This is a genomic window from Streptomyces ferrugineus (assembly GCF_015160855.1).
Classification (GTDB): domain Bacteria; phylum Actinomycetota; class Actinomycetes; order Streptomycetales; family Streptomycetaceae; genus Streptomyces; species Streptomyces ferrugineus.
In genome coordinates, this window is sequence record NZ_CP063373.1 from 6,157,721 (window position 1) to 6,213,739 (window position 56,019).

Sequence of the window (56,019 nt, forward strand, 5' to 3'; positions counted from 1 at the left end):
ATGCCGAACATGAAGGCACCGAAGACCGGGCCGATCGCGGAGCCGGCACCGCCGGTGAGCAGACAGCCGCCGATCACGGCCGCGGCGATGTAGATCAGCTCCTGGCCCACGCCCTCACCGGACTGGACGGTGTTGAAGGAGAACAGGTTGTGCATGCCGACGAACCAGGCACCGAACCCGACCAGCATGAACAGCGAGATCTTGGTGAACGTCACCGGGACACCGACCGCGCGGGCGCTGCCCTTGTTGCCGCCGACCGCGAAGATCCAGTTGCCGTACTTGGTGCGCAGCAGCACCCAGGTGGCCAGGGCGGCGAAGACCAGCCACCACACGACCGTGATCTTGACGTTGACGCCGCCGATCTCGAACGAGGAGGCGAAGAGCGCCTTGGCCTGGTCGAAGCCGTCCATGTCGCTGATGTTGTCGGTGGCGACGTTGCCGGTGACCAGCTTGGTCACCGCCAGGTTCACGCCCTGGAGGATCAGGAACGTGCCGAGAGTGACCAGGAAGCTCGGCAGTCCGGTCTTGACCAGCAGCCAGCCGTTGAACATTCCGATCGCGAGCGACACGACCAGCGCGGCGATCACACCGACCCAGACGTTCATCGTGAGCTGGTAGCTGAGCATGCTCGCGGTCAGGGCCGAGGTGATCACCGCGACACCGGCCGACAGGTCGAACTCGCCGCCGATCATCAGCAGCGCGACCGGGAGGGCCATGATCCCGATGGTCGACGACTGGTAGAGGATGTTGGCCATCGAGCTGCCGTCACGCACGGGTGGTGCCGTGATGAGGAAGAAGACCAGCACCGCGACGGCGCCGAGGAAGACTCCCACCTCGGGACGGGCGAGCAGACGCAGCGCGAGAGGCCGCTGCTGTGTTCGCCCGTCGGTTTCCTTGCTGGGGCCGGGGGCCGGCGGTGTGGTCACCGCCGGCTCAGCCTGTTGGGTCATGTTCGTCACCGAGTGCCCTTCGCGGCGAACTTGTCGATCGTCTCGACATTCGTCTTGTCGACGAAGGCAGGTCCGGTCAGCACCGGTGCCTCGCCGCCGCCCATGTAGTTGCCGTTGTTCTTGTAAAGCCACAGGGAGTCGATCGCCAGGTAGCCCTGGAGGTAGGGCTGCTGGTCGACGGCGAACTCGATGTCGCCCTTGTCGATCGCTCCGGTCAGCTCCTTGTTCAGGTCGAAGGTCGCGACCTTCGCCTTGCTGCCCGCCTCGCCCACCGACTGCACGGCCGTCAGCGCGAACGGGGCGCCGAGGGCGACGACGTAGTCGATGTCGCTGTCCGTCTTGAGCTTGGCGGTGATCGTGGACTTCACGGACGGCATGTCCGTGCCGTTGACGTTCAGGTTCTCTATGGAGCCCTCGAACGTCTTCTTCACTCCGTCACAGCGCTGGGTGAGACCGATGTTGCCCTGCTCCTGGACGACACAGACGGCCTTCTTGGCGCCGGCCTCGTTCAGCCGCTTGCCGAGCGCCTCGCCGGCCACCGTCTCGTCCTGGCCGAAGAACTCCATCAGGCCGAGCTTCTGCCATTCGCTGACGCCGGAGTTGAGGCCGACGACAGGGATGTTCGCCGCCTTCGCCTTGCTGATGACGTCCTTGAGGGCGTCGGGCTTGGCGAGGGTGACCGCGATGCCGTCGACCTTCTTGTCGATCGCGCTCTGCACCAGAGTGGCCTGGTTGCCCGCGTTCGGGTCGGAGGAGTAGTCCAGTTTGATGTTGTCCTTCGCGGCGGCCGCTTCGGCGCCCTTGCGGACGATGTCCCAGAAGGTGTCACCGGGCGACTGGTGCGTCACCAGGGCGACCGTCATCCGGGGGGTGTTCGCCTTGCCCGCGGAGGCGCCTTCCGCGCTCTCCTCGGCCTCCTTGCCGCCGGAGCTGCTGGAGCAGCCGGCGAGGATCAACGTGGCAGCGGCGGCCACGGCGACCACGGAAGCCATTCGGCGGGAGCGGGGGTAATAGCGGTCCATCTTTCCAGCACCTCACTGTGCGACGGGGTGTGCGACGGGGGAAAGGGCGTGATCACTGGGATCAGTGGCCCGGACCAGTGGAAGATGTCCGGGTCGTGTGCCGTGGAACACGGCGGTTGCGCTGGGACGGGATCCAATCGCTGGATGCGCCCGCTGTCAATACTTTGTTAAGACATCATTTCACGCTCAGGTCCGAATGTAAGTACAAACTATTGACAGCATCGGCCTCCACGTCCTACACCTGGGAGGCGGCAGGCTCCTTGGGAGCCGCACCCCCTGTCCAGCTCTAGGAGCGTCACGCATGGCCGAGTCAGCCGAGTCCTTCGACTTGATCACGATGGGAAGAATAGGAGTCGACCTCTACCCCTTGCAGTCCGGCCTCCCTCTGACGCAGGTGGAGACGTTCGGCAAATTCCTCGGAGGCTCCGCCGCGAACGTCGCGGTCGCCGCCGCCCGGCTCGGCCGCACCACCGCCGTGATCACGCGAACCGGCGACGACCCCTTCGGCGCCTACCTGCACGAGGCCCTCAAGGGCTTCGGTGTCGACGACCGCTGGGTGACGCCCGTCGCCGCGTATCCGACGCCGGTGACGTTCTGCGAGATCTTCCCGCCGGACGACTTCCCGCTGTACTTCTACCGGCAGCCTAAGGCCCCTGACCTGGAGATTCACTCCGACGAACTGGACTACTGGGCGGTCCGCGCGGCCCGTGTCTTCTGGATCACCGGCACCGGCCTGAGCGAGGAGCCCAGCCGCTCCGCCACGCTCGCCGCCCTCAAGGCGCGCGCCAAGGCGGGCACCACGGTCTTCGACCTCGACTGGCGCCCCATGTTCTGGCGGGACCCGGAGGAGGCCCGCCCGTACTACGCCGAGGCCCTGCGGCACGCGACGGTGGCCGTCGGCAACCTCGACGAGTGCGAGGTCGCCACCGGGGTCCGCGAACCGCGCGCCTGCGCCGAGGCGCTGCTGGCGATGGGCGTGGAGCTGGCCGTCGTCAAGCAGGGACCCAAGGGCGTCCTGGCGGTGCACCGCGACGGCACCGAGGCCGAGGTGGAGCCGGTGCCGGTCGAGGTCGCCAACGGCCTCGGCGCGGGCGACGCCTTCGGCGGCTCGCTGGTCCACGGGCTGCTGTCCGGCTGGGAGCTGGAGAAGGTCATGCGGTACGCCAACGCAGCCGGCGCGCTCGTCGCCTCCCGTCTCGCCTGCTCCTCCGCGATGCCCACCGAGTCCGAGGTCGAGGGCCTCCTCGCCCAGGCGTCGTGACGGCCCACCGAGCCCTCCCCGAACGGAGCTTTCCTTGAGCATCAGCATCCCCGACCTCACCACGGTCAGAGCCCGCAACCCCGAGGCGATCGCGGAGGCCGCCGACCGCAGAGTGCGCCGCCCGCTGATCGACGACAGCGGCCGCCTGATGATCGTGGCCGCCGACCACCCCGCCCGCGGGGCCCTCGGCGTCGGCGACCGGCGCCTGGCCATGGCCAACCGGGCCGATCTGCTGGAACGACTCTGCATAGCGCTGTCCCGGCCCGGCGTCGACGGGGTGCTGGCCACCGCCGACATCCTGGAGGACCTGCTGCTGCTCGGCGTCCTCGACGACAAGGTTGTCATGGGCTCCATGAACCGCGGGGGCCTGGCGGGCGCGTCCTTCGAGATGGACGACCGCTTCACCGGCCACCGCGCCGAGGACATGGCCCGGCTGCGTTTCGACGCGGGCAAGCTGCTGGTCCGCGTCGACTACGACGACCCCGGCTCGCTGACCACCCTGGAGTCCACCGCCCGCGCCATCGACGCCATGGCGGCGCTGCGACTCCCGCTGTTCGTCGAGCCGTTCATCTCCCGGCGGATCGACGGCAAGGTGCGCAACGACCTGTCCGCCGAGGCCGTCACCAAGTCGATCGCCATCGCGTCGGGCCTCGGCGGCACCTCGGCGTACACCTGGCTGAAACTGCCCGTCACCGACGACCCCGACGACATGGCCGAGGTGCTGGAGACATCCACGCTCCCCGTCGTCCTGCTGGGCGGCGAGGTCGGGGGCGACCAGGAGGGGGCGTACGAGCGCTGGCGCAAGGCGCTGCGGCTGCCCACCGTCCAGGGCATGGTCGTCGGCCGCTCGCTGCTCTACCCGGCCGAGGGCAGTGTGGAGACGGCGGTGGACACGGCCGTCGGTCTGTTGTGACACGGATTGCGAGGCGGAGGAACACGATGACGTATCACCTTCCCGCGGGAAAGGCGCTCGGCGGCCCGTACGTCGTGGACGTCACGCCCGAGAAGGCCGGCTGGGGCTACTCCAGCCTGAAGGTCCTGGAGCTGCCGCCCGGCGGCTCGCACACCTTCGAGACCGGCGACAGCGAGTGGATCGTGCTGTCGCTGAACGGCGGCTGCACGGTCGAGGCGACGGACGATTTCGGCCATGACACCTTCCGGATCACCGGCCGGGACAGCGTGTTCAGCGGCGTCAGCGACTTCGCCTATGTGCCGCGCGACGCCCGTGCGACCGTATCCTCCGCCGACGGCGGACGGTTCGCGCTGACCGGCGCGCGCTGCTCGCGGCGCCTGCCGGCCCGCTACGGCCCCGCGTCGTCGGTGCCGGTGGAGCTGCGCGGCACCGGCAACAGCAGCCGCCAGGTGAACAACTTCGGCGCGGCCGGGGTCTTCGAGTGCGACAAGCTCATCGCGGTCGAGGTCATCACGCCGGGCGGCAACTGGTCGTCCTTCCCGCCGCACAAGCACGACGAGCACCGCCCCGGCGAGGAGTCGGTCCTCGAGGAGATCTACTACTTCGAGTTCGCCGACCACGAGGGCACCCCCGGCCTCGGCTACCAGCGCGTCTCCCCCTCCGGACACGGCCGGAACACCGACGTCCTGGCCGAGGTGCGCGGCGGCGACGTCGTGCTGATCCCCGACGGCTGGCACGGCCCCTCGATGGCGGTGCCCGGCCACCACATGTACTACCTCAACGTCATGGCCGGTCCCGAGGCCGAGCGCGCCTGGCTGATCTGCGACCACCCCGACCACGCCTGGATCCGCGGCACCTGGCCGGACCAGCCCGTCGACCCCCGTCTGCCCCTCTACACCGCTCCGTCCCAGTGAGGTCCCCGATGAGCCGATCCACCGTCCGTCTGACCGTCGCCCAGGCGCTGGTGCGGTTCCTGTCCGCCCAGTACACCGAGCGCGACGGCGTACGGCACCGGCTGGTCGCCGGAACCTGGGGCATCTTCGGCCACGGCAACGTCGCCGGCCTCGGACAGGCCCTGCTCCAGGCGGGCGAGGACGTCATGCCCTACCACCAGGGCCGCAACGAGCAGTCGATGGTGCACGCGGCCGTCGGCTACGCCCGTCAGCTCAACCGGCTGTCCGCGCAGGCCGTGACGACGTCCATCGGCCCGGGTGCGACGAACCTCGTCACCGGCGCGGCCCTGGCGACCATCAACCGCCTCCCGGTCCTGCTGCTCCCCGGCGACTACTTCGCCTCGCACGCTCCCGACCCGCTGCTCCAGCAGCTCGAGCACCCGACCGAGGCGGACGTGTCGGTCAACGACACCCTGCGCCCGGTCTCCCGCTACTTCGACCGGATCACCCGCCCCGAGGCCCTGATCCCGTCCGCGCTGAACGCCATGCGGGTGCTCGCCGACCCGGCCGAGACCGGCGCGGTGACCCTGGCCCTCCCCCAGGACGTGCAGGCGGAGGCGTACGACTGGCCGGAGGAGTTCTTCGCCGAGCGCGTCTGGTACGTACGGCGCCCCGCGCCCGACCCGGTCGAGCTGGCCGCGGCCGTCGGGGCGATCCGGGCCGCCGAGCGCCCGCTGATCGTCGCGGGCGGCGGCGTCCACCACAGCGAAGCCGAGGCCGCGCTGAAGGCCCTCGTCGAGGCCACCGGCATCCCGGTCTCCTCCACCCAGGCCGGCAAGGGCTCGCTGCGCCACGACCACCCCGCCGACCTCGGCGGCATCGGCCACACCGGCACCTCGGTCAGCGACGACATCGCGCGCGCCGCGGACCTGGTGATCGGCGTCGGCACCCGGTACACGGACTTCACCACCGCCTCCGGCACCCTCTTCCAGAACCCGGACGTGCGCTTCGCCAACCTCAACATCACCGGGTTCGACGCGCACAAGCTCGCCGCGCAAACGCTGGTCTGCGACGCGCGGACCGGACTCGAGAAGCTGCTGGAGGACCTGGCCGGGCACCGCGTGAGCGAGGCGTACGAGGCCGAGTACCGCGCCGGCAAGGAGCGCTGGGACGCGGTCGTCGAGGCCGCCTACCGCGCCGACGACGAGAGCGCCGTGCCGACGCAGACACAGGTGCTGGGCGCGCTGGACGCGGTCGTCGGCGACGACGACGTGGTGATCAACGCGGCCGGTTCGCTCCCCGGCGACCTGCACAAGCTGTGGCGGTCCCGCTCGCCGCGCCAGTACCACCTGGAGTACGGCTACTCCTGCATGGGCTACGAGATCCCGGCCGGGATCGGCATCCAGCAGGCCGCCCCGGACACGGCCGTGTGGTCGCTGGTCGGCGACGGCACCTATCTGATGATGCCGACGGAGATCGTCACCGCGGTCCAGGAGGGCCTGCCGGTCAACATCGTGCTGATCCAGAACCACGGCTACGCCTCGATCGGCGGGCTGTCGGCGGAGACCGGCGCCGAACGCTTCGGCACCGACTACCGCTACCGGGCCGCCGACGGCACCTTCAGCGGCGCCCCGCTCCCCGTCGACCTCGCCGCCAACGCGGCCAGCCTCGGCATGGACGTGCTGCGCGCCAAGACGGTGGGCGAGCTGCGCGAGGCGCTGGCCACGGCCCGCGCCTCCGCCCGGCCCACCTGTGTGTACGTCGAGACGGACATCATGAACCCGACCTCGCCGGGCCCCGAGGCCTGGTGGGACGTGCCCGTGGCCGAGGTCGCCTCCCGCGAGCCCGCCGTCGAAGCCCGCGAACGGTACGACCAGCATGTCGCCGGACGCCGTCGTCACCTCTGAACCCACCCTCGAGAAAGGCCCTTTCGCACCATGAAGACCATCACCCACTGGATCGACGGCAAGCCGGTGGAGGGCACCTCCGGCCGCTTCAGCCCCGTCTACAACCCGGCCACCGGCGCCCAGGAGAAGCAGGTCGCCTTCGCGACCGTGGACGAGGTGGACGCCGCCGTCGCCTCCGCCCGGACGGCGTTCGAGAGCTGGGGCCAGTCGTCCCTGGCCAAGCGCACGGCGATCCTGTTCAAGTACCGCGAGCTGCTGGACGCGCACCGCGACGAGATCGCCGAGCTGATCACCGCCGAGCACGGCAAGGTGCACTCCGACGCGCTCGGCGAGGTCGCGCGCGGCATGGAGATCGTGGAGCTGGCCTGCGGGATCACCGTGCAGCTCAAGGGCGAGCTGTCGACGCAGGTGTCGACCCGGGTGGACGTGGCCTCGATCCGGCAGCCGCTGGGCGTGGTCGCCGGCATCACGCCGTTCAACTTCCCGGCCATGGTGCCGATGTGGATGTTCCCGCTGGCCATCGCGTGCGGCAACACCTTCGTGCTGAAGCCGAGCGAGAAGGACCCGTCGGCGTCGTACCGGCTGGCCGAACTGGCCTCCGAGGCCGGGCTGCCGGACGGTGTGCTGAACGTCGTGCAGGGCGACAAGGTCGCCGTGGACCGGCTCCTGGAGCACCCGGACATCGAGGCGGTGTCCTTCGTCGGCTCCACCCCGATCGCGAAGTACATCCAGCTCAAGGCGGTCGAGCACGGCAAGCGCGTGCAGGCCCTCGGCGGCGCCAAGAACCACATGCTGGTCCTGCCGGACGCCGACCTGGACTTCGCCGCCGACCAGGCGATCAACGCCGCGTACGGCTCGGCGGGCGAGCGCTGCATGGCCGTGTCGGTCGTGGTCGCGGTCGGTGACACGGGCGACGAGTTGGTCGGCAAGATCGCCGAGCGCGCCAAGAAGCTGCGCATCGGCCCCGGCGACGACCCGGCCTCCGAGATGGGCCCGCTGATCACGCGCGAGCACCGCGACAAGGTCGCCTCGTACGTGGCGTCGGCCGCCGAGCAGGGCGCCGAGGTCGTCGTGGACGGCACGGGTTACTCGGTGGAGGGCCACGAGAACGGCTTCTTCCTCGGTGTCTCGCTGCTCGACCGGGTGCCGCTGACGGCGGACGCGTACCGGGACGAGATCTTCGGCCCGGTGCTGGCGGTGGTGCGTGCGGAGACGTACGAGGAGGCCATCAAGCTCATCAACGACTCCCGCTGGGGCAACGGCACCGCGATCTTCACCCGGGACGGCGGCGCCGCCCGCCGTTTCCAGCTGGAGGTGAAGGCGGGCATGGTCGGTGTGAACGTGCCGATCCCGGTGCCGGTCGGCTACCACTCCTTCGGTGGCTGGAAGGACTCGCTCTTCGGCGATCTGCACATCTACGGCAACGACGGCATCGCCTTCTACACCCAGGGGAAGGTGATCACCACCCGCTGGCCGGACCCGTCCGACGGCGGCATCAACCTCGGTTTCCCCAGCAACTCCTGACACCCTGAGAGGGAGGTCGTCCCATGGCGAAGACCCGCGGCTCCGCACGTGCCGTGTCCGCGCCCGCGCTGGACTCGCTGGACTTCGCCCTGGACCGGGGCAGTCCCGTGCCGCTGTACTACCAGCTCGCCCAGCAGCTGGAGTCGGCGATCGAGCACGGGGTCCTCGCCCCGGGCAACCTCCTGGGCAACGAGGTCGACCTGTCGGTGCGGCTGGGCCTGTCCCGGCCCACCGTCCGGCAGGCGATCCAGTCGCTCGTCGACAAGGGGCTGCTGGTGCGGCGGCGCGGGGTGGGCACCCAGGTGGTGCACAGCCAGGTGAAGCGCCCGCTGGAGCTCAGCAGCCTCTACGACGACCTGGAGGCGGCCGGGCAGGGCCCGACCACCGAGGTCGTCCGCAACGAGCGGGTGCCGGCGACCGCCGACGTCGCCGCCGCGCTCGGCATCGCGGAGGGCGCGGAGGTCACGCTCCTCGAGCGGCTGCGCTGCACACACGGCCAGCCGGTGGCCATCCTCTGCAACTACCTGCCGGCGAGCCTGCTCGACCTCGACACCGGCCGACTGGAGGCGACGGGCCTGTACCGAATGATGCGCGCGGTCGGCATCACCCTGCACAGCGCCCGCCAGACCATCGGCGCCCGCTGCGCCACCGCCGAGGAGGCCGAGCGGCTCGACGAACGGGAGGGCTCGGCGCTGCTGACGATGCAGCGCACGGCGTACGACGACACGGGTCGGCCGGTGGAGTACGGGACGCACATCTACCGGGCGTCCCGGTACGCGTTCGACTTCCAGCTGCTGGTCAGGCCTTGAGGCTCGCGGTGAACGGCGTCACCGGGCGCTGCAGCCGTTCACCGTCCACGACGATGTCCACCGCCTCGTTGTAGAAGGCCAGCAGCCCCTTGACGGGGGCCGCCGCGGGCAGCGGCTCGGCGTAGCTCCAGACGACGTTGCGCGGGACGTCGCCCTCGCCGCGCCAGGTCCAGTACCGGGCGGTGCCCTTGTACGGGCAGCCGGTGTGGTGGTCGGTGGGCTCGAACAGGGCGAGGCGGACGTCCTCGCGGGGCACGTAGTACCTGGTCGGCAGGCCGGTCTCGAACAGCAGCACCGGGCGGTGGGTGTCCGCGACGACGGTGCCGCCGATCTCGACCTGGACATGGCGGCTGCTGGGCATGGCGTCCACCCGTTTGTGCGGGTCGCGCGGGTGGACGAAGATCTCTTCCTCCTCCTCGTACCAGTGGTCGAGGCCACTCCCCCAGCGCCGGAACCACTCGAAGGCGATGTGTCCGGCGAGGTCGGCGGCGGGGAAGGTCCACGCCGCGTTCTCCACCAGCTCTCCGTCGACTTCGAGGTCGTAGAAGATCTGCGATCCCGTGTGCCTGCCCGGCGAGGGACTCCTGGCCGGGCGCAGGAGGTCCGTGCGGACCTCCTCGCGCGGGAACGCGTAGCACGGGACGGGCAGATCGGGTTCCCAGACCAGGACGGGATGCCGGCTGTCGACGACGGTGACGTCACCCTTGCGGCCACGCACCCAGCGCTCGCTGGGCTCCCACAGGAGGCCTTCGGGCGTCGTTCGGACGTTCCGCTCGTTGGGGAACAGGGGCATGGCCACTCTCCTTCGGCTCCTCTTCGGAGCGTACTCCCGGGGTGGTCAGTGAGCCGCGTCGAGCCGGGCCCGCTGCTCCGCCGACAGTTCCAGGTCCACGGCGGCCAGGCTCTCCTCGAGCTGGGCCACGGACGAGGCTCCGACCAGGGGGATGATCGGCACTTCGGCGCCGATCTGCCAGGCGAGGACGACCTGGTTGAGGGTGGCCCCGGTCTCCCGCGCCACCTCGCGAAGGACCTTCAGGCGGGCCGGGGTGCCCGGGTGGTCGAAGTCGGCGGGCAGCTCGATGTCCGGGCGGGTGTACGCGCCCTTGAGCAGCGGCGAGTAGGCGACCAGGGTCAGACCGGGCTCGGCGCGCAGATAGCTCAGCAGGTCGGGGCCGGCGTGGCCGAGGCTGCCGTCGGGGAACAGTCCGTCGGGGACGTCGAGGCGGGGCTTGAGATGGCTGTGGGCGTACTGCAGCACCTCGTAGCCGGGCAGTCCGGCCGCGGTGGCGAGGGCGCGGGCCCGCTCGACGCGCCAGACGGCGTGGTTGCTGACGCCGAGGAGACCGACGGTGCCCTCGGCGACCAGTTCGGCGAACCCCTCGACCGTCTCCCGCAGGGGCACGGTCCGGTCCTCGATGTGGGCGTAGAGCAGGTCCAGCCTGGCCACGCCGAGCCGGTCGCGGCTGCGCTCGGCGGACTCGCGGATCACCTTCGCCGACAGGCCCTCGGGGTTGTCCACGAAGCCCGTGCCGGGGGCCAGCGGGCGGGCGCCGAGCTTGGTGGCGATGACGATCTCGTCGCCGACGCCACGGCTGCGGCGCCAGCGGCCGAGCAGTTCCTCGCTCTGGCCGCCCTGGCCCCCGTCGACCCAGAAGGCGTAGTTGTCGGACGTGTCGATGAAGGTCCCGCCGGCCTCGACATAGCGGTCGAGCACGGCGAAGGAGGTCTCCTCGTCGGTGCGTGAGCCGAACAGCATGGCGCCGAGCGCGAGGGCGCTGACCTCGCGGCGGGTGTCGGGGCCGGTGCCGATGGTGCGGTACTTCATGGGTGAGTCCCTCCCGTTCGCGCGCCCGTCTCTCGGGGCACGAACGGGAGTCTTCATCTTGAAGCGCACTTCAAGTCAAGTGCCTGCGGGGTCACTTGGCGAACGGGCCCTCCAGCGCCGCCCATTGCAGCAGCATGATGGTCTTGGCGTCGTTGATCTCCCCGGTGCGGATCATCTCCAGGGCCCGGCGGAAGGGCAGTTCGAGGATCTCGATGTCCTCGCCCTCCTCGTCCAGCCCGCCGCCCTCGTGGGTGCGGGTCGAGGGGCCGTATGCGGCGGCGTAGAAGCTGACGCGTTCGGTGACCGAGCCCGGGCTCATATAGACGTCGAAGACGTGCTGGACGTCGCCGATGGTGTGCCCGGTCTCCTCCACCACCTCGCGGCGCACGGCGATCTCCGGGTGCTCGTCATCGTCGTCGAGCAGCCCGCCCGGCGTCTCGATCAGCATGCCGTCGGGGTGGCCGTTGACGTACACGGGGAAGCGGAACTGGCGGGTGAGCAGGACGGTTTCGCGTTCGGTGTCGTACAGCAGCATGGTCGCGCCGTTGCCGCGGTCGTGCGTCTCGCGCTGCTGGGTGCTCCAGGTGCCGTCGGCGCGGAGGAAGTCGAAGGTGGTGGCGCGCTCGACGTACCAGTGGCTGGACAGGAGTCTCACGTCCCGCACCCTGACGCGGGGGTTGCCGGTCAGGTCCCGGCCGGCCTGGTCGAGTCCGGTGCGGCCGCGACGGTCGGGGGTGTCGATACCGGCGGTCATCGGGCACCGGCCGGTCGGATGAGCGAGTTGGTCATGGCCCGCTTCTACCATCCTTCAGTCCTCGACGTCGGCCTTGTCCACCACCGGTTCCGCCGCGGGCGGGCGAATGTCCAGGGGCTCGTCGAAGGCGCCGAACGACGTGGTGGTGACGTTTCCGCCGCCCTGGTGGACGGCCTTGAGCAGATGCGGCGTGCCCTCGGTGGCCACGTGGAAGGTGTACGTCCCTTCCTTGTCCGCCTCGTCCGTGACGTGCAGCGCGATCGCGTCCCGGCCGCCGACGCGGGTGGCCTCGCCCTTCTTCGCGGTGCCGAACGACTCGAACGTCCAGGTGCACGCGGCCAGCCCGTCGCCCGGCTGTGCCTCGTCGGCGGGGACCTTCGCCCACTGCTTGGGCCGGATGTCGGCGACCGGCCTGCCGCTCCAGTTCTCGAGGTAGGTCTCGTCCGGGCGGACGTAGTCGGTCCCACCGATCCTGATCTGTTCGAGGCTGCCCTTGTCGGCCCAGGTGGTCCTGGCCGTGCACCGGTCCTTCAGGTCCGTCCGCAGGCGCGTCGTCACCGTGCCGCTGTCCCTGGCGCTGCTCACATCGATGGTCACGGAACGCAGCGCGCGCATCGTGTCGTTGGCCTCGTCGAGCAGCTCGGCCGCGGACTTCTCCGCGCCGTCGTCGCCGGCCGCGCACCCGGTGAGCGCGGCTCCGACGAGCAGGCACGCCACCGTCATGGGAACCGTTCGCATCGAGCCCCCCAGCTCCCTCTCACCGTTCACCGTATGACCATGTCCATGATCGGCAGGGGGAGCCTACCAGCCCCGTCTCTCCGAGGGCGCGTGAGAAGCGGCCCGGCCGTCCACCGCGTCCGGACTCCTCGCGGGTCGCCCGGCGACACCACTCCCACGCTGCGCCCCTCGCCGTCCAGCTTGTCCGTGGTCCACCGTGTGGCGCCGGTCTCTCGGTTGAGGGCGAGCGGGCGGCGGCCGTAGCGGTTGGCGATGTAGGGGGAGTCGTACCTCGTCGACAGGACCGGTGCCGACAGGTTCTCGATCCCGCCGACGAGGGTGGGCATGCCGCGCGGGGTGCCCGTCAGGGGGATGCGGGTGACGGCGCGGAAGCCGGCCGAGCCCTTGAAGGGGTCGTCCGCGTTGGTGCACAGGCCGTAGGAGGCGCGTGCGGCGGCCGCGGGACGTCCTCCGGCCTCCCGGAACGGTCGGCGGACCCGCCATGGCGACCGGGGTCGCAGCGGTGGGCGATGACCGGGGTCCAACGGCACAGGCCGCTTCCTCGGGAGCCGGACTTCGGCTCGACTTTCGGTGGACCGTGGAGCCGCCATAGACTCGGAGGACCGGTTCGGGGATGGGGAGTTCGTGCGCCGGACCGGGAGCCCGGGGGGCGGCCACCCCAGGAGGACGCGATGTTGCGGCACACCAGACTGGCCGGCGAATCGGCGGCCTACCTCGACGCCCGCGAGGAGCTGCGCCTGGCCGAGGTCGAGCTCATGCGCCACCGCGAGAAGGTCGCGGCCCAGCGACGGGCGCTCCCGCAAGGGCCACCCGTGGACGACTACGTGTTCGTCGAGGGCCCCGCCGACCTCGACGCCGGCGACACTCCGGTCCGTGAGGTCACTCTGAGTGAGCTGTTCACCGCCGCGGACCGCCCGCTGATCGTCTACCACTTCATGTACGGCAAGCTGCAGACCGAACCCTGCCCGATGTGCACCCTGTGGATCGACGGCTTCAACGGCATCGCCCACCACGTCACCCGCAACGCCGACTTCGCCATCGCCGCGGCCGCCGACCTGCCCGCCCTCCGCCACCACGCCCGCAACCGCGGCTGGCACCGGCTACGGCTGCTGAGCTGCGGCGACAGCACCTTCAAGTACGACCTGGGCAGCGAGGACAAGGACGGCGAACAGGACTCCACCGTCTCCGTGTTCACCCGCGACGGCGACGGCACGGTCCGCCACTTCTACTCCACCCACCCCCGCATGGCCGACGACATCGACGAGCGCGGCATCGACCTCCTGGCCCCCGTCTGGCACCTGCTCGACCTGACCCCGCAGGGCCGCGACGACTGGTACCCGAACCTCGGCTACTGACCACCGGGCGTGGGCGGCGGTAGTGCGGGGCCTGCCGACCGGTTCGACGAAGCAGGCCGGACACTGTCCGTCACCGGTGACCGTGCGGGCCCGCCGAGAGCAGGTCGCCGGCGGCGCGCTCGACGTCGGACTGGGACACGAGTACCAACTGCGCTGCCTGCCCCAGCGGGATGAAGCTGTCCTGGCCGGCGACCCGTCGGACGGAGCCGGTGAATCCGGCATCGACCAGGGCGGTGACGACTCCCTCCGACACGCCCCCTGTGCGGCGGGTCTCGTCGACCACGAGGACGCGGCCCGTCGCACGGGCTTCCCGCAGCAGGTCGTCGACCGGCAGGGGTGCCAGCCAGCGCAGGTCGACGACCCGGCACGCGATGCCCTGCCGCTCCAGCCGGTGTGCGGCTCGAAGCGAGAGGGGCACGCCGTTGCCGAAGGTCACGAGGGTGAGGTCGGAGCCCGCGCCGTAGGTGCGTGCCCGGCCGATCGGTACGTGCTGCGCGGGTGAGGGGTATGCGGCGAGCCAGCCGTTGTCCCCCTCCGTGTGGAGATCCCGCGTGTGGTAGAGCGCGATCGGCTCTAGGAAGGCGCTGACCGTCCCGTCGACCTTCCCGGCCGCCACACATGTGCGCAGCATCGGGGCGGCGTCGTCGGGGCGGGACGGGGAGGCGATGACCAGACCGGGGATGTCCCGCAGGACGCCCAGCGCGTTGTCGTTGTGGAAGTGACCGCCGAACCCGCGCTGGTAGCCGTAGCCGGCGATGCGGACCACCAGGGGGTTGCGGTACTGGCCCTGGGAGAAGAACTGCAGCGTGGCGGCCTCGCCGCGCAGTTGGTCCTCGGCGTTGTGCAGGTACGCGAGGTACTGGATCTCGGCCACCGGCAGCAGCCCGGACAGCCCCGCCCCCAGCGCGAGGCCGAGGATGGCCTGTTCGTCGAGCAGGGTGTCGAAGACGCGAGCGGTGCCGAATCGCCGCTGCAGTCCCCGGGTGACCCCGTAGACCCCGCCCTTGCGGCCGACGTCCTCGCCGAAGACGACCATCTCCGGGTGGCTGCCGAGCAGGTCGGCGAGTGTGTGGGTGATGGCCTGGGCGACGGTGACGGGCTCGCCCACGGGCGGCACCGCGGGTGGTTCGCCGGTGCGGCGTGCCTCGGCCGCCACGAGGTCGGGGCGGCGCGGTGCGATGGGGGCGGCGATCTGCGTGGCGGTGGTCAGGGGCTCACTCTCCAGGGCCTCCTTGGCGACGGCGAAGACCCGTCCGCCCACCTCGTCGTACCGGTCGAGAACCTGCTGGGCGGAGAGGACGCCTGCCGCGGTGAGCAGCCGGGCCGTGGCCGCCAGCGGGTCGCGTTCCAGGTCCGCGGCGACCTCCGAGGGCACCCGGTAGGCGGCTTCGGCGTCCGAGCCCGCATGGCCGAGGAAGCGCACCATCGACAGGTGCAGGAACGCCGGTTGCCGGTTCTTGCGGACATGGGTCACTGCCTCGCACGCGACGTCGTAGGCAGCCGACGGATCACAGCCGTCCGCGGCGAAGTAGGCGAGACCAGGACGGTTGCCGTAGGCGCGCCGCACCCAGTCGTGCGGTGTCGGCACACTGATGCCCAGGCCGTTGTCCTCGCAGACGAACAGCACCGGCATCGGCAGGCCCTGGTAGGCCGCGTGGCAGGCGCTGTTGATGGCGCCCGCCGCCGTGGAGTGGTTGGCCGAGGCGTCCCCGAAGGAACAGCAGACGACGGCATCGCCGGGCCAGGCGCACTCGGTCCCGAGCCGCTTGGCGCGGGCGATGCTCCACGCCACCCCGACCGCCCGGGGCAGGTGGGAGGCGATGGTCGACGTCTGCGGGATGACGGCCAGTTCGCGACGCCCGTACACCTTGTGCCGTCCACCGGCGATCGGCTCGTCGGCCCCGGCGGCCACCCCCAGCAGCATGTCCCTGACCGCGTCGACGCCGCCGGCCTGCCGGGCGCGGGCGCAGTAGAAGGCGCCGGAGCGATAGTGCAGCAACGCCGGGTCGGTGGGGCGCAGGGCGAGGGCGACTGCGGCGTTGCCTTCGTGCCCGCTCGATCCGATGGTGTAGTAGCCACGGCCCTGCTGCTGCATCCAGCGGGCGGCGGCGTCGGCGTGCCGGCTCTCCAGTTGGGCGTCGAACAGGTCCAGCGCGGTGCGGGCGTCCAGCCCGCCGCGCTGCGGCCGGATCGCCTCGTCCGTGGACCGGAGTCCGGCCACCGCCTCGCGGAAGTGCCGGTCCAGGTCCTCGACGCCGCTCACAGGCGGAAGGACATGTCGGGCTCCAGCATGGCCACGTCCATCTGCGCTTTCTGCAGACGGCCGGAGTGGTCCCAGTTCATCGACTGCCAGCGCGTGAACTGGTCGAGCACCCACTGGCCCGACTGGCGACTGCCGTTGCCCGACTTGCCGTTGCCGCCGAACGGCAGGTGTGCCTCGGCTCCGGAGGTGGTGTTGTTGACGCTGACCATGCCCGCGGAGATGCCGCGCCGGAACGTCCACACCTCGTGCGGGTCGGTGGTGTAGATCGCGGCGGACAGCCCGTAGCCGTGGGCGTTGGCCAGGTCGAGGGCCTCGTCGAAGTCCCGGTAGGTGGTCACCGAGACGATGGGGCCGAAGGTCTCGGTGCGGAACAGGTCGTCGTCGCGACGCACTCCGTCGACGATCACCGGGTGGTAGAACATGCCCGCTTCGGGGTCCCCGACGAAGCCCTTGCGGGGGTTGTGGGCCGTGATCCGTCCGACGCCGTCGGAGCCGTACGTCCGGTGGTGGTCCCTGATCCAGCCGAGGAAGGTCTCGTAGCGCCGCGCGAAGCGCTCGTCGAGCATCGGGCCGTAGAGGACGTCCTCGAACGCGTCGCCGATCCGGGCCGCGCGGCTCGCGGCGTCGAAGCGGGCGAGGAAGTCCTCGTGCACCGACTCGTGCACGACGAGCGTCCCGAGGGAGGTGCAGCGCTGCCCCGCGGTGCCGAACCCCGAGAACAGCGCCCCCTCGACCGCCAGGTCGAGTTGTGCGCTCGGGGTGACCACCTGGGGGTTCTTGCCGCCCAGCTCCAGGCACGGGGTCTGCAGGTGGCTTCCGCACAGGGCGCCGATCTTCCGGCCGACGGCCGTGGACCCCGTGAAGCCGACCTTGTCGACCAGCCCGGCCTCGAGGGAGGCCTCCAGACCGGCGTACGTCTGCTCCCCGTCGGCGAGTACGAGGTTGAGTACGCCGTCCGGCAGGCCGCCTCCGTGCACGAACAGCTCGAAAAGGGCCTTGGCGCTCGCGGCGGCGTACTCGGCGGGCTTCCACACCACGGTGTTGCCGGTCACGAGCGCCGGCACGAGGTACCAGGACGGCACGGCCACCGGGAAGTTGCCCGCGGTGATCACCGCGACCGCGCCCATGGGGTTGCGGAAGGTGAACAGCTGTTTGTCGGGCATCTCCGACGGCACCGTCTGCCCGTACAGCCGACGGCCCTCGCCCAGGAAGAAGTCGCAGGTGTCGATGATCTCCTGGACTTCGCCGAGTGCCTCGGCGAGCGGCTTGCCGATCTCCTCGGTCACGATGCGGGCGAGCCGGTCCTTGTTGGCCTCGACGAGCCGGCCGATCTTTCCGATCGCTGATCCGCGCACCGGCGCCGGGGTGTCCGCCCAGGACCGCTGAGCCGCCTTCGCGGCCTTGGCGGCCTCGACGAACGTCGAGACATCCCCGAGCGAGACCTCGGTGACCAGCTCGGCGGTACGGCCGGGATTGGGGCGCTGAAGAGTCCCGCCGGGAGCGCCGGCGACCGGGTGGCCGGCAACGATCGAGGCGACGGAACGGGCCATGGCTTAGCTCCTTGTCGGCTGGTACGGGTCAGTGCAGACCGGCGAGGACCCGGTCGAGGGCCCGCAGGGCGACCGCGAGCTCGTCCTGGGTGATGGACAGGGCGGGGCGGAAGCGCACCGAACGCTCACCGCACGGCAATGCGATCACCTGCTCCTCGGTTCGCAGTCGGCGTACCACCTCGTCGCGCACACCGCTGTCGGGCAGATCGATGGCGCTCATCAGTCCGCGCCCCCGCGAGTTGGACGCCACCGGTGCGTGCCGGACTTCCAGATCACGCAGTCCGTCCAGGAACCACGATCCCACGGCAGCGGCATGGCCCACCAGGTCGTCCCTCTCGATGATCTCCAGGATGCGGCGTGCCCGGACCATGTCGACCAACCCGCCGCCCCAGGTGGAGTTGATCCGCCCGGAGACCCGGAAGACGTTGTCGGGTACCTGGTCGACCCGGCGGCCGGCCATGACTCCGCCGAGCTGGACCTTCTTGGCGAAGGCGACGATGTCCGGCTCGAGTCCGAGTTGCCGGTAAGCCCAGGTGGTGCCGGTGATCCCCACCCCGGTCTGCACCTCGTCGAGCACGAACAGCGCGTCGTACTCGTGACACAGCGCCTGCATCGCCCGCAGGAACTCCGGGCGCATGTGGTTGTCGCCCCCCTCGCCCTGGATCGGCTCGGCGATGAAGCAGGCGATGTCGTGGGGGTTGTCCTCGAACGCGCGCCGCGCCTGCTCGAGGGACCTTCGCTCGGCCTCCTCGACCTCGGCGAGATGGTGCTCGAGGGGGAACCGGATGGCGGGTACGTCGATGCGCGGCCAGTCGAACTTCGGGAAGCGGGCCGTCTTGTTGGGCTCGGTGTTGGTGAGCGAGAGGGTGTAACCGCTGCGGCCGTGGAAGGCGTGCCGCAGGTGGAGCACCTTGGTGCCGAGCTCGGGTGAGCGGCCCGCGGCCTCGTTGCGGCGGCTCTTCCAGTCGAACGCCGCCTTGAGCGCGTTCTCGACGGCCAGCGCCCCACCTTCGACGAAGAACAGTCTCGGCAGGTCCGGATCGCCCAGCACGCGGGCGAAGGTCTCGACGAACTCGGCGTAGTGCGTGGTGTAGACGTCCGGGTTGGCGGGCTTGTTCGCCGCCACCTGCGCAAGCAGGGTCATGAACTCCGGATCGTCCACGATGCCCCGCGGGTTGAGCCCCAGCGGGGCGGACGCGAAGAACGAGTAGAGGTCGAGGAACTTCTCACCGGTGCGCGCGTCGACGATCCACGAGCCCCGGCTGGCGAGCGGGTCGAGCACAAGTTTGAAACCATCGGTCAGTACGAAGCGGCCGAGCCTGTCGTGCACCTCGTCCGGGCGGACCGTCGACGCAGCAGCAACCGTCATGGAGCACCTACCCTCGATAGCCGTTCACGGAAGATCTTTCGCCTAATACGAGAAGCAGCGAAATTATTTTAGATATAGCGCGAAAATGACCGCAAGGTTTCGTGACCTGTACAGGGTGACACCGGCTGGCGACGGACGGCGGCCGCGGTTCACCGATAGCGGAGCAGGAGCATGGCCGCGTCGTCCTGCAAGGGGCCGCCGACATGCTGGATCAGGTCCTGCCGCAGAGTCTCCAGCGCGGACTCGGGGTCGGAGTCCTTGAGGAGATGGGCGCGTTCGGGGAGCGGGTAGAACCGGCCGTCGTCGTCCCGGGCCTCAGTGATCCCGTCGGTGTACAGCAGCAGTTGATCACCCGGCAGGAAGTCGGTCCGGAAGGGCTCCGGCGCGGACGCACCGTGGGCTCCCAGGCCGAGGGGCAGCGCGTACGCGGCCGGTTCGGGCAGTGCCGCCGAACCGTCGGCACGCAGCAACAGGGGCGCCGGATGGCCGTAGTTGAGGAAGGTGACCTCACGGTCCCGCACCTCGGCGAGGATCGCGGTGACGAACTTCTCCCCCTCCAACTGCCGGTCTGCCGAGCGCGCCAGCCTGCGTCCCACGCCGAGCAGATCCCGCTCGTCCAGTGCCGCTTCCCGAAAGGCGCCCAGGACCAGTGCCGCGGTCTCCACCGCGTCCAGCCCCTTGCCCTGCACATCACCCACGATCACCCGCACACCCTGCGGCGCGGCGACCACCTCGTACAGATCGCCGCCGATGCGCGCCTCGGCCACCGCGGACATGTAGCGGACGGCGGCCCGGAGCTGACCCGCCAGTTTCGGGACCGGTTTGAGCAACACCTGCTGGGCCGCCTCGGCGATGGACCGTACGCTGGCCAGTTCGGCCTCCCGCTGCCTGCGCATGGACACGGCGACGAGTCCGGCGCCGGTCACCCCCACGACCGAGGCGATGCTCACATAGCCGCGCACGCCGTCGATGAGGTCGTCGTACACGCCCAGCCCCGCAGTGAGCACCAGCGCGATCACACCGATCCACACGGTGCGTCGCGGGCCGCCGACGAGCGGGGCGAAGGCCGGCCCCAACGACAGCAACGGCAGCAGCCCCACCGCCGGTCCGGTGGCGACGTCGGCCACCGTCACCGCCGCCATCATGACGAACGGCAGCGCGGACAGCACGGCGAACCGGCCGTTCTGCTCGGACACATCCCCCTCCAACACCCGGTGGCCACTCCCCGCGACTCAAGGGACAAGGGACAGCCTCCGGGCCCCAGGCCCCTCGCTCACTCCCCGTGGGAGCAACGTACATCGTGGCAGACAGCCGCCCAATATCCCTGGTTCCGGGCGGAATCACGCAATCACCCACCGTCCGTTCTCCGCCGGCGCAACGTCGATCCCTGCCCGAGTCGGCTATCGTGCGGTGGAGCGGGGCCCGTTCGGATGTGGTGAAGCGGTCGTTACGGAACGCGACAACTGGCGAGATATGACTCGGTTCTGGAGCGTGGGCACGCAGGGCACCTGGGCGCTGCGGCTGCGCCACGTCCATCCGGTCCGCCCCGGCGGCCCGGCCGAGATCGTGCTGCTCGAACCCGGGCGGAGAGAAGTCGGGCGGCTGCGCTATCGGGTCTGTACCGCCTGCCGCACGGGACGGGTCCTCGACATCGGCATCGACGAGTCCTGGCAGGGGCAGGGGCTGGGCCGCGAGGCTCTGCACATACTGCTCACCCTCCATCCCCACCACCGGTGGACCACGACCACGCAGTCCAGACAGGGGCGGTACTTCTTCCGCGCGATGGCCCGGGAGGTGTCGACCGGCTTCCCCTCCGGCCCGCCGTTGTGCTCCCACCTGCGGGGCCCGCTGAGGCGGCACACGCACCGGCTGTGCGGCAGATGGCTGGGACCGTGAGCGACAGGGGCCTCACCCGCCCGCACGGCGGCACCGGACAGGCCCCCGATCCGTGCACGTCACCGTTCCGCCGTGGCTTGCCTCACAGGATTCTCATCTCCTGCCCATGGCGGAACCAAGGGCCGACCGCAGTATGGTCAAGCATTCAACGGGAGGGTCAGGTTTCGCGCGGGTGGGCAGGGAGGCACCAGCGATGGTCAAAGGCAGTCCGACGATGCGCCAGGTCGCCCGTGGGGTGAGACGGCGGATGCGAAGACTCGCCGAGCCTCCGGTGCCGCCCTCGGCCCGACGGCTCGTGCCCGACCCGGTGTTCGTACTGTCCTCCGTACGCTCCGGCTCCACCCTCCTGCGGGTCCTGCTCAACAGCCACCCCGAGATCCGTGCCCCGCACGAGATGCACCTGCGCACCCTCTCGGTGAGCCTCACCAAGCCGTACACCGCCAAGGCCATGACCGAGCTCGGCCTCGACCAGCGCGAGCTGGAGTACCTGCTGTGGGACCGCGTCATGCACCGCGAACTCGTGCGCAGCGGCAAGCGGATCATCGTGGACAAGACGCCCGGCAACGCCGGCGCGTGGGAGCGCCTGCACGAGGGCTGGCCCAAGGCCCGGTACCTCTTCCTGCTCCGGCACCCGGCATCGATGGTGAGTTCGCTGATCAACGGCCGCCCGGACCGCGACCTGGACGCGACGGTGCGTGAGGTGCGCACCTACGTCGACGCGGTGGAGGCGGCCCGCGACAACCTGGACGGCCTCACGGTCCGCTACGAAGAGCTGACCGAGAACCCCGAGCGGGTCACGCGGGAGATCTGCGCGCATCTCGGAGTCGAGTGGACGGCGAAGATGCTGGACTACCGCAAAGGCGATCACGGTCCGTTCGTGCCGTTCATCGGCGACTGGAGCGACAACATCAAGTCCGGGAAGATCCAGAAGGCCCGGCCCCTGCCGGAACCCGAGGACGTGCCGCCGGCGCTGCGCGACATCACGCGCGCATGGGGGTACGGGTGTTGAACGACGCACACTGTCGATGCACCTGCCAGGGCGCGACGGTCTGGGTGACCGGCCCCTCGACCGCCGACCGACTGGCAGCCGCCTACACACTGGCCGAACGGCTGACCGCCGAGCGGCACCGGGTCGAGGTGCTCGACCGGTTCCACGACCTGGGCGCCGACACCTGGCGCACCGGCCTGCTGGCCGAGGTGCTGGCGCGCAACGGGGTCGTGGTGATCGTCCCCTGCGCCGCACAGAGCGTCACCGCCGTGCGGGACCGCCATGCGGCGAGCGGCACCCGCTACATGGAGGTGACCGTGGCCGAACGGGACAGTCCGCACAGCGCGGCGGCCGCGATGCACTGCCTTCTCACCGGGCACGGCTGATCAGGCAAACAGAAAAAGGGCCTTCGCAGACTCTCGCCTGCGAAGGCCCTTCGCACCGTCGGGACGACAGGATTTGAACCTGCGACCCCTTGACCCCCAGTCAAGTGCGCTACCAAGCTGCGCCACGTCCCGGTGCGTGTCCCGCGGAGAACCGCGTGATCGCGCGAACAGCACTTTACCTCACGTGAGCGACCGCGCCGAAGCGGGCGCCGTCCGGCGCGGGCCGGAGCCGGTGGACAATCGGGGGTATGGGCAGCACATCGTCGGAAGAGCAGGCGGCCGCACGGGACCGGGACAGCGAAGGGCGGGCGCGCAACGCACGGCCCCGGGACGGCCTCGGGCGTCCCCTGCCGTACGGGGCGGACGGTGTCGAACGCCAGCCCGAGGGCGTCGTACGCACACCGCAGGAGACCGTCGCCGAGGCGCAGGCGCTGCTGGACGCGGGGAAGCCGTTCCACGCGCACGAGGTCTTCGAGGACGCCTGGAAGTCGGGGCCGGAGCAGGAGCGGGCCCTGTGGCGGGGGCTGGCGCAGCTCGCGGTGGGGCTCACGCATGCGGCGCGGGGGAATGCGACGGGCGGGGCGAGGCTGCTGCGGCGGGGTGCCGGGGCCGTGGAGGAGTGGGCGGCCGGCGGTGGCGGGGAGCGGCCGTACGGGATCGATCTTGCGGGGCTCGTGGTGTGGGCGCGGGAGCTGGCGGAGGTCGGGGAGGACAGTGGCGGGGCGGCCGTGGACGCGCGGGAGCGGGCGCCGAGGCTGCGGGGGCGGGCGTAGCGGGCCGCTGGGCCGGGGCCTGCGGGGATGCGGTGGCCGCGTTGTCAGTGGCGTGCGGCAGACTCGGGGCGTGCGAAAGATTCATGTCATCGGGATCGGGGCGGGCGACCCCGAGCAGCTCACGCTTCAGGCGGTCAGGGCGCTGCGCGGTACGGACGTGTTCTTCATCCTCGACAAGGGCGAGGTGAAGGCGGACCTCACGGGGCTGCGCCGGGACATGCTGGACGCGCACATACCGGAGGGGACGTATCGGGTCGTCCAGGCCCGGGATCCCGAGCGGGACCGGTCGGCCGGGGGTACCGCCTACTCCCCCGCCGTCGGGGACTGGCGCAGTGCCCGTGCCGGGATCTACGAGCGGCTGATCGCCGAGGAACTGGGCGAGGACGAGACCGGCGCGTTTCTGGTGTGGGGTGATCCCGCGCTGTACGACAGCACGCTCGGGATCCTGGAGGAGGTGCTGGACAGGGGCGCGGTGGACTTCGAGTACGACGTCGTGCCCGGCATCAGCAGCGTCTCCGCGCTCGTCGCCCGGCATCGGACGGGGCTGAACCGGGTCGCGCGTCCGGTGCAGATCACCACGGGGCGGCGGCTGGCCGAGGGCTTCCCGGAGGGCGTGGACGACGTGGTCGTGATGCTGGACGCGCACCAGAGCTTCCGGCGGTACGCCGACGAGGACATCGACATCTACTGGGGCGCCTACATCGGCACCCCGGACGAGATCCTCGCCTCGGGTCCGATCGCCGAGGCCGGGCCCCGCATCGAGCGGCTGCGCGCCGAGGCGCGGGAGCGCAAGGGCTGGATCATGGACACGTATCTGCTGCGCCGGAACCCGAAGGAGCGGTAGGCACACCGCGTCGGTCCGGCCGCCGCATGTCCGCCGCGCCCGTGCGATTCCGTGACCCCCTGACCAAGCTGTACGAGTTCACCGACTCGGTCCTGGTGCGCTGCCCGCGCTGCGAGGGACTCGCGTACTACGAGCGTCGCCCCGCCGTCGCCGAGGACGGGCCCGGCGTACGGCGTCTGATCTGTCGGTCCTGTGGGCTGGCGCGGAACTCGTCGTGCGGCGGTGGACGGTGCGTTCACCCGGCGCTGTGGCTGCAGACCGGGACCAGGCATGGCGTCGTGTGGGCGTACAACCTCGAGCACCTGGACCTGCTCAGGCGGTTCGTGGCCGCGCCGCTGCGGGCCATCGACCGCATCAGCGTCTCCGTCCCGCTCCCCCGAGGCCGAGTCGCTCCAGCACCCCCGCCACGTCCGGCACCGGGTCCGCTCCCTCCGGGAGTGGTGGGCGGCGTACGAGCACGACGGGGAGGGCGAGTCGGCGGGCGGCCGTGAGTTTGGCGGAGATCGCGGTCGCGCCGCTGTCCTTGGTCACCAGGACGTCGATGTGGTGCGCGCGGAGCAGGGACAGCTCGTCGTCGGGCGTGAACGGGCCACGGGCCAGGAGCACTTCGGTGTGCGGGGGCATGGGCGGCTCGGGTGGGTCGACGGAGCGTACGACGAAGCGCAGGTCGGTCAGGTGGGCGAAGGCCGCCAGACCCAGGCGGCCGGTGGTCAGCAGGACACGGTGGCCGAGGGTGGGCAGCAGGGCCGCGGCCTCGGCGAGGGAAGCCACCTCGTGCCAGCGGTCGCCGGTGGCCGGGCGCCAGCCGGGGCGGCGCAGGATCACCGCCGGGACACCGGTCGACCTCGCGGCGCGCACCGCGTTCGCCGTGATCGACTCGGCGAAGGGGTGTGTGGCGTCGACGAGGAAGTCCACGTGCTCGGCGCGCAGCCAGTCCGCCAGGCCCTCCGCGCCGCCGAAGCCCCCGATGCGCAGTTCCCCCTCGACCGCGCCCGGCCGTGCCACCCGTCCCGCGAGCGAGGTGGTGACGCGGACGCCGGGGTGCGCCGTGAGCGCGGCGGCGAGTTCGCGGGCCTCGGTGGTGCCGCCGAGGATCAGGATGTGGCGGGGGGACATGGGGCGAGCGTACGAGGTGGGGCGCGGGGAGCGGGACGCCGGGTGCGCATGCCGGTGGCTTGCCCGAACGGCACGCCGTGGTGCCCGAATCACGCTCGCCGGTGCCCGAAGTCCGCCACCTGCTGCCCGTCCCGGCCCTGCCGCGGCGAACAGTATGAACACAACGATCAGACCGTGGTCCCTCGCCCCGCCGCTCCCTAGCATCGCCGCGCACGGCTCGACGACGCGCCGACGAGGACGAGGAGCAGCGTCATGGACTGGACGAGAACCCACGCGGTGATCCGCAGGACTGTGCCGTCGCCGGCCCAGCGGCGTACGACGCTGGCCGCCCTGCTGGCCGGTGCCCTCGCCGTGGGCATCCTCGTCGGCGCCTCCAACGCCCGCGGGGAGACGGCAGGTCCGGTCCTCGGCGACTGTCCCGCCGATCTGGTCGGCGAGGCCGACTGCTACACCGGCCGTGACGCCAACGGCGCCTACTACTCCATCGCCGTACCCGACGACTGGAACGGCTCCCTCGTCGTGCACGCCCACGGCGGCCCCGGCCTCGGCGCGGAGTCCGACCCCGACCGCAGCGTCGGCGATCTGGACCGCTGGTCGGTGATGGTGAAGGAGGGCTACGCCTGGGCGGGTTCGTCCTACCGCCGGGGCGGCTACGGGACACGGATGGCCGCCGCCGACACGGAGAGCGTGCGCCGGCTGTTCGTCGACGAGTTCGGCAAGCCGCGGCGGACGTATGTGCACGGCCAGTCGTGGGGCGGGAACGTCGCCGCGAAGGTCGTGGAGACCTACGGCGAGCAGCGCGGGGCGTACGACGGGGCGCTGCTCACCAACGGCGTCCTGGGCGGTGGCTCGCGCGGCTACGACTACCGCGTCGATCTGCGCGTCGTCTACCAGTACTACTGCGGCAACCACCCCCGCCCGACCGAGCCGCAGTACCCGCTGTGGCAGGGCCTGCGCGCCGGCTCGACCATGACGTCCGCCGGGCTGCGCGCCCGTCTCCAGGAGTGCACCGGCTACGCCTCCCCGCCGCAGGAGCGGTCCGCGCCGCAGCAGCGCAATCTCGACGACATCCTCGCGGTCACGCGGATCCCGGAGCGCACCCTGGAGTCGCATCTGCGGTTCGCGACCTTCACGTTCCGGGACATCGTGCACGAGCGCCTCGGGGGCCGGAACCCCTTCGGCAACGAGGGCGTCCGCTACTCCGGGTCGCACGACGACGAGGCCCTCAACGCCGGCGTCGAGCGGTTCGCCCCCGACCCCACGGCCGTACGGGATCTGTCCTACGACAGCGATCTCACCGGCAAGGTCTCGATCCCGGTGCTGACGCTGCACGCCATCGACGACCCGACGGCGTTCGTCGAGCACGAGGCGGCCTACCGGGCCACGCTTCAGGGGGCCGGGCGCGACGGGCACCTGGTGCAGACGTTCACGCGGGAGCACGAGCACAGCGAGCTGAGCGACGCCGAGTACGCCACGTCCATCGCGGCCCTGGACACGTGGGTGCGCAAGGACAGGAAGCCGACGCCCTGGTCGGTCGCGGCGTCGTGCGGGGCGTTCGACGAGACGTACGGCACGGGCTGCTTCTACGACCCCGGGTTCCGTCCGGACCCGTACGCCTCCCGTGTCGAGCCGCGGCCGGGCGGGCTGCGGTGGCCGGCCATGACGGCCGGTCAGGAGCGGGAGTGGAGCAGGATCGAGGGTGTCGGGATCGCTCCCTGAGGACCGTTCGTTCCCGTGGGCGGAGGACCGTTCCCGTGGGCAAGACGGCCGGGTCGGTGGTTATCGTCCTGGTATGGGATCCGTAAGGGCCGTCCTCATCGACATCGACGGAGTCCTCACCGTGTCGTGGCAGCCGCTGCCCGGCACGGTCGAGGCGTTGCGGGAGATCCGCGAGACCGGGCTCGGTGTCGCGCTGGTCACCAACACCACCTCCCGGACCCGGGCGTCGATCGCCCGCACACTGGCGGACGCGGGGTTCCCCGTGTCCGCCGAGGACATCCTGACCGCGCCCGCCGTCACGGCCGCGTATCTCGCCGAGCACTGCCCGGGTGCGCGGTGTGCGCTGCTGAACAGCGGGGACATCGCGCAGGACCTGGCAGGGATCGCCCTGGTCGGTGAGGGCGACGGCGATCTCGCGCCGGATGTCGTGATCGTGGGAGGTGCCGGGCCCGAGTTCGGTTACGAGGCACTCAACCGGGCCTTCGGACACCTCCAGCGCGGGGCGCGGCTGGTGGCCATGCACCGGAATCTGTACTGGCGTACGGACGCCGGGCTGCAGCTCGACACCGGTGCCTTCCTGGCCGGCGTTGAGCAGGCCGCGCGGGTCACGGCGGAGATCACCGGGAAGCCGTCGGCCGCGTTCTTCGAGGCGGCGCTGGCGCATGTGGGGGTCGGGGCGGAGGACGCGGTGATGGTCGGGGACGACATCGAGTCCGATGTGCTGGCGGCTCAGCGGGCCGGTGTCCCGGGCGTGCTGGTCAGGACCGGGAAGTATCTGCCGCAGACCCACCGGGACGCGAGCGGCACGCCCGACCATGTGATCGACTCCTTCGCCGATCTGCCCGCCCTGCTGGCGGAGCTGCGGGAGTCAGCGCAGCAGTAGCTGCAGGCCGCCCACGACCGTCGCCGCGATCACGAGTTGCTCGAACAGCCGCTGGTTGATGCGGTCCACGGCCCATTTGCCGAGGAGCGCGCCGGGCGCGACGAAGATCACGAGTGCCGCGTCGAGGAGGAGCGAGCGGCCGTCGATCAGGCCGAGCCCGGCGCTGAAGGGCACCTTGGAGACGTTGACGATCAGGAAGAAGAAGGCGGAGGTGCCAAGGAAACCGAGCTTTCGGAAGCCGGCCGACAGCAGGTACATCGACATCACCGGTCCGCCCGCGTTGGCGACCATCGTGGTGAAGCCGCCGAGGACGCCGTAGGAGCGGGCCTTGAGGCGGCCGGTCCGGGTGGTGACCGCGTCCGGCTCGTCCTCCTTGTCGGCCATGCGGCGGCGCCAGACCGTCACGGCGGACATCATCAGCAGGATCGCGCCGATCGAGGTACGGACGATCTCGTCGTCGGCCCACACCAGGAACAGTGTGCCGAGGACGACACCGCCCGCGACCGCGGGGAACAGCCGCCACAGGGTGGGCCAGTGGGCGTGCCGCCGGTAGGTGAGGACGGCGAGTACATCGCCGGCGATCAGGACCGGCAGCAGGACGCCGGTCGAGGCGCGGGCGGGCAGTACCGCGGCGAAGACCGCCAGGCTCACCGTGTTGGCCCCACTCACGGCCGTTTTCGAGAAGCCGACGACCAGGGCCGCGAAGGCGAGCGCGGCGAACTCCCAGCCTGTGATGTGCCAAAGCGTCATCGTGTCCATGCGGAGACCGATGCTATGTGCAGACAACAGGTCCTGGTAAGGAGCGTCTCGCCAGTTGGGAGATTGCTAGTGCCGTTCCACCAGCACCGCGCTGCCCTGCCCGACCCCGACGCACATCGTCGCCAGCCCTCGCCCGGCCCCCGTCCTGCGCATGCGGTGCAGCAGCGTCGTGAGGATCCGTGCGCCCGAGCAGCCCAGCGGGTGGCCGAGCGCGATCGCGCCGCCACTCGGGTTGACCAGTTCGGGGTCGATGCCGAGTGCGTCCACGCACGCGAGCGCCTGGGCGGCGAACGCCTCGTTGAACTCGGCCTCCTGAACGTCGCCGATCGTCCAGTCGGCGCGGGCCAGCACCTTGCGGGTGGCGGGCACCGGGCCGATGCCCATCACGTCGGGGTGGACGCCGGCGGAGGCGCCGGCGACATAGCGGCCGAGGGACTCCAGGCCCAGTTCGTTCAGGGCCTTCTCACTGACCAGGAGCAGTCCGGCGGCGCCGTCGTTCATCGGCGAGGCGTTGCCCGCGGTGACGGTGCCGCCGTCGCGGAAGACCGGCCTGAGCCGGGCGAGCTTGTCGTAGGAGGTGTCCTCGCGGATGCACTCGTCGCTGTCGACCAGGCTTCCGTCGGGGCGCTCGACGGACAGCAGTTCCTCGTCGAAGTGGCCGTTCTTGCGGGCCTCGGCGGCCCGTTGGTGGCTGCGCAGCGCGAACTCGTCCTGCCGCTCGCGTGCGACGCCGTACCGGGCGGCGACCTCCTCGGCCGTCTCGCCCATGGACAGCAGGCCGTGCAGTTCCTTCATCGCCGGGTTGACCAGGCGCCAGCCGAGCCGGGTGTCGAAGGTCTCCATGCGGTGGGGCAGCGCCTCGTCGGGGCGGGGCAGGACGAAGGGGGCGCGGCTCATGGACTCGGAGCCGCCGGCCAGCACGATGTCGGCCTCGCCGGCCGCGATGGTGCGGGCGGCGGTCGTCACCGCCTCCAGTCCGGACGCGCACAGGCGGTTGACCGTGGCGCCGGGCACCGACTCCGGGAGGCCGGCGAGCAGTGCGGCCATGCGGGCGACGTTGCGGTTGTCCTCGCCGGCCTGGTTGGCGGCGCCCCAGTAGACGTCGTCGACGCGCGCCGGATCCAGTGCGGGGACGTCGGCGACGAGCCCTCTGATCACGGTCGCGGCGAGGTCGTCGGGCCGTACGGACGACAGGGCTCCGCGCAGCTTGCCCAGGGGGGTGCGGCGGGCGGCCGCGAAGTGGACGGGACGCACGACAGGACTCCTGACCGGGCCGTTTGAATCGGCACCCTCTTAATTAGCACCGCTAGTTTTGGACTATAGACCGACCTGCCGCACCCTGGGAAGATCCCCGGAGACGTTCACCCACCGCAGCCGACCGGAGCCGGAGGAGCCATGACCGAGTCGCGTGAGCACGTCCTCGACGGAAGCCGGGGGTCGATCGCCGTGCGCGAATGGCCCCATCCGCGGCCCCGCTGCCTCGTGCTCGTCGTGCACGGCTACGGCGAGCACGCCGGCCGCTACGCCGAGGTGGCGGATGTGCTGGTCGGGCAGGGTGCGGCCGTGTTCGGACCGGATCACCTCGGGCATGGGAGGTCGGCGGGCGAGCGGGTGCTGATCGAGGACCTCCAGGACGTGGTCGCCGATGTGCACGCCGTCGCCGGCCTGGCCCGGGCCGCGCATCCGGACGTGCCGATGGCGCTGGTCGGGCACTCGATGGGCGGGCTCGTCGCGGCACGGTACGCACAGCTGCACGGCGCCGAACTCGCCGCCCTGGTGCTGTCCGGGCCCGTGATCGGCGACTGGGAGCTGCCCCGGCGGCTGCTCGCCCTCGACGAGATCCCCGACACCCCCGTCAGTCCGGCCGCCCTCTCCCGCGACCCCGAGGTGCGCGCGGCGTACGCCGAGGACCCGCTGGTCTGGCACGGGCCGATGAAGCGGCCGACCGTGGAGGCCTTTGCCCGGATGCTGGACACCGTGGCCAAGGGCGGTGACATCGGGCGCCTGCCGCTGCTGTGGCTGCACGGCGACGACGACCGGCTCGTCCCGCTCGCCGGCAGCCGTGTCGGCATCGAGGAGCTGCGCGGAGCCGACTCGACCGAGCGCGTCTACCCCGGGGCGCGGCACGAGGTGTTCCACGAGACGAACAAGGCGGACGTCTTCGCGGACCTGATCCACTTCCTGGACGACGTGCTCACTCACTGAGACATGCCGCGTTTGCACCGGTTCGCCCTGGGCACCCGCGCCCGCATGGAGCGGTTGCCCTGCCGCGCCGCTCCCCACCGGCCATGACCAAGGCAGAAGGAGGAGCTCGCCATGACCGTGGTCAAGAGCACGCTCCCGGAACCGGCTCGCCGGGTCGCCGGGGACGCCCTGCAGAGCACGCTCGTCGATCTTCTCGGCATCTCGCTGATCGGGAAGCAGGCGCACTGGAACATCGTGGGCCCGCGGTTCCGGTCGATCCATCTCCAGCTCGACGAGGTCGTCTCGGTGGCCCGCTCGTACGCCGACACGGTCGCCGAACGCTCCGCGGCCCTCGGCGTGCCGCCCGACGGCCGGCCGGAGACCATCGCCGCGGCCTACACCCTGCCCGGCTCCAAGGAGGGCTGGGTGCGCGACGGCGAGGTCGTCCAGCTCATCGCGGACACACTGGAGACGGCCATCGGACGGCTGCGCGAACGGGTCGACGCCACCGCCGAGCCGGACCCGATGACCCAGGACCTGCTGATCGGCATCACGCGCGAGCTGGAGAAGCAGCGCTGGATGTTCGACGCCGAGAACTGGCCGCGCGGCGAGTGACTCGGCCGTACACGCAGAGCCATACGGACACGGCCGCATGCGCAGAGCCGTACGCCGAAGGCGCAGCCGCACCCGCCAAGAAGGGGCACACCGTGACCGACGCCCTCGAACTCGACGCGCTGTGGGAGGACTTCCACCGCGTGGTGAACATGACCTCGCAGGAGCTGGCCACCTGGCTGCGGGTCAGCGACGCGGACGAGGAGACCGAGCCGCTGCCGGACCAGGCCGGATCGCCGACCGGGCAGCACGTCCTCGCGATCCTGCAGAAGCGGCGCACGGACCTCACGGACGACGACATCCAGGTGATGTACGACGTCGTGGACACCGTCACCGCCGAGGCGGACCTCGAGAACGAGCCCGAGCCCGAGCAGACCCGCCGTCGCCATCAGCTGATGACGATCGGCCACGACCCGCTCAAGCCATGAGCGACGACAGGCGCGTCGTACGGGAACTCGTGCGGGCGCACGGTCGGACGTTCGCCGAGGAGGCGGACATCCCGCTGAAGGACACCCCGCAGCCGCTGTACCGGCTGCTGGTCCTGGCGCATCTGCTCAGCGCCCGGATCCGCGGCTCGGTCGCCATCGACACCGCCCGCGCCCTGTACGAGGCGGGCCTGCGCGATCCGCGCCGGATGGCCGACGCCGACTGGCAGGAGCGGGTGGACGCGCTGGGCCGGGGCGGCTACCGGCGCTATGACGAGCGCACCGCCACCCAGCTCGGCGACGCCGCCGAGCTGCTGAACGACCGGTGGGGCGGCGACCTGCGCCGGCTGCGCAAGGAGGCGGACGGCGACGTCGGTGAACTGCGCCGGCTGCTGCAGGAGTTCCCCGGCATGGGGCCGTCCGGCGCCGACATCTTCCTGCGCGAGGCCCAGCGGGTCTGGCCCGAAGTGGCGCCCCGCCTCGACGACAAGGCGCTCTCCGGCGCCCAGCGGCTGGGCCTGCCCAAGGACCCGGACCGGCTGACGGACCTGGCCGGGGACACCGAACCGGCCGTGCTCGCCGCCGCGTTGGTGCGGGCCTCGCTCGACAAGGAGGTGGCCGAAGACAGTCTCCGCCGGGCCTCATGATCGTGACAGACTGCTCGGGCAAGCGCGCGTCGTCGAGCACGGGAGGCCTGTGTGACCGGGACCGAGTCGGCCGTACCGCGCATCGACACGAGCCGGCCGCATCCGGCCAGGGTGTACGACTGGTTCCTGGGCGGCAAGGACAACTACCCCGTCGACGAGGAACTCGGACGGCGGATCACCGCGATGCAGGGCGACGCGCCACGGCACGCGCGTGCCAACCGCCGGTTCATGGAGCGGGCCACGCGGGCGGTCGTGCGGGAGGCGGGAATCCGCCAGTTCCTCGACGTCGGCTCCGGCATCCCGACCGAGCCGAACCTGCACCAGATCGCCCAGTCCGCCGTACCGGACGCGCGGGTGGTGTACGTCGACAACGACCCGATCGTGCTCGCTCACGCGGCGGCCCTGCTCCACGGAACCCCGGAGGGGGTGACCGAGTATGTGCAGGCCGATGCGCGTGAGCCGCGACGGATCCTCGAACGGGCCGCGTCCGTCCTCGACTTCGACCGGCCCGTCGCCCTGTCGCTGATCGCGCTCCTGCACTTCATCGCGGACGACGACGGCGCCCATGAGCTGGTGGACACGCTGGTCGGCGCGCTGGCGCCGGGCAGCTGTCTGGTGCTGTCGGCGATGACGGCGGACTTCGACCCGGAGAACGTCCGTCGGGGCATCGCGGCCTACACGGCGAGCGGGGTGACGCTCGTGGCGCGCTCGCACACCGAAATGGGCCGTTTCTTCAAGGGACTCGACCTGCTGGAACCCGGCCTGGTCTCGCTGTCGGACTGGCGGCCCGCGGCGGACGGGGAGCGGGAAGGGCTCGTGTCGCTGTACGGCGCGGTCGGCCTCAAGCGCTGATCCGCACCCCGCTCAGCCCAGCATCCACCCGCCGTCCACGGTGAGTTCGACGGCGTTGACGGACCGGTTGCGCAGCAGGAAGTCCACCGCGTCCACGACATCGGCCATCGTGGCGAGCCGCCCGCTGGGCGTCCTGGCGCGCAGCCCGGCCAGCACCTCCTCGGGCTTGCCCGCCCAGTACGGGCTGTCCCCCACGACCCCGGGATGCACGGCGTTGACCCGCACGGGCGCCAGCTCGACGGCGAGCGTGTTCACCAGACCCCGCACCCCCGCGTTGACCGTCGCCACCGTCGTCGCCCCGGGGTAGGGGCGCTCCTTGGCCTGGCCGCCGAACAGCACGATCGCGCTGTCCTCGTGCAGCCGTGGGCCAAGCGCGTGCACGACCTCGGTGTAGCCGACGAGCTTGAGCGTGACCAGACGCAGGGCGGCGTCGATGTCGTACTCGGCGACCCGGTTCTCGTCCCGTGAGACGCCCGCGATCACCAGATGGTCCACGCGCCCGACGCCGGCCAGCGCGGCGGCGATCCCGCGCGGCCGGGCGAGGTCGAGGGCGAGGCCCTGGCGGGCGCCGATCTCCTTGGCGACCGTGTCGGCGCGATGGGCGTCCCGGCCGGTGAGGACCACCTCGTCACCCCGCTGAGCACGCAAGCGCGCGAACTCGCGGCCGATCCCGGACGTGCCGCCCACCACAAGGACACTGCTCATGAGCCCAGGGCCTCCCTCAGATAGTCCCAGTCCCGTGTGAACCGGTACGAGTGCCGCGGCGGCGGCTGCGGCGCCTGTGTCTCCAGCCAGCGCACGGGCCCCTCCCCCGCGTTGGAGAACCCGTGGACGCACCCCGCGCCGGCCCAGGCGACGTCGCCGGGCCCGAGCCGGTACCGCTCGCCGTCGAAGGTGGCGTCGACCAGGCCTTCGAGGATCAGATACGTCTCCTCGAAGGGGTGGTCGTGGCTGCCCGCGACGCCGTCCGGGGCGTACTGCACCATGAACATGGTCGAGGCGACCGCGCCGAGGTCGCTGTCGACCATCATCTTCACGGTGATCCCGCTGTACACCAGCAGCGCGGTCCGCATGCTCGCCGACACCGCGAGCAGGTCCTGCGACTGCTTGCCGGGGTCCATCTGCGCGGGCTCGAAGTGGCCGAAGGACCGGGTGCGCGGATCGCGGACGTCGATGCGCACGGGCTCCCCGGACGGCAGTTCGGGCACCGCCTGGGTGTCGTGCCCGTAGCGGGCCCGCGGCACCGGGGCGAGCATGTCGGCCCAGCGTCCGCCCGTGTCGCCGGCGCCCCGCCAGGAGTGCGGGACGCCGGTCGGCAGGAGGCCGTAGTCACCCTCTTCGAGGCGGTACGACCCCTCGGGCACATCGAGGATCACGGCCCCGTCGAGCACATGGAAGCTCTCCTCGTACGAGTGCACATGCGCGCCGACCCGGCCGTCGGGCCGTATCTCGCACAGCCCGAAGCCGGTGTGCGTACTGCCGTCGTCCTCGCCGACCAACTCCTGACGCCGGTGACCGAGTTCGTCGTACGGCGGCTCCGGGACGTCGGCTGCGAGGCGCACCAGGTGTCGGGTCATGCCGCGCGCTTCGCCTCCTTCGCGGCCAGCAGCCGGTCGCGGGACTCCTGGACCAGTCGCCGGGCCCGGTCGACGTCGGCGACGAGCCTGCCGTCGCGCTTGTGGATCACGCCGTCGACGATGACCGTCTCGACGTTGGAGACGTCGGCCGAGAGGGTCACCGCGGCGGCCGCGTCGTGCACCGGGGCGACGTTGAGCGCGGTGGCGTCGACGGCGACGACGTCGGCGCGCTTGCCGGGGGTCAGGGAGCCGGTGCGGTTCTCCAGGCCCGCTACGTGTGCGCCGTTGAGCGTCGCCATCTCCAACAACTGACGGGCCGTCAGCATGGTGTCGGGCACGGGCATGTTGGCCTTCCAGCAGTCGGCGTTGACGCGGGCGCGTTCGGCGCCGAAGGCCGCGCGGATCTGGGTGAACATGTCGCCCGGCACGGTGGTGACGACGTCGATGCTCAAAGACGGCCGCAGCCCGTGCTCGACGGCCTTCATCACGGGCGGCCAGCCGTGCCCCATCTGCAGCTCGACCTGCGGCGCGATCGACACCGTGCCGCCGCTGTCGGCGACCATCCGCCACTCCTCCTCGCTGAAGTAGCAGCAGTGGACGTAGGTGGTGTCGGCGCCGAGGAGTCCCAGGTCGTTGAGCTGCTTGACCATCCCGAAGCGGCCCGCCAGCCGGCCCATCGCCACATGCACGGTGATCGGGACGTCCAGTTCGCGGGCGAGGGCCCACTCGGCCGTGACGACGTCGTTGACGCAGAATCCGGGTCCGCGGGTGGCCAGGGCCATGGTCAGCAGGCCGTCGTCGGAGGCGAAGTAGCCGCCGCGGATCCGCCGTACGTCGTCGCCCGGCATCGCGATCTTGCTCTCGAACCAGTAGTCGGCGAGCGAGGTGTTGGCGCTGCCGTAGGCGTACTGGGCGCGGATGCCGCTCTCCTTGAGGCCCTGGATCGCGGCGTCCGGGTGGGCGGGCGTGTTGTTGATGTGCGACCAGTCGACGAGGGTCGTGATGCCGGCGTTCAGGCACTCCAGTGATCCGGCGAGGTTGCCCGCGTACACGTCCTCGGGGGTGTACAGCGGTGCGAAGGTGTCGAGGATGTCGACGAAGTAGTCGTCCAGCGTGGCGTCCGGGGCGACGTTGCGGATCGGCGCCTCCCAGGTGTGCCGGTGGGTGTCGACGAAGCCGGGGATCACGATCCGGCCGGTCATGTCGAGCACGTCCGCGTCGGCGCTGATCTCGGGCCGCACGGCGGCGATCCGCCCGTCCTCGATGAGGACGTCTCCCCGGGGCAGGTCCCCGATGTCGGGATCCATCGACAGTACGTGACCGCCTCGCAGGAGTATCCGATGGGGCATCGCTCTTCCTCCCATGGGGTGTTCAGTAGGCGGCGAGTCCGCGTACGGTCGCCACGACCTTCTCGACGGTGGGGATCACGCGTTCCTCCAGGGCGTCGGCGAACGGCAGTGGGACACAGTCCCCCGCCACCCGTCTGACCGGCGCGTCCAGCAGGTCGAACCCTTCGTCGGCGACGACCGAGACGAGTGTGGCGCCCCAGCCGCCCTGGTACGGGTTCTCCTCGACGGTGACGAGCCGTGAGGTCCGCCCGAGCGAGGTGAGCACGGTGGTGACGTCCAGCGGCACCAGACAGCGCAGGTCGACGACCTCGGCCTCGATGCCCTCGCCGGACAGCAGTTCGGCGGCCTTCAGCGCGACGGGGACCATCGAGGCGAGGGCGACGAGGGTGACGTCGGCGCCCTCGCGGACGACGGCGGCCCGGCCGAGTTCGACGACGTGGTCCGGGGGCGGGGGCGTGCCTTTGGAGGCGAGGAGCCCCTTGTGCTCGAAGAAGACCACCGGGTCGTCGCTGCGGATCGCGGCCGCCATCATGCCGATCACATCGGCGGGCGTCGCGGGTGCGGCGATCTTCAGGCCGGGCACGGTCAGCGCCCAGTTCTCGGTGGCCTGGGAGTGCTGGGCGCCGAAGCCGAGCCCGCCGCCGTTGGCGGTGCGCACCACGAGCGGGACGGTGACCTGACCGCCCGTCATGTACCGCACCTTGGGGATCTCGTTGGCGAGGTAGTCCCAGCAGCAGGCCAGGAAGTCAGAGAACATGATCTCGGCGACGGGCCGCATCCCGGTCATCGCGGCGCCCATGGCGGCCCCCACGATGGCCTGCTCGGAGATCGGCGTGTCCCAGACCCGCTGCGGCCCGAACTCCTTGAACAGCCCGACGGTCGTCTTGAACACCCCGCCCGCCTCGCCGATGTCCTCGCCCAGGCAGACGACGGACGGATCGCGCCGCATCTCGCGGGCGATGCCCTCGGCGACCGCCTCCCGGTAGCTGATCACGTCCGCCACGCCGCACCTCCGTCGGCCCACACGTCGGTCAGCGCCTCGTCCGGATCGGCCGGCGGTGCGGCCTTGGCGGCCTCGACGGCCTTGCGCACCACGGCCGTCGCACGCTCGTCCGCCTCACCGAGCACGGCCTCGGCCACGCCCATCTCGGCCAGTTGCCCCCGCGCCAGGTCCAACGGGTCGTGTTTCAGCCAGCGTTCGACCTCCTCGGCCGGTCGGTAGGTCGCCGGGTCGGCGCGGCTGTGCCCGAAGTGCCGATAGGTCTGCGCCTCCAGCAGCGCCGGCCCGTCTCCTGCCCGGGCCCGCGCCGCGAGCCGGGCCACCGTCTCCTGGACGGCGACGACGTCGTTGCCGTCCACCACCTCGCCGGGGATGCCGTAGGCGGGCGCCCGGTCGGCGGCGGGCCGGGCCACGGCGGTGACGTCGGCGATCGGCGTGTACTCCATGTACAGGTTGTTCTCGCAGACGAACAGCACCGGCAGCTTCCATACGGCGGCGAGGTTCAGCGCCTCGTGGAAGGCGCCGATGTTGGTGGCGCCGTCGCCGAAGAAGGCGACCGCGATCTGATCGGTGCCCCGCAGCCGGGCCGACCAGGCGGCGCCGGCGGCCATCGGGAGGTGGGCGCCGACGATGGCGTAGGAGCCGAGCATGCCGGTGGAGGCTTTGGTCAGGTGCATGGAACCGCCCTTGGCCTTGCACAACCCGGTGGCCCGGCTCATGAGTTCGGCCAGGCACTCCTCGGGGGTGGCGCCCCGCGCCATCGCGTGATGGTGGCCGCGGTAGGTGGCGAAGACGTAGTCGTCGGGGCGCAGGGCGGCGCTCGCACCGACGGCGATGGCCTCGTGTCCGGCGGCGAGGTGGGTGGTGCCCTTGACCAGGCCCTGGAGGAACAGGTCGTGGGCGGCCTTCTCCGTACGGCGGATGACGGTCATCTGCTCGTATGCTGCGAGGAGCGCGGCCGGATCCATTACCGCGTCCCGGTGTTCAGGTGGGACTGCGCCTCGCGGCGGGTGTTGAGCTCGCCGCCCACGGTCCAGTACTTGCGGCCGGCGACCAGCAGTTCCTCGGCGGGGAACTTGGTGATGACCTCGCAGCCGTCGGCGGTGACGACGACCTCCTCCTCGATGCGGGCGGCGGACCAGCCGTCGGCGGCCGGCCAGTAGGTCTCCAGGGCGAACACCATGCCCTCTTCGAGGACCTCGGGATGGTCGAGGGAGACCAGCCGGCTGAAGATCGGCTTCTCCCAGATGGACAGGCCCACGCCGTGGCCGTACTGCAGCGCGAAGGCGGCGGTCTCGTCGGCGAAGCCGAACTCCTCGGCGCGCGGCCACACTTGGACGACGTCGGCGGTCGTGGCGCCCGGACGGACGAGGGCGATGGCCCGGTCCATGTACTCGCGGCAGCGGACGTAGGCGTCGCGCTGGGCGCTGGAGGCGCTGCCGACGGCGAAGGTGCGGTAGTAGCAGGTGCGGTAGCCGAGGTGGCTGTGCAGGATGTCGAAGAAGGCCGGGTCGCCGGGGCGGATCAGGCGGTCGCTGTAGACGTGCGGGTGGGGTGAGCAGCGCTCGCCGGAGATGGCGTTGACGCCCTCGACGTACTCGCTGCCGAGGTCGTACAGGACCTTGCTGACGACTCCGACGCACTCGTTCTCCCGTACGCCGGGCCGCAGATAGCCGTACAGCTCCTCGTACGCGGCGTCCACCATCGCGCAGGCCTGGGTGAGCAGGGAGATCTCGTCCGGGGTCTTGATGCGGCGCGCCTCCAGGAAGACCTGCTGGCCGTCGACGACGTCGATGCCCTCGGCGCGCAGGGCGGTGAGGATCGGCATCTCGGCGACGTCGATGCCGAGCGGCTCGCCGGCCAGGCCGTGCTCGCGCAGTTCCGTGGCGATCTTCGCGGCGACGTCCTGGGCGATGCCGGCGTCCGGGTGGAAGGCACCGCGGAGTGTGGAGATTCCGGCGCGGGCGCCGGTGGGCGGGCCCTCCTTGCCGTCGCTGTAGTCGAGCCACGGGTTGTACAGCTGGTGGTGACGGGCGGCGGAGCCGAAGTCCCAGACGATGGGTTCGCCGCCGCGCACCAGCAGGGCGAAGCGGATCAGCTTGTCCATCGCCCAGGTGCCGATGTGTGTGGCGGTCATGTAGCGGATGTTGGCGAAGTCGAAGCTGAGCACGGCGCCCAGCTCGGAGCGGTTCAGCGTCTCGTGGAGGCGGGCCAGCCGCTGCCTGCGCAGCCGGTCCAGGTCCACTCGCTCTTCCCAGTCGACGGCATTGGGTCCGAATGTGCGGATCGCCATGGCGACCACCCCCACTGCGGAGTCAACGACTGTCCAGGGCGAGTGTCAAGTGTCACTGAACATCTTCGCTGAACATCTCGGTGAACACGAACCAGGTACCGATGGCCGGTACGTCTCCATCGTTGCGGTAGCGGTGCGGGGTCGTCGACTCGAAGCAGACCGCGTCGCCCGGGCGCAACGTGTACTCGTCGAATCCGAGAGTGAGGATCAGCTCGCCCGAGGTCAGGCAGCCGTACTCGGTGCCGGTGTGGCGCATGAGGCCGCCGGAGCTGGAGGAGGAGCCGCCGGGCCGGTAGGTCACCTGCAGAAAGTCGACGGGGGTGCCCGGAACATGGCCGAGACGCTCCCACACCACACCCGAGTCCAGCTCCAGCACCTCGCGCTCGTCCGGTGTGACCAGCGGGCCGATGCGGCGGCCGGGGTCGGCGGCGAAGGCGGCCAGGGCGTGCAGGACGGTGCCGGGGGCGCTGCCGGGCACTGCGCCGGGTGCCGCCACCGGGGACGCGGCCGTGGCCTCGGCCGTGGCCTCGGCCGTGGCCTCGGCCGTGGCCTCGGCCGAGTCGAAGAGTGCCTCGATGGAGATGCCGAGGGCGGTCGTGATCGCGTACAGGGTGCTGACCGAGGGCTGGCTCTTGCCGTTCTCGATCTGGGAGATGAGGCTCGCCGACACGCCGATCTCGCGGGCGAGCCCGCGCAGGCTCGTCCCACGCCGCAGGCGTGCCTGCCGGATGCGCTCACCGACGGGTGGGACGGCGGCGGGAGACATGGGGCGACTCCTCTGCGGCGGTGGGAAACGGGCAGCGTTCGCTCCCATTGAACAGTGCGAAGCGCCCGAACGGTATGGGTACCGGAAACGGGGGTCGGTGTCGCCACCGGAGACGGGGGTCGGTGTCGCCACCGGAGACGGGCGTCGGCGTCGCCACCGGAGACGGGCGTCGGCGTCGCCACCGGAATCGCGCGGGCCACGCCACCAGAGACGGACGGGTCGGCCTCGCCACCCGAGACGGACGAGCATCCGGCACCCGAAACGAACAGGCCAGCCTCGCCACCCGAGACGGACGGGCATCCGGCACCCGAAACGAACAGGTCGGCCTCGCCACCCGAGACGGACGGGCATCCCCACCCGAGACGAACAGGTCGGCCTCGCCACCGGAATCGGGCGGGCCTCGCCACCCGAGACGGGCGGCGTCAGGCCTTCCCCGCCGGGAACACCGCCCGCACCTCCCAGCCCACCGCGCCCCGCGGCCCGGCTCGCAGTTCGCCGCCCAGTGCCGTGACCCGTTCCTTCAGGCCGACGAGTCCGAAGCCGCCCCCGTGCGCGGCGGCCGGCAGCTGGGTGCCGCCGCGGCCGTCGTCCGCGACCGACACCGCCAGGCGCCCGGCGTCGCCCCACAGGCGGACCTCGATGTGCGTGGCGTCGGCGGCGTGGCGGCGGATGTTGGTCAGCGCCTCCTGGACGACCCGGAAGGCCGCGGCCTGCACCTCGTGGGGGATGTCGTCGGACACGGCGGGGTCGCGGCGCAGGGTGACCTGCTGGACCGGGCTCGCGAAGCCGTCCGTGAGCTCGGCGATGCCCGCCAGGTCGCCGACCGGGCGGTGATCGGCCGCCTCGGAACCGGTGTCGCGCAGCACCCCGACCGTGCGGCGCATCGAGGCGAGGGCCTCGGTGGCGGCGTGTTCGATGCCGCCCAGGACCGGGTCGAGTTCCTGTGGCTGGGTCTGCGCCATCATCCGTGCCATCTGTGTCTGCACGAGGATGCCGGTGACATGGTGGGCGACGAAGTCGTGCAGGTCGGCGGCGATGGCGACGCGTTCGCCGCGCCGGGTCTCGCTCACCGCGAGCGCCCGCCGGTAGTCCATCGTGCGCAGATACACGGCAAGCCCGGCGAACAGGCCGATCAGGACCAGGCCGACCACCATGAAGCCCAGCACGGTGGAGTCCAACGACCCCAGATACCGAACCGGCAGCAGCAACAGCGCGGCCACATCCAGGGCGCCGCACCCCCAGGCCCAGCGCGGCGGACAGTGCCGTGCCGCGACGAACAGCAGGCACAGCAGGATCGCGACCTCGCCGGGGCCGAACGGGTTCCCCACGGCGACCAGCAGCGAGCCCGCCGTGTAGAGGATCGAGGCGACGGCGGGCGCGACGGTGCGCACCTGCGGGGCGAGCCACTCGGGCCGCCGCCCGGCCGGCCACAGCAGGGCGGCCAGGCCCACCAGCAGCACGGCCAGCGTCGGCCAGACGGGCCCCGCCATCGGCAGCACGCTCGTCCCGTCGGCGCCCGCGTAGAGGACGTCGACGACACAGGCGGCGAGCAGCAGGCCGACGGCGAAGCCCCCTGCACAGCCACGGGAGGAGAAGGACTTCATGCCGATCACGGTAGGCGAGGCGGTGCACGGCCGGATCAGCCGATCGGCCGATGGGCCGGGTGAGAAGGCCGACCTTATGGCCGAGGCGCGCGCCCCGGCCCGCGGGCGAGTGTGGTGTCGCATCCTCACCACTGACACCAGGAGCACGCGATGCACCGCAGCAAGTTCGCCGTCGGCGTCATCGGCGGGGCGACCGCCGTGGTCGCGCTCGGAGGCCTCGGCACCTATCTGCTCTCCGGCACCGAGTCGACCAGCCGCCTGGACGAATACAGCACGGCGTCGGTGGACGGTCACAAGGCGCTCGCGTCGAACATCGTCGCGGGCCGCACCGAGAGCAAGTACCACCCGCTGCCCTGGGTCGGCGACAAGGTCACCGGCGTCACCTGCCCGGGCGGCCTGAAGGCCGTGGCCGGAGCCAGCATCACCTGCGCAGGCAAGAAGAGCGACGGCGGGGTCGTCCGCATCCCCGTCCGGGTGACCAAGGCCGATGCCAAGAGCGTCACCTGGAAGTTCGAGCGCTGAGAAAGGCCACGCCACACCATGAGCACCGTCCTGGCCGGGTACGGCCTGATCAAGAAGTACGGCTCCACCACCGCTCTCGCGGGCGTGGACGTGGAGGTCGGCGAGCGCGACTCGCTGGCGATCATGGGCCCGTCGGGGTCCGGCAAGTCGACCCTGCTGCACACCCTCGCCGGGATCATCCGGCCCGACGACGGCCAGGTGCTGTTGCGCGGCGAGCAGATTGACCGGCTCGGTGAGAACCGGCTCAGCGCGCTGCGCCGCAAGCGGTTCGGGTTCGTCTTCCAGTTCGGTCAGCTGCTGCCGGAGCTGCCCGCCGAGGAGAACGCCGCCCTGCCGCTGATGCTGGAGGGCACACCGCGCAAGCGGGCCGTCGAACGCGCCCGCCGCTGGTTCGCACCCCTCGGCCTGGACGGTCTGGAGGGCCGCCGCCCCGGCCAGCTCTCCGGCGGCCAGGCCCAGCGCGTGGCCATCGCCCGCGCACTCGCCGTGGAACCGGACGTGGTCTTCGCCGACGAGCCGACCGGCGCCCTGGACCAGAAGACCAGCACGGAGGTCGTCCAACTGCTGACGTTCGCGACCCGGGACACCGGAGCCGCCCTGGTGATGGTCACCCACGACGCCGACGTCGCCGCCCACTGCGACCGCGTCCTCCAGGTCCGGGACGGCCGGATCAGCAACCACAGCCAGTTCACGGTCGCCTGACCCCGCCTTCCCCGGAGCCCGCCATGTGTTCCCCCGTCCTTCCCCTGACCTGGCACCTGAACCAGGTCCGCCGGCCGCCGCGGCCTCCAAAGCCACCTGCCGACCGCCGGTGCCGGGGCCGGGGCCGGGGCCGGGGCCGGGGCCGTCGGAGCCTTCGTGATGCTGGTGGTCATCGCGACCACCCTCGGCGCCGGGACCCGTTACGTCCGCCAGGAGCCGGTCACCGTCGCCTCCCCGGCCCAACTGCCCGGCCACGAGGCCACCGCGGCGCCGCCCGGCCTCGGCGGCTTCCCGAAGCCCGACGAGGTGTACGTGTCCCCCCCGCCGGCCGAGCTGCTGCACCAGCTCCCGACCCGCACCCCTGAGGCATGATCGAGCCATGACCACCCCACCCCCGTCCGGGGCGCCCATCCGCGTCCTCATCGCCGACGACCAGGAGATGGTCCGCACCGGCTTCCGCTTCTTCCTCAACGCCCAGCCCGACATGACCGTGGTCGCCGAGGCCGCCGACGGCGAGGAGGCGGTGGCGCTGGCGCGGCGGGAGCGGCCCGATGTGTGCCTGCTGGACATCCGGATGCCGAAACTGGACGGGCTGGAGGCGACCCGGCTGCTCGCGGGGCCCGATGTGGCCGATCCCATGCGGGTGGTCGTGGTGACGACCTTCGACCTCGACGAGTACGTGTACGGGGCGCTGCGCGGCGGTGCGTGCGGGTTCCTGCTGAAGGACTCCGGGCCCACGCTGCTCGCCGAGGCGGTGCGCGCCGCCGCGGCCGGCGACTCGCTGGTCTCGCCGTCGATCACGGTCCGGCTGCTCAAACACGTCACCGCCCCGCAGACCGCCACCGCCGCCCCGGTCAGGCCCGCGGCCACGCCCATGGAGCCCCTCACCGACCGTGAACTGGACGTGGTCCGGCTGGTCGCCCTCGGCCGCACGAACGCCGAGATCGCCGCCGAGTTGTACGTCTCGCTGTCCACGGTCAAGACGCACCTGTCCAGCGTGCAGTTGAAGCTGTCCGCCCGGAACCGCGTCGAGATCGCCGCCTGGGCCTGGCAGAACGGATACGGGCAGCCCGGCGGGTGACGGTCCTGCCCCGCGGACGGCGCTCACTCGAACGGTCCGGTGCGGCTGGTGGGCCGTCAGGTCCGGTGGTGCGCTGGGGACACGTGTCACGTCCACAGGAGGCAGCCCAGATGACCCGTCGCCCGTCGCCCCGACCCGTCCGTGTTCTCTGCTCGGCCCTGGCCGCCGGTGCGTTGCTGACCACCGCGGCCTGCTCGGACGGCGATGGCGAGGACGTCGCGCGGGCCGCGGCGGTGGCCCGGCAGACGCCGACCCCCTCGCCCACCACCACCCTGACCGAGGCCGGCGCGAAGACCGCGCTGATCACCGAGGCGGACATCGAGGACGACTGGGCGCAGGTGACGGACTCGGAGGTCGCCACCTGGCACGACACCATGGTCATCGGCACCGTCGACGCCGACGACTTCCTCACCGGCAGGACGGACGCCGCGGACTGCCAGCGGCTGCTCGACGGCCTCTACACCGACCAGTTGCTGGGCAAGCCGTCCGGGGCGTCCGCGCTGCGCGGCTTCCAGCAGGACGACTCCCGGCTGCTGTACCAGGTGGCCGCCTATGAGCGCAGCGACCCGCAGGAGTCCCTGGCCTGGTTGAAGACCCTGCCGCAGGAGTGCGACCAGTTCACGGTGACCGACAACGGTGAGAAGCGCACGGTCCAGGTCATCGAGACGTCCCTGCCCAAGGTGGGCGACGACCGCGTCGGCCTGCGCGTCACGGTCAAGGGCACGGCGGACGGCGATCCGGTCACCCTCACCGAGGACGTGGCCGCCGTGCGCGTCGGCAACGACGCGATCACCGTCACGGCGGGCGGGTTCGACGGGGACGAGGACGACTCCGTCGAGCAGGCGGTGAAGCTCGGCACCCAGCGGCTGAAGGACGTGCTGGCCGGGAAGTCGCCCGCCGCGAGCCCCAGCGAGATCGAGTAGCCCGGCCCGCCTCTCCCCCCGGCCTGCCCATGGCCGTGCCGGCTCTGCCGATTCCCGGGACAGCGTGATCAACGGACCGGCACAATGGCGGCGATGACCGGTTTCGGTCGTGCGTGCGAGGAGAGGACGAGTCGTGAGTGATGGCCACACCCCGTCGGGCGGGTCGGCGAAGCTGAACACCGGTGTGGCGCACAACGCGCGTGTGTGGAACTACTGGATCGGCGGCAAGGACAACTACGAGGTCGACCAGCAGGTCGGCGAGCACGTCGCCGGGATGTTCCCGATCATCCGGGACATCGCCCGCGCGGACCGCGAGTTCCTGGGCCGCGCCGTGCGCTTCGTCGCCGAGGAGCGGGGCGTACGGCAGTTCCTGGACATCGGCACCGGGCTGCCGACGGCGGACAACACCCATGAGATCGCCCAGCGCGTCGCGCCCGACTCGCGGATCGTGTACGTCGACAACGACCCGATCGTGCTGGTGCACGCCCGCACGCTGCTCACCGGCACCCACGAGGGCGTCACCGCCTACATCGACGCCGATGTGCACGACCCGGACGCCATCGTCGAACGCGCCGCGCGGACCCTGGACTTCGGCAAGCCGGTCGCGGTGATGATGCTGGGCATCCTCAACTTCGTCCTCGACTACGACAAGGCCCGCGACATCGTGCGGCGTGTCCTGGCCGCCGTCCCCTCCGGCAGCCTGCTGGTCCTGACGCACCCGACGTTCGACGCCGAACTGGGCGGCGAGGGCCAGATCCCGGCGATGAAGTTCTGGAACGAGAACGCCACCCCGCCGATCACCGCCCGCAGCGGCGCGGACATCGCCGCCTTCTTCGACGGTCTGGAGCTGCTGGAGCCGGGGATGGTGTCCTGCTCGCAGTGGCGCGCCCCCGATTCTCCCGCGCCGGTGCCGCAGTACGGCGCGGTGGCCGTGAAACCCTGACGCACAGCGCGGACTACCGCACCAGCCGGAGCGAAACGGCACCCGACCGGCCGAGCTCGTCGAGGAGACCGTATGACCACCCTTGCCGACCCCGTCCCGGGCGGGCGTCCCGGTGACGTCGAGCGGGCCGGCGCGCCGAGCGGCGAGCTGTCCGGGCGGGGCGTGCACGGGATCGTGCCGGCCTACGTGGAGACGGCGCGCATCGGCCGGGTGAATACGATCCCGACGGCCAAGCTGGCCTCGGCGGCGGCCTGGGGCGTCGGGATGTCGCCGGTGTTCGACACGCTCCTCGCGAACGACTCGATCGTCACCACCGACGTCCTCGGCTCACCGGACGGCGATCTGCGCCTGTATCCCGACCTGGACCACCTGGTGGAACTCACCGGGCAGCCGGGCTGGGCGTGGGCGCCGGTCGACCGGATCACCCAGGAGGGCGAGCGGCATCCCGGCTGCGGCCATACCTTCGTGCGGCGGACGGCCCAGGAGGCCGCCGAGCGGCACGGCGTCACCTTCGAGGCGGCCGTCGAGATCGAGGGGGCCGTCACCCGACCGCCGGGCGCCGACGGCGAGTTCGTGCCGGCGGCGACGGGTCCGGCGTACGGCGCCGCCCGCCAGGTCGAGCTGAACGACCGCGCCGCCGAGCTGCCGGCGGCGCTGGCCGAGTCGTACCGGCTCGGCGCACTGGCGTTCCGTCACGGCCTGGGCGAGCTGCTCCAGGAGCGGGTGGACGCCGACGAGCTGGGCCTGCCGGACGCGCTGCGGATCGCGGCGTGGCCGGCCGGCGACAATGCCCGCCGCCTCCACGGACCGCCCGCCCCCGATTCCGTCCCCGCCCCCGACACCCGTCCGCACCGCGACTGAGCGTTCGCAATTCCCGGAAAGTATGATCAAGCAATGTCTGACATGACCGAAACCACGCCCGGCTGGCTGACCAGCGACGAACTGGAGCAGGCGCGCGCCCGCATGCCGATCCTGTACGTCGAGGCCGTGCCCGTGCGCGTCGACGACAGCGGCGAGGTCACCAGCATCGGCCTCCTGCTGCGCATCGGACCGGACGGTACGGTCAGCCGGACCCTGGTCTCCGGCCGCGTGCTGCACCACGAGCGGGTCCGCGACGCCCTCCTGCGCCACCTGGAGAAGGACCTCGGCCCGGTGGCGCTGCCCCGGGTGCCGACCTCGCTGCAGCCGTTCACGGTCGCGGAGTACTTCCCGACGCAGGGCATCACGCCGTACCACGACCCGCGTCAGCACGCGGTCTCCCTGGCCTACGTCGTCCCGGTCACCGGTGACTGCCGCCCTCGCCAGGACGCCCTCGACCTGGTCTGGTTCAGCCCGCAGGAGGCCCTGTCACCGGCGGTGCAGAGCGAGATGCCCGGCGGCCACGGGGTGCTGCTGAAGCAGGCGCTGGCGCATGTGGGCTGTGTGATCTGACCGCGTGAAACAGCGAAGGCAAGGAGCGCACCGACTCCTTGCCACTCTCAACGTATAGCGCAGCGGGGGGCTTGCGGCAAGGCCCCCCTGGTGCCGCACAATCACCGATCGTAGCCAGGACCTGCGGAAACGGGGATTGTGATGATCGACGTCATCATTGCCGGCGGTGGACCGACCGGCCTGATGCTGGCCTGCGAACTGCGGCTGCACGGCGTGCACGTGGTCGTGCTGGAGAAGCTGACCGAGCCGACCCCGCAGTCCCGGGGGCAGGGACTGCACGCGCGCAGCGTGGAGATGATGGACCAGCGCGGCATCCTGGACCGGTTCCTCGCGGTCAGTGAGACCTTCCGGGTCGGCGGGCTCTTCGGCGGCATCGTCAAGCCGTGGCCGGAGCGCCTGGACACGGCTCACCCGTACGGCGTCGCCACACCGCAGCCGGTCACCGAGCGGCTGCTGAACGAGCGTGCCCTCGAACTCGGCACCGACATCCGGCGCGGCTGCGAGGTGGTGGGGCTGAGCCAGGACGAGGACGGGGTGACCGTCGAGCTGGCGGACGGCACGCGGCTGCGTTCGCGCTACCTCGCGGGCTGCGACGGCGGCCGCAGCCTGGTGCGCAAGGCGCTCGGCGTCGGCTTCCCCGGCGAGGCGGCCACGGTCGAGACGCTGCTGGGCGAGCTGGAGCTGACCGAGGATCCGGAGAGGATCGCGGCCGTCGTCGCCGAAGTCCGCAAGACCCAGCTCAGGTTCGGCGCCGCCGCCGACGGCGACGGGGTGTACCGCGTCGTCGTTCCGGCCGACGGCGTGTCCGAGGACCGGGCGAGCGAGCCGACCCTCGAGGAGTTCCAGCAGCAGCTCCGGGCCGTCGCGGGAACCGACTTCGGCGCGCACTCGCCGCGCTGGCTCTCCCGGTTCGGCGACGCCACCCGGCAGGCCGAGCGCTACCGGGTGGGCCGGGTGCTGCTGGCCGGAGACGCCGCGCACATCCACCCGCCGACCGGCGGGCAGGGGCTCAACCTCGGCATCCAGGACGCGTTCAACCTCGGCTGGAAACTGGCCGCGGCGGTCGAGGGCTGGGCGCCGGAGGGGCTGCTGGACACCTACCACGCCGAACGGCACCCGGTGGGCGCCGCCGTACTGGCCAACACCCGTGCGCAGATCACGCTGCTGGGCACCGATCCGGGCGCGAGCGCGCTGCGGGAGCTGTTCTCGAAGCTGATGGACTTCGAGGAGGTGAACCGGTACGTGACCGAGATGATCACCGCGGTCGGGGTCCGCTACGACTTCGGCGAGGGCCACGAACTGCTCGGCCGGCGGATGCGGGACGTGCCCCTGAAGCGCGGCCGCCTCTACGAGTTGCTGCGCGACGGGCGCGGGCTGCTGCTCGACCGGACGGGCCGGCTGTCGGTGGCGGGCTGGGCGGACCGGGTCGACCATGTCGTCGACGTCGGCGACGAGTTGGACGTGCCCGCGGCGCTGCTGCGGCCGGACGGCCATGTGGCGTGGGTCGGTGCGGAGCAGCGGGAGCTGCTGACACCGCTGCGCACGTGGTTCGGCACCGCCGCCGACTGACCGCGGCGCGGCGGGGCCACCGGGACCGGGTCGCCGGGGACTTTCCCGGCCCGGTCCGCCGGTGACGGAGTCGGCGACCAGGCGTACGGCCTCGGCAGCCACTGCTTCTTCAACGTCGACCCGAGTGTGACCGCCGAGCGGGCCATCGAGGCGCCGAACAACGCGGGCGTCCGCTTCAGCAGCATGGTGACGGTCTCCCCCGGCGGCACGGGCACCATCCGGCACGTCATCAACGACACGGGCGGTCCGTCCAACTCCTCGACCAGCGTGGCCAACCTGACGAACCACCCGTAGCGCTTTCCCGTGGTGAGTGAGGCGCGGTTCATCCGGTCGGCTGGCGCGGTGTGATCACCACCGTCACCGTCCGGTTTCTCGCGACGCTCGCGTACGGTGCGTCGCGCTGGTCCGCGCTGGCCGTGGTGAACGCGGTGAGGGGCTTGCCGCTGGCGGCGCTCAACTCGCGGGCGGCGATGAGGGCACGCCAGAGGGACAGGACGGAGCCGCCGCTGGTCGGGGCACCGGGCACGGTCGCGGTCTGGCCGTAGATCTCGACGTCCGCCGTCCGTCCCGCCAGGCGCTCTCCCAGGACGGCGAGCCGCTCGGCGCCGGTCGGGGTCAGTTCGGCGCCCTCGGAGAAGAGCCCGTCGGTGAAGGCGACCTCCACGGAGCCTTCCTGGACGACCGGGTCGACGCCCGGCGCCCGCAGCACGTCGGCCAGGGCTGTGGCCGCCTGTGTCCGCCGGGCCGTCGCGCGGTCCCGCTCGCGTGCCTGCTCCGCCCGGCGTTCGGCGTCGAGGCGCTCGGCGAGCTGCTCCGCGCGGTCGGCCGGCGACAGGCCGGGCGGGGCCGGGCGTTCGCCGGCGCCGTCGGTGAGGGCGACCGTGCCGGCCGTGATCGCGGCCACGGCACAGATCGCGGCGACCAGGGCCGTGCGGGTGCGGTGCCGGGCGAGTGCCGCGCGTGGGCCGCGTCGGCCCAGCAGGTCGATCCTGGCCAGCCCGGCCGAGGCGGCCGGATCCTGCGGCTGCCGCTCCTGGACCCGGCGCCAGTACTCCGCCGCCCGGGCCGGCTCGCCGCGCTGGGCGTGCACACGGGCGAGCAGGTCCAGTACGTCCGGATGGGCCGCGGCGACGGGATCCCCGGCCTCGTGCAGCAGCCGCAGGGCACCGTCCAGGTCGCCGGAGCGGGCCGCCGTCCGGGCGCGTGAGACGAGCAGGGAGATGCGCAGCGAGTCGGCGGCCGGCGCCGTGACGCCCTGCCCCGTGCCGTCCGCGGCTGCGCCGCCGTTGTCGCCGTCGGCGGGCAGGAACGCGCCGGACGGGACGCCCGCCGGGACTCGGGATGTGGTCACCGTCAACTCCTCCTGTCGGCCGACTAGTTGATGCCGCCGGACAGCCGCTCGGCCTCATCCGCGACCCCGGGCGGCAGCAGTCGGCGCAGTCGCTCGTTGACCCCGGCGAGAGCACGGCGGTCCCCCGCGGCGACGGCACGGCGGCCCTCCAGGATGGCGGCGTCGGCCTGTGCGCGGGAGAACATGTCGTCACGCATCTCGACCAGCGCGTGGAAGACGACGTACTCCCACTGGTCGGTGCGGCGCAGCAGCTCGACGTGGAACTGCCCGGCCCGCTTGATGAGCCGGCGCAGATCCGCCGGAGAGGCGTCGTCGCCGAGCGAGCTGGCCCGGTCGCGCATGCTCTGCAGCTCGCGCCGGTCCGACGGGCTGCCGCCGACCTGTTCGATGACGTCCTCGCAGGCGCTGAGCAGATCCCACAGCTCGCGTTGCAGGCCGGGGATCTCGATGGCCTCCTCGATGTCGTCGAGCTGCGCCTCCACATCGCGGATGCGGCGGTCGCTGGTGACGGCGGCGCCGGTGTCGACGGCCGCCGCGTCCACCTCCTTGCGCAGCTGCGGGATGGCCTGCTGATCCGTGAGGTCCTCCAGCCGGGTCCGGGCCGGCTCGGAGTGGACGTCCTCGGCCTGGTCCTGGAGGAGGCGCGCCCGCTGTTCCAGATCGTGCAGGCGGTCCACGAGCTCGGCGTGCTCGGGGGCCAGCAGCTCGGAGCGGTTGATCGTCGCCTCGAACTGCTGCTGAAGCAGGGGAATGTCGGCGGTGACGAGGACCTCGCGGTTGCTCGCCTGGATCTCGAAGGTCACCTCGACCTCGCTCTGGGAGGGCAGGTCGATGCGGATGTCGCGGGGGCGGATCTCGATCAGTCCGACCCGGGTGTTGCGGTCGGCGCGCCTGCGCTCGCCCTCCAGCAGCGGAATGCGGATGACGGCGTCCGGCTCGGTGCGGCGCAGCGGGATCGTCGTCCGGTACGGCTTGGTCACCTGGGCCGGCAGGGTGGCGCCCTTGCGCAGCAGCGGGTCGAAGGTGCCGTCGGCCTTGCCGATGCCGAGGGTGCCGGTGAGCACGGCGTCGCCGGGGAGGACGGTGGCGTGGGTGATGGAGAAGGTGTCGCCCGCGAGGGTGCGCCGGGTGCCGGAGTTGTCGCTGAGCTCGACGGTGAAGCGGGAGCGGGTGTCGGCGTCGATGGCGACCTCGGTGTAGAAGGTGCCGTCCGCGCCGAGTTCGGTGCGCGGGCCGCGGAAGGGCGGGCGCCCATCGGGGTTGCTGAGCGTGACGGTGTACCGGGTCCAGTCCACCGCGCTGCCGCTGCTGACCTTGCCGGAGACCGGGATACCGGTGGTGTCGACGGACTGCGCCGGATAGTGCAGCTCGATGGCGAACTCGCCCGGCGCCGCCTTCCGCGGCTGCTTCGGCAGCCGGACCGTGCTCGCGAACACGGCGGCTCCGCGCGCGACCACGGTGGTGGGGTCCTGGCTGTGGTCGAGGGGGATGCCGGGTCCCTCGACCGGGTCGGCGAGCAGTTCGCGCAGCCCGGGGCTGAGGGTGGCGCCGCCGACCAGGAGCAGCCGGTCGATGTGGTCGGGGCGCAGCGAACTGTCGGCCAGCGCCTTGCGGCAGAGCCGGATGGCGCGCGTGTAGTGCGGCAGGGCGAGGTCGTCGAGGGCGCCCCGGGTCAGCGTGTACTCGAAGAGTTCGGTGCCGCCGCTGCCGTCGTCGAGGTCGACGGAGATCTCGACCGAAGCGGCGCGGGACAGCGCGATCTTCGCGTTCTCCGCCTCCAGCTTGAGCTTGGCGAAGTTCTTGAGCCAGCGGTCGCGGTTGTCACGGCTGAAGTCCGCCAGGCCGAGGTCCCGGCGGACCGCGGGAGCCAGCAGGTCGTCGACGAGGGCCCAGTCGATGAGCTTGCCGCCGAGGTAGGGGTCGCCGGCGTGCTGGATGAGCTGGAGCTCGCCGTCGCGCTTGCTCATCACGGCCGCGTCGAAGGTGCCGCCGCCCAGGTCGAACACCATCCAGTGGGCGGACTCGGAGGCGTCCTGCACCCCGTAGGCGATGGCGGCGGCGGTCGGCTCCTGCACCAGCGGGCAGTGCTCGCCGAGCCCGGCGAGGGCCGCGGCCGAGCCGGTGGCGCTGTTCTGGTTCAGGGCGAAGGAGGCCGGGACGGTGATCACGGCCGCCTCGGGCTGGTACCCGTACTCGTGCGCGGCGTCCTGCCGCAGGGACTTGAGCACCTCGGCGGACAGCTCTTCGGGGCTGAGCGACAGGCCCGTGCGCTCGAAGAGCCGCTCCGCGCCCGCCGCGCCCATCTCCAGCTTGAACTCCGCATACGCGTTCTTCGGGTCGCTCTCCGTGCGTTCCCTGGCCCGCCTGCCCACATGGATCACCCCCTCCTTGGGGATCCACACGGCGGAGGGCGTGCAGTCCCACCCGTCGTTGTTCTTGATGATCCGTACGCCGTCGTCCTCGGCCACCGCGATGGCGCTGTTGGTGGTGCCGAGGTCGATGCCGAAGTCGATGGTCTCGCGCATGGTCGCTCTCCTTGGGTCAGATGCCGGGGTGCTGATCGGGTGCGGGCCTGCCGACGATGACCTGGCCCATCTGGATCCGTTCGCCGCGGAAGTAGACCGACGGCCGTACGGTCTCCAGCACGACCTCGCGGTCCAGTTCCGGCTCGTCCTGGAACACCAGGACCTCCAGGGACTGTCCGGAGTCGAACGGCAGCCCGTCGTGCTCCTGGATCTCCAGCCCGTCGTCGGCGAGTGCCTGCCGGCTGGCGTGCACCTGGCGGCGCACCTGCCGCAGGTCGGCCGCGGACAGGGCGCCGGTGCCCTGGTCGAGCTTGCGCAGGGCACGCCAGATGCCGACGGCGGCCCCGAGCAGCGCGTCGGTGCCGGCGCCCTGCGGGGTGCGGGCCTGCCGCGCGAGGGCCTCGGCTGCCTCGGCGTCGGCGAGCACCGCCGCGGCCCACTCGGCCTGGTCCGGCCGCAGCAGCGGGCGGGGGATGCGGAACTCGGGCGGGTGCCGCAACTGGCCGAGCGCGGCGCGCACTTCGCGTACCCGTCGGTGGACTCGGGATGTCACCGGTACCTCCTTCTGCCCCTGTACATCCGGATCCGCGCGTACCACCGCGTGAGCTTCTGTACGACGAGGGCGACCATGCCCACGCCCAGGAAGCCGCCCCACGCCGCTTCCCAGCCGTATTCCTGCCACAGCACGACCAGCACGCTGATGGCGAGGATGGCCACCACACAGCCCGGCCACGCACGGTCTGTGGAGTCGGGAGCGGTGCGGGTGTGGACGACTCCCGCTGACCACTCGTAGATGACGTCCCAGTTGTCCTTGAACGCCTTCACATGGCGCTCCGGGGCGATCTCGTACGCCCGCTCCGCGAGTTCGACCACCGTCTTCTTCTCGGCGGCGGTCGGCCGGTGGAACTGGTAGTACCCCAGCATGGCCACGGCGAGGTTGCCGACGCCCACCGCGACGATGTGCGCCACGTCGTCGTGCCGCCATTCGGCGACGTAGGCCCGGAGGTCACCGAACCGGTCGAACGCGGGGAGGACCTCCTTGCGCACGACCCGGACGGCGTCCCTGAAATGCTTGGCGTCCTTCTTGTCGTTCACGGACCGCAGACCGTCGGTGATCTTCTGGACCGCCTCCTCCACGGCGTCCTCGAACAGCTCGGTGAACAGCCCCGAGAACGCCGCCTGTTCGGCCCAGCGGGCACAGACCTGCGCGAGGCGCGGCCTGAAGTCGGGGTCGGTGGCCAGTTCGCGGAACGGGGAGACGAGGAGGCCGGGCAGCGCGGCGAGGAAGTCGTCCACCGAGTGGTCGCCCAGCCGCGGGTCGTCCAGCTCCTCGATCCGGTGGGCGATGTGCCGGCGGAACTCGGGGCGCTCCAGCAGCGGTCCCCAGCAGCTCGCCGCGCCCTGCCAGAGGAGGTCCCGGCCGTCCGTGGTGGCGTGGCCGCGGCCGGCCTCCGCCTCGAGCGCCAGCGCGTGGAAGCGGACCGCCTCGTCGTGCTCCTCGTGCACGGAGTCGGGGCAGCCGCATCCCAGGGGCGCGCCCCACCGCCACAGGAGTTCGTCGACCAGCCGCCGCCGGGGATCCTGGAACTCCTCGAACGCGGCCCGGACTTCGTCCTTGCGATAGTCGCCCGTGACGGGCGAGTCCGGGTCCGCGGGCCGGACGCTCTCGACCGCGAGGCGGGCCTCCAGCCTCTGCCGGTGCTGCCGCACGGCTCGTCCTTGCGCGTTCGTCGGGAGCCCGGTGACGGCGAAGGCGTTGTCGCGGTACAGCCGCGTCCCGGCCAGATCCGTGAAGCGGGACAGGTTCCCGCCGCCGGTCCGGGCGGCGGACGGCTCGCCCCTCCGGCCGCCCGCACTCGTCTTGTCCATCCGGTCTCCAAACGTCCGCGTCCCGTACGTCCGCTGCCCGTACGCCCGTTCCTGGCGTGTCGGCCCCTTCACATGACCACCCCCCGGCGCCACGTCATCAGCCGTGCCACGTGCCGTTCCCGGAGCCGGGGGTGGCGGCTGACGGCCTCTTCGAGCTGGTTGGCGGCATCGGCCAGCCGGCCCGGCATCCGGGAGAGCTCGATGGCCGCCCGTACCTGCTCCTCGACCGACCGCTCCACCGAGGCCGCCCCGTGCGGTGGCGGTCTCACGGCGGCCGGGGGGCGCAGCGCCTCGGCGCGTTCGACGACCTCGCGGGCCGAGGCGGGCCGGTCGGCCGGGTCCACGCGCAGCATGTCGACGACCAGCCGGTCCAGTTCGGCCCCCACTCCGTCGTTGAAGGCGCTGGGCGGCAGCAGCGGCCGGTTGAACCGCTCCAGGGAGAAGGACTGCACCGGGTCGCCGCCGTTGTACGGGAAGTGGTCGGTGAGCAGGAAGTAGGCGATGGTGCCCAGCGCCCAGACGTCCCCGGCGCACGAGTAGCCCGTGCCCCGGCGCAGCACCTCCGGCGGCATGTAGGCGACCGTGCCCTGGGCGCTGGCCGCCATGGTGCCGGGGTCGGTCTCCTTGGCGAGTCCGAAGTCGCTGACCTTCACCCGCAGTCCGGACTCGTCGTAGGTGATGAGCACGTTCGCCAGCGACAGGTCGCGGTGCACGATCGGGTGCTGGCGCTCATGGGCGACGGCGAGGCCCTCGGCGGCCTGCCGCAGTACGGCCGTGGCCTCGTCGACGGGGACCGCGCCGGAGTGCGAGGCGACCAGCCGCTCCAGGCTGCCGCCCGCCACGTACTCCATGGTGATGTAGCCGCGCATCCCCTCGGAGGTCTGCACGGTGCCCGCGTCGAACACCCGGATGATGTTGGGGTGTCCGAGGGTGGAGAGGATGCGGGCCTCGTCGAACAGCCTGGAGGTCGCCTCCAGCGAGGCGACGTGCTTGAACAGCTTCAGCGCCTGCCAGCCGAGGATGTGGTGCCGTACCCGGTACACCTCGGCGAAGGCGCCCTCGCCCAGCCTGCGGTCCACGACCAGCGCCGAGTTGATCCGCTGCGCACGGGTCAGCAGTGTCCCCTCCACGCCGGTCGTGTCCCCCGCCATCCGCCGCGCCCCTTCCCTGGCCTCGGTCACCGTCACCGTGACACGCCGCTGCCGGGACCCCTCCCGGGAGCGTGCACGGGTCACGTGTGGGTGACCTCGATGCGGGAGATGCGGACCTCGCCGTAGTTGTCGTCGTCGCACGGCTC

55 protein-coding genes, 1 tRNA gene and 2 pseudogenes (2 of these 58 only partly in view) are annotated in these 56,019 nt (G+C 71.6%); 29 read left to right on the forward strand and 29 right to left on the reverse strand.

Going from position 1 to position 56,019, the window contains the following annotated elements; translation table 11 throughout:
- Together IM697_RS27765 and IM697_RS27770 are read right to left on the reverse strand one after the other, a co-directional pair.
- A protein-coding gene (locus IM697_RS27765) for an ABC transporter permease (protein ID WP_194038836.1) crosses the window boundary here: on the reverse strand, positions 1-950 show its 5' portion. The gene continues 124 nt to the left of window position 1, outside the view; only the first 950 of its 1,074 coding nucleotides appear in the window; its start codon is at positions 948-950; its stop codon lies off the left edge, out of view.
- A 5-nt stretch (positions 951-955) separates the two neighbouring features.
- On the reverse strand, positions 956-1,972 hold the full coding sequence (locus IM697_RS27770) for a sugar ABC transporter substrate-binding protein (protein ID WP_194038837.1): 1,017 nt from the start codon (positions 1,970-1,972) through the stop codon (positions 956-958).
- Between the two features lie 301 nt (positions 1,973-2,273).
- Here IM697_RS27770 and iolC point away from each other — a divergent pair, with 301 nt between their 5' ends.
- The 6 genes from iolC to IM697_RS27800 are packed head-to-tail and all read left to right on the forward strand — an operon-like array spanning position 2,274 to position 9,279.
- Positions 2,274-3,233, forward strand: a complete 960-nt coding sequence (gene iolC, locus IM697_RS27775) for a 5-dehydro-2-deoxygluconokinase (RefSeq protein ID WP_194038838.1) — start codon at positions 2,274-2,276, stop codon at positions 3,231-3,233.
- 34 nt (positions 3,234-3,267) lie between these two features.
- The gene (locus tag IM697_RS27780) at positions 3,268-4,146 is read left to right on the forward strand and encodes a Cgl0159 family (beta/alpha)8-fold protein (protein WP_194038839.1); all 879 of its coding nucleotides are present in this window, start codon (positions 3,268-3,270) and stop codon (positions 4,144-4,146) included.
- Positions 4,147-4,172: 26 nt separating this feature from the next.
- Positions 4,173-5,060, forward strand: coding sequence for a 5-deoxy-glucuronate isomerase (gene iolB / locus IM697_RS27785; protein WP_194038840.1), 888 nt, complete (start codon positions 4,173-4,175; stop codon positions 5,058-5,060).
- An 8-nt stretch (positions 5,061-5,068) separates the two neighbouring features.
- Positions 5,069-6,946 carry a 3D-(3,5/4)-trihydroxycyclohexane-1,2-dione acylhydrolase (decyclizing) gene (iolD, locus tag IM697_RS27790; protein WP_194038841.1) on the forward strand — a complete coding sequence of 626 codons (1,878 nt, stop codon included), beginning with the start codon at positions 5,069-5,071 and terminating at the stop codon, positions 6,944-6,946.
- A 30-nt stretch (positions 6,947-6,976) separates the two neighbouring features.
- Positions 6,977-8,470, forward strand: coding sequence for a CoA-acylating methylmalonate-semialdehyde dehydrogenase (locus IM697_RS27795; RefSeq protein WP_194038842.1), 1,494 nt, complete (start codon positions 6,977-6,979; stop codon positions 8,468-8,470).
- 23 nt (positions 8,471-8,493) lie between these two features.
- The gene (locus IM697_RS27800) at positions 8,494-9,279 is read left to right on the forward strand and encodes a GntR family transcriptional regulator (RefSeq protein WP_194038843.1); all 786 of its coding nucleotides are present in this window, start codon (positions 8,494-8,496) and stop codon (positions 9,277-9,279) included.
- Here IM697_RS27800 and IM697_RS27805 read toward each other — a convergent pair.
- From IM697_RS27805 to IM697_RS27825, 5 genes are all read right to left on the reverse strand, one after another.
- A complete protein-coding gene (locus IM697_RS27805; RefSeq protein WP_194038844.1) occupies positions 9,269-10,072 on the reverse strand; it encodes a DUF427 domain-containing protein in 804 nt (267 codons plus the stop codon). The two genes, IM697_RS27800 and IM697_RS27805, sit on opposite strands and share 11 nt — an antisense overlap.
- 45 nt (positions 10,073-10,117) lie before the next feature.
- Positions 10,118-11,104, reverse strand: coding sequence for an aldo/keto reductase (locus tag IM697_RS27810; protein WP_194038845.1), 987 nt, complete (start codon positions 11,102-11,104; stop codon positions 10,118-10,120).
- Between the two features lie 91 nt (positions 11,105-11,195).
- Positions 11,196-11,858: an NUDIX domain-containing protein gene (locus IM697_RS27815; RefSeq protein ID WP_194038846.1), complete on the reverse strand. Its 663-nt coding sequence runs from the start codon at positions 11,856-11,858 to the stop codon at positions 11,196-11,198.
- Positions 11,859-11,912: 54 nt separating this feature from the next.
- Positions 11,913-12,596, reverse strand: a complete 684-nt coding sequence (locus tag IM697_RS27820) for a hypothetical protein (protein ID WP_228044197.1) — start codon at positions 12,594-12,596, stop codon at positions 11,913-11,915.
- A gap of 26 nt (positions 12,597-12,622) precedes the next feature.
- On the reverse strand, positions 12,623-13,126 hold the full coding sequence (locus IM697_RS27825; RefSeq protein ID WP_194038847.1) for a hypothetical protein: 504 nt from the start codon (positions 13,124-13,126) through the stop codon (positions 12,623-12,625).
- 141 nt (positions 13,127-13,267) lie between these two features.
- Here IM697_RS27825 and IM697_RS27830 point away from each other — a divergent pair, with 141 nt between their 5' ends.
- Positions 13,268-13,951 (forward strand): DUF899 family protein, encoded by a 684-nt coding sequence (locus IM697_RS27830; RefSeq protein WP_194038848.1) that lies wholly within the window; start codon positions 13,268-13,270, stop codon positions 13,949-13,951.
- A gap of 70 nt (positions 13,952-14,021) precedes the next feature.
- On the opposite strand, the gene IM697_RS27835 is transcribed toward IM697_RS27830, so the two are convergent.
- The 4 genes from IM697_RS27835 to IM697_RS27850 form a co-directional block, all read right to left on the reverse strand.
- A complete protein-coding gene (locus IM697_RS27835) occupies positions 14,022-16,214 on the reverse strand; it encodes a thiamine pyrophosphate-dependent enzyme (protein ID WP_194038849.1) in 2,193 nt (730 codons plus the stop codon).
- Entirely contained in the window at positions 16,211-17,764 is a 1,554-nt protein-coding gene (locus IM697_RS27840) for an aldehyde dehydrogenase family protein (protein WP_194038850.1), read from the reverse strand. Before IM697_RS27840 ends, IM697_RS27835 begins: the two co-directional genes overlap by 4 nt.
- 28 nt (positions 17,765-17,792) lie before the next feature.
- The gene (lat, locus tag IM697_RS27845; protein ID WP_194038851.1) at positions 17,793-19,133 is read right to left on the reverse strand and encodes an L-lysine 6-transaminase; all 1,341 of its coding nucleotides are present in this window, start codon (positions 19,131-19,133) and stop codon (positions 17,793-17,795) included.
- Positions 19,134-19,282: 149 nt separating this feature from the next.
- Complete coding sequence (locus tag IM697_RS27850) at positions 19,283-20,278, reverse strand: PP2C family protein-serine/threonine phosphatase (protein ID WP_194049898.1); 996 nt, start codon at positions 20,276-20,278, stop codon at positions 19,283-19,285.
- A 328-nt stretch (positions 20,279-20,606) separates the two neighbouring features.
- Between IM697_RS27850 and IM697_RS27855 the strand changes: the two genes are divergently transcribed.
- The 3 genes from IM697_RS27855 (at position 20,607) to IM697_RS27865 (ending at position 22,403) form a co-directional block, all read left to right on the forward strand.
- Positions 20,607-21,029: a GNAT family N-acetyltransferase gene (locus IM697_RS27855; RefSeq protein WP_194038852.1), complete on the forward strand. Its 423-nt coding sequence runs from the start codon at positions 20,607-20,609 to the stop codon at positions 21,027-21,029.
- 193 nt (positions 21,030-21,222) lie between these two features.
- Entirely contained in the window at positions 21,223-22,038 is an 816-nt protein-coding gene (locus IM697_RS27860) for a sulfotransferase family protein (RefSeq protein WP_228044198.1), read from the forward strand.
- 44 nt (positions 22,039-22,082) lie between these two features.
- Positions 22,083-22,403 carry a P-loop NTPase family protein gene (locus IM697_RS27865; RefSeq protein WP_194038853.1) on the forward strand — a complete coding sequence of 107 codons (321 nt, stop codon included), beginning with the start codon at positions 22,083-22,085 and terminating at the stop codon, positions 22,401-22,403.
- Positions 22,404-22,461: 58 nt separating this feature from the next.
- On the opposite strand, the gene IM697_RS27870 is transcribed toward IM697_RS27865, so the two are convergent.
- A tRNA-Pro gene (locus tag IM697_RS27870) sits at positions 22,462-22,535 on the reverse strand.
- A 116-nt stretch (positions 22,536-22,651) separates the two neighbouring features.
- Here IM697_RS27870 and IM697_RS27875 point away from each other — a divergent pair.
- Both IM697_RS27875 and cobF read left to right on the forward strand, forming a co-directional pair.
- Positions 22,652-23,176, forward strand: coding sequence for a DUF309 domain-containing protein (locus tag IM697_RS27875; RefSeq protein WP_194038854.1), 525 nt, complete (start codon positions 22,652-22,654; stop codon positions 23,174-23,176).
- A gap of 70 nt (positions 23,177-23,246) precedes the next feature.
- On the forward strand, positions 23,247-24,020 hold the full coding sequence (gene cobF, locus IM697_RS27880) for a precorrin-6A synthase (deacetylating) (RefSeq protein WP_194038855.1): 774 nt from the start codon (positions 23,247-23,249) through the stop codon (positions 24,018-24,020).
- A gap of 354 nt (positions 24,021-24,374) precedes the next feature.
- Here cobF and IM697_RS27885 read toward each other — a convergent pair whose 3' ends face one another.
- Positions 24,375-25,136 carry a cobalt-precorrin-6A reductase gene (locus IM697_RS27885; protein ID WP_194038856.1) on the reverse strand — a complete coding sequence of 254 codons (762 nt, stop codon included), beginning with the start codon at positions 25,134-25,136 and terminating at the stop codon, positions 24,375-24,377.
- Positions 25,137-25,388: 252 nt separating this feature from the next.
- On the opposite strand from IM697_RS27885, the gene IM697_RS27890 reads away from it, so the two are divergent.
- Positions 25,389-26,855 (forward strand): alpha/beta hydrolase, encoded by a 1,467-nt coding sequence (locus tag IM697_RS27890; protein WP_194038857.1) that lies wholly within the window; start codon positions 25,389-25,391, stop codon positions 26,853-26,855.
- Between the two features lie 73 nt (positions 26,856-26,928).
- On the forward strand, positions 26,929-27,738 hold the full coding sequence (locus IM697_RS27895) for an HAD-IIA family hydrolase (RefSeq protein ID WP_194038858.1): 810 nt from the start codon (positions 26,929-26,931) through the stop codon (positions 27,736-27,738).
- Here IM697_RS27895 and IM697_RS27900 read toward each other — a convergent pair.
- Positions 27,724-28,497 (reverse strand): sulfite exporter TauE/SafE family protein, encoded by a 774-nt coding sequence (locus IM697_RS27900; protein ID WP_194038859.1) that lies wholly within the window; start codon positions 28,495-28,497, stop codon positions 27,724-27,726. The two genes, IM697_RS27895 and IM697_RS27900, sit on opposite strands and share 15 nt — an antisense overlap.
- A gap of 66 nt (positions 28,498-28,563) precedes the next feature.
- Complete coding sequence (locus IM697_RS27905) at positions 28,564-29,751, reverse strand: thiolase family protein (RefSeq protein WP_194038860.1); 1,188 nt, start codon at positions 29,749-29,751, stop codon at positions 28,564-28,566.
- Positions 29,752-29,892: 141 nt separating this feature from the next.
- Here IM697_RS27905 and IM697_RS27910 point away from each other — a divergent pair, with 141 nt between their 5' ends.
- From IM697_RS27910 to IM697_RS27930, 5 genes are all read left to right on the forward strand, one after another.
- Positions 29,893-30,702: an alpha/beta hydrolase gene (locus IM697_RS27910; protein WP_194038861.1), complete on the forward strand. Its 810-nt coding sequence runs from the start codon at positions 29,893-29,895 to the stop codon at positions 30,700-30,702.
- 111 nt (positions 30,703-30,813) lie between these two features.
- Positions 30,814-31,296: a Dps family protein gene (locus tag IM697_RS27915; protein ID WP_194038862.1), complete on the forward strand. Its 483-nt coding sequence runs from the start codon at positions 30,814-30,816 to the stop codon at positions 31,294-31,296.
- 92 nt (positions 31,297-31,388) lie between these two features.
- Entirely contained in the window at positions 31,389-31,721 is a 333-nt protein-coding gene (locus tag IM697_RS27920; RefSeq protein ID WP_194038863.1) for a DUF3140 domain-containing protein, read from the forward strand.
- Complete coding sequence (locus IM697_RS27925; protein ID WP_194038864.1) at positions 31,718-32,365, forward strand: HhH-GDP family DNA glycosylase; 648 nt, start codon at positions 31,718-31,720, stop codon at positions 32,363-32,365. Before IM697_RS27920 ends, IM697_RS27925 begins: the two co-directional genes overlap by 4 nt.
- Before the next feature lie 51 nt (positions 32,366-32,416).
- Complete coding sequence (locus IM697_RS27930; RefSeq protein ID WP_194038865.1) at positions 32,417-33,217, forward strand: SAM-dependent methyltransferase; 801 nt, start codon at positions 32,417-32,419, stop codon at positions 33,215-33,217.
- Positions 33,218-33,229: 12 nt separating this feature from the next.
- On the opposite strand, the gene IM697_RS27935 is transcribed toward IM697_RS27930, so the two are convergent.
- The 8 genes from IM697_RS27935 to IM697_RS27970 form a co-directional block, all read right to left on the reverse strand.
- A complete protein-coding gene (locus IM697_RS27935; RefSeq protein ID WP_194038866.1) occupies positions 33,230-33,922 on the reverse strand; it encodes an SDR family oxidoreductase in 693 nt (230 codons plus the stop codon).
- The gene (locus tag IM697_RS27940) at positions 33,919-34,794 is read right to left on the reverse strand and encodes a cupin domain-containing protein (RefSeq protein WP_194038867.1); all 876 of its coding nucleotides are present in this window, start codon (positions 34,792-34,794) and stop codon (positions 33,919-33,921) included. The genes IM697_RS27935 and IM697_RS27940 overlap by 4 nt, the downstream gene beginning before the upstream one ends.
- Positions 34,791-36,143, reverse strand: coding sequence for an amidohydrolase family protein (locus IM697_RS27945; RefSeq protein ID WP_194038868.1), 1,353 nt, complete (start codon positions 36,141-36,143; stop codon positions 34,791-34,793). Before IM697_RS27945 ends, IM697_RS27940 begins: the two co-directional genes overlap by 4 nt.
- Before the next feature lie 22 nt (positions 36,144-36,165).
- The gene (locus IM697_RS27950; protein ID WP_194038869.1) at positions 36,166-37,146 is read right to left on the reverse strand and encodes an alpha-ketoacid dehydrogenase subunit beta; all 981 of its coding nucleotides are present in this window, start codon (positions 37,144-37,146) and stop codon (positions 36,166-36,168) included.
- Positions 37,134-38,111 carry a thiamine pyrophosphate-dependent dehydrogenase E1 component subunit alpha gene (locus IM697_RS27955; RefSeq protein WP_194038870.1) on the reverse strand — a complete coding sequence of 326 codons (978 nt, stop codon included), beginning with the start codon at positions 38,109-38,111 and terminating at the stop codon, positions 37,134-37,136. Before IM697_RS27955 ends, IM697_RS27950 begins: the two co-directional genes overlap by 13 nt.
- A complete protein-coding gene (locus tag IM697_RS27960) occupies positions 38,111-39,436 on the reverse strand; it encodes a M24 family metallopeptidase (RefSeq protein WP_194038871.1) in 1,326 nt (441 codons plus the stop codon). The genes IM697_RS27955 and IM697_RS27960 overlap by 1 nt, the downstream gene beginning before the upstream one ends.
- A 52-nt stretch (positions 39,437-39,488) precedes the next feature.
- Positions 39,489-40,202, reverse strand: a complete 714-nt coding sequence (locus tag IM697_RS27965; protein ID WP_194038872.1) for a helix-turn-helix domain-containing protein — start codon at positions 40,200-40,202, stop codon at positions 39,489-39,491.
- 422 nt (positions 40,203-40,624) lie between these two features.
- The gene (locus tag IM697_RS27970) at positions 40,625-41,806 is read right to left on the reverse strand and encodes a sensor histidine kinase (RefSeq protein ID WP_194038873.1); all 1,182 of its coding nucleotides are present in this window, start codon (positions 41,804-41,806) and stop codon (positions 40,625-40,627) included.
- A gap of 150 nt (positions 41,807-41,956) precedes the next feature.
- Between IM697_RS27970 and IM697_RS27975 the strand changes: the two genes are divergently transcribed.
- From IM697_RS27975 to IM697_RS28020, 10 genes and pseudogenes are all read left to right on the forward strand, one after another.
- Positions 41,957-42,328: a DUF4333 domain-containing protein gene (locus IM697_RS27975; RefSeq protein WP_194038874.1), complete on the forward strand. Its 372-nt coding sequence runs from the start codon at positions 41,957-41,959 to the stop codon at positions 42,326-42,328.
- Between the two features lie 18 nt (positions 42,329-42,346).
- Positions 42,347-43,030 carry an ABC transporter ATP-binding protein gene (locus IM697_RS27980; protein WP_194038875.1) on the forward strand — a complete coding sequence of 228 codons (684 nt, stop codon included), beginning with the start codon at positions 42,347-42,349 and terminating at the stop codon, positions 43,028-43,030.
- Positions 43,031-43,186: 156 nt separating this feature from the next.
- Positions 43,187-43,402, forward strand: coding sequence for a hypothetical protein (locus IM697_RS27985; RefSeq protein ID WP_194038876.1), 216 nt, complete (start codon positions 43,187-43,189; stop codon positions 43,400-43,402).
- Positions 43,403-43,409: 7 nt separating this feature from the next.
- On the forward strand, positions 43,410-44,111 hold the full coding sequence (locus tag IM697_RS27990; protein WP_194038877.1) for a response regulator: 702 nt from the start codon (positions 43,410-43,412) through the stop codon (positions 44,109-44,111).
- Between the two features lie 110 nt (positions 44,112-44,221).
- Complete coding sequence (locus IM697_RS27995; protein ID WP_194038878.1) at positions 44,222-45,034, forward strand: hypothetical protein; 813 nt, start codon at positions 44,222-44,224, stop codon at positions 45,032-45,034.
- A gap of 133 nt (positions 45,035-45,167) precedes the next feature.
- A complete protein-coding gene (locus IM697_RS28000) occupies positions 45,168-45,977 on the forward strand; it encodes an SAM-dependent methyltransferase (protein WP_194038879.1) in 810 nt (269 codons plus the stop codon).
- A gap of 72 nt (positions 45,978-46,049) precedes the next feature.
- Positions 46,050-46,637 (forward strand): annotated as a pseudogene (locus IM697_RS28005) (glutamine synthetase); the annotation flags it as partial.
- Between the two features lie 243 nt (positions 46,638-46,880).
- The gene (locus IM697_RS28010; RefSeq protein ID WP_194049900.1) at positions 46,881-47,408 is read left to right on the forward strand and encodes an NUDIX hydrolase family protein; all 528 of its coding nucleotides are present in this window, start codon (positions 46,881-46,883) and stop codon (positions 47,406-47,408) included.
- A gap of 141 nt (positions 47,409-47,549) precedes the next feature.
- Positions 47,550-48,977, forward strand: coding sequence for a rifampin monooxygenase (gene rox / locus IM697_RS28015; protein WP_194038880.1), 1,428 nt, complete (start codon positions 47,550-47,552; stop codon positions 48,975-48,977).
- Positions 48,978-49,046: 69 nt separating this feature from the next.
- Positions 49,047-49,271: pseudogene (locus IM697_RS28020) on the forward strand (coagulation factor 5/8 type domain-containing protein); the annotation flags it as partial.
- A gap of 28 nt (positions 49,272-49,299) precedes the next feature.
- Here IM697_RS28020 and IM697_RS28025 read toward each other — a convergent pair.
- From IM697_RS28025 to IM697_RS28050, 6 genes are all read right to left on the reverse strand, one after another.
- Positions 49,300-50,328 carry a tetratricopeptide repeat protein gene (locus IM697_RS28025; protein ID WP_194038881.1) on the reverse strand — a complete coding sequence of 343 codons (1,029 nt, stop codon included), beginning with the start codon at positions 50,326-50,328 and terminating at the stop codon, positions 49,300-49,302.
- A 23-nt stretch (positions 50,329-50,351) separates the two neighbouring features.
- Positions 50,352-52,853 carry an Hsp70 family protein gene (locus IM697_RS28030; protein WP_194038882.1) on the reverse strand — a complete coding sequence of 834 codons (2,502 nt, stop codon included), beginning with the start codon at positions 52,851-52,853 and terminating at the stop codon, positions 50,352-50,354.
- A gap of 16 nt (positions 52,854-52,869) precedes the next feature.
- Positions 52,870-53,406, reverse strand: coding sequence for a hypothetical protein (locus IM697_RS28035; protein ID WP_194038883.1), 537 nt, complete (start codon positions 53,404-53,406; stop codon positions 52,870-52,872).
- A complete protein-coding gene (locus IM697_RS28040; protein WP_194038884.1) occupies positions 53,403-54,722 on the reverse strand; it encodes a hypothetical protein in 1,320 nt (439 codons plus the stop codon). Before IM697_RS28040 ends, IM697_RS28035 begins: the two co-directional genes overlap by 4 nt.
- Positions 54,723-54,790: 68 nt before the next feature.
- Entirely contained in the window at positions 54,791-55,957 is a 1,167-nt protein-coding gene (locus IM697_RS28045) for a serine/threonine-protein kinase (RefSeq protein ID WP_194038885.1), read from the reverse strand.
- Positions 55,954-56,019, reverse strand: the 3' portion of a protein-coding gene (locus tag IM697_RS28050; protein ID WP_194038886.1) for a polysaccharide lyase family 7 protein. Its footprint extends 720 nt past the window's final position; the window shows 66 of its 786 coding nt (coding positions 721-786); its start codon lies beyond the right edge, outside the window; its stop codon occupies positions 55,954-55,956. Before IM697_RS28050 ends, IM697_RS28045 begins: the two co-directional genes overlap by 4 nt.

Bases quoted from the DNA above. Each gene is read 5' to 3' on its own strand.
- IM697_RS27840 (WP_194038850.1), bottom strand. From the start codon at position 17,764: ATGGCCCGTTCCGTCGCCTCGATCGTTGCCGGCCACCCGGTCGCCGGC.
- IM697_RS27800 (WP_194038843.1), top strand. From the start codon at position 8,494: ATGGCGAAGACCCGCGGCTCCGCACGTGCCGTGTCCGCGCCCGCGCTG.
- IM697_RS27945 (WP_194038868.1), bottom strand. From the start codon at position 36,143: ATGCCCCATCGGATACTCCTGCGAGGCGGTCACGTACTGTCGATGGAT.
- iolC (WP_194038838.1), top strand. From the start codon at position 2,274: ATGGCCGAGTCAGCCGAGTCCTTCGACTTGATCACGATGGGAAGAATA.
- lat (WP_194038851.1), bottom strand. From the start codon at position 19,133: ATGACGGTTGCTGCTGCGTCGACGGTCCGCCCGGACGAGGTGCACGAC.
- IM697_RS27770 (WP_194038837.1), bottom strand. From the start codon at position 1,972: ATGGACCGCTATTACCCCCGCTCCCGCCGAATGGCTTCCGTGGTCGCC.
- iolB (WP_194038840.1), top strand. From the start codon at position 4,173: ATGACGTATCACCTTCCCGCGGGAAAGGCGCTCGGCGGCCCGTACGTC.
- IM697_RS27860 (WP_228044198.1), top strand. From the start codon at position 21,223: ATGGTCAAAGGCAGTCCGACGATGCGCCAGGTCGCCCGTGGGGTGAGA.
- IM697_RS28040 (WP_194038884.1), bottom strand. From the start codon at position 54,722: ATGGACAAGACGAGTGCGGGCGGCCGGAGGGGCGAGCCGTCCGCCGCC.
- IM697_RS27940 (WP_194038867.1), bottom strand. From the start codon at position 34,794: ATGACCCGACACCTGGTGCGCCTCGCAGCCGACGTCCCGGAGCCGCCG.
- IM697_RS27875 (WP_194038854.1), top strand. From the start codon at position 22,652: ATGGGCAGCACATCGTCGGAAGAGCAGGCGGCCGCACGGGACCGGGAC.
- IM697_RS27850 (WP_194049898.1), bottom strand. From the start codon at position 20,278: ATGATGGCGGCGGTGACGGTGGCCGACGTCGCCACCGGACCGGCGGTG.
- IM697_RS27970 (WP_194038873.1), bottom strand. From the start codon at position 41,806: ATGAAGTCCTTCTCCTCCCGTGGCTGTGCAGGGGGCTTCGCCGTCGGC.
- IM697_RS27885 (WP_194038856.1), bottom strand. From the start codon at position 25,136: ATGTCCCCCCGCCACATCCTGATCCTCGGCGGCACCACCGAGGCCCGC.
- IM697_RS28010 (WP_194049900.1), top strand. From the start codon at position 46,881: ATGACCGAAACCACGCCCGGCTGGCTGACCAGCGACGAACTGGAGCAG.
- IM697_RS27795 (WP_194038842.1), top strand. From the start codon at position 6,977: ATGAAGACCATCACCCACTGGATCGACGGCAAGCCGGTGGAGGGCACC.
- rox (WP_194038880.1), top strand. From the start codon at position 47,550: ATGATCGACGTCATCATTGCCGGCGGTGGACCGACCGGCCTGATGCTG.
- IM697_RS27960 (WP_194038871.1), bottom strand. From the start codon at position 39,436: ATGGCGATCCGCACATTCGGACCCAATGCCGTCGACTGGGAAGAGCGA.
- IM697_RS27975 (WP_194038874.1), top strand. From the start codon at position 41,957: ATGCACCGCAGCAAGTTCGCCGTCGGCGTCATCGGCGGGGCGACCGCC.
- IM697_RS27935 (WP_194038866.1), bottom strand. From the start codon at position 33,922: ATGAGCAGTGTCCTTGTGGTGGGCGGCACGTCCGGGATCGGCCGCGAG.
- IM697_RS27810 (WP_194038845.1), bottom strand. From the start codon at position 11,104: ATGAAGTACCGCACCATCGGCACCGGCCCCGACACCCGCCGCGAGGTC.
- IM697_RS27900 (WP_194038859.1), bottom strand. From the start codon at position 28,497: ATGGACACGATGACGCTTTGGCACATCACAGGCTGGGAGTTCGCCGCG.
- IM697_RS27980 (WP_194038875.1), top strand. From the start codon at position 42,347: ATGAGCACCGTCCTGGCCGGGTACGGCCTGATCAAGAAGTACGGCTCC.
- IM697_RS27990 (WP_194038877.1), top strand. From the start codon at position 43,410: ATGACCACCCCACCCCCGTCCGGGGCGCCCATCCGCGTCCTCATCGCC.
- iolD (WP_194038841.1), top strand. From the start codon at position 5,069: ATGAGCCGATCCACCGTCCGTCTGACCGTCGCCCAGGCGCTGGTGCGG.
- IM697_RS27895 (WP_194038858.1), top strand. From the start codon at position 26,929: ATGGGATCCGTAAGGGCCGTCCTCATCGACATCGACGGAGTCCTCACC.
- IM697_RS27820 (WP_228044197.1), bottom strand. From the start codon at position 12,596: ATGCGAACGGTTCCCATGACGGTGGCGTGCCTGCTCGTCGGAGCCGCG.
- IM697_RS27815 (WP_194038846.1), bottom strand. From the start codon at position 11,858: ATGACCGCCGGTATCGACACCCCCGACCGTCGCGGCCGCACCGGACTC.
- IM697_RS28030 (WP_194038882.1), bottom strand. From the start codon at position 52,853: ATGCGCGAGACCATCGACTTCGGCATCGACCTCGGCACCACCAACAGC.
- IM697_RS27915 (WP_194038862.1), top strand. From the start codon at position 30,814: ATGACCGTGGTCAAGAGCACGCTCCCGGAACCGGCTCGCCGGGTCGCC.
- IM697_RS27830 (WP_194038848.1), top strand. From the start codon at position 13,268: ATGTTGCGGCACACCAGACTGGCCGGCGAATCGGCGGCCTACCTCGAC.
- IM697_RS27955 (WP_194038870.1), bottom strand. From the start codon at position 38,111: ATGGATCCGGCCGCGCTCCTCGCAGCATACGAGCAGATGACCGTCATC.
- IM697_RS27925 (WP_194038864.1), top strand. From the start codon at position 31,718: ATGAGCGACGACAGGCGCGTCGTACGGGAACTCGTGCGGGCGCACGGT.
- IM697_RS27965 (WP_194038872.1), bottom strand. From the start codon at position 40,202: ATGTCTCCCGCCGCCGTCCCACCCGTCGGTGAGCGCATCCGGCAGGCA.
- IM697_RS27910 (WP_194038861.1), top strand. From the start codon at position 29,893: ATGACCGAGTCGCGTGAGCACGTCCTCGACGGAAGCCGGGGGTCGATC.
- IM697_RS27995 (WP_194038878.1), top strand. From the start codon at position 44,222: ATGACCCGTCGCCCGTCGCCCCGACCCGTCCGTGTTCTCTGCTCGGCC.
- IM697_RS27890 (WP_194038857.1), top strand. From the start codon at position 25,389: ATGGACTGGACGAGAACCCACGCGGTGATCCGCAGGACTGTGCCGTCG.
- IM697_RS27805 (WP_194038844.1), bottom strand. From the start codon at position 10,072: ATGCCCCTGTTCCCCAACGAGCGGAACGTCCGAACGACGCCCGAAGGC.
- IM697_RS27855 (WP_194038852.1), top strand. From the start codon at position 20,607: ATGACTCGGTTCTGGAGCGTGGGCACGCAGGGCACCTGGGCGCTGCGG.